This window comes from [Roseibacterium] beibuensis, from assembly GCF_039542305.1.
Lineage (GTDB): Bacteria > Pseudomonadota > Alphaproteobacteria > Rhodobacterales > Rhodobacteraceae > Roseibacterium > Roseibacterium beibuensis.
In genome coordinates this window covers 226,638-284,308 of the sequence record NZ_BAABHW010000003.1, presented here as the reverse complement: position 1 = coordinate 284,308, position 57,671 = coordinate 226,638, and the positions used below count along the sequence as shown (strand labels likewise).

General features: G+C 63.4%; 50 protein-coding genes and 1 tRNA gene (2 of these 51 cut by a window edge). 26 read left to right on the top strand and 25 right to left on the bottom strand.

From position 1 onward, the window contains the following. The 3 genes in view from ABD923_RS12805 to ABD923_RS12795 are tightly spaced (each overlapping or abutting the next) and all read left to right on the top strand, a layout consistent with a single transcriptional unit that may run on beyond the window. Positions 1-529: the 3' portion of an ABC transporter permease gene (locus ABD923_RS12805; protein ID WP_259548492.1), read on the top strand. 1,874 nt of this gene lie to the left of the window's left edge; only the last 529 of its 2,403 coding nucleotides appear in the window; its start codon lies off the left edge, out of view; its stop codon occupies positions 527-529. Further along, positions 529-1,584: a lipocalin-like domain-containing protein gene (locus ABD923_RS12800; RefSeq protein WP_259548495.1), complete on the top strand. Its 1,056-nt coding sequence runs from the start codon at positions 529-531 to the stop codon at positions 1,582-1,584. The genes ABD923_RS12805 and ABD923_RS12800 overlap by 1 nt, the downstream gene beginning before the upstream one ends. Then, a complete protein-coding gene (locus ABD923_RS12795) occupies positions 1,577-2,110 on the top strand; it encodes a pyridoxamine 5'-phosphate oxidase family protein (protein WP_259548496.1) in 534 nt (177 codons plus the stop codon). The genes ABD923_RS12800 and ABD923_RS12795 overlap by 8 nt, the downstream gene beginning before the upstream one ends. 12 nt (positions 2,111-2,122) lie before the next feature. Here ABD923_RS12795 and ABD923_RS12790 read toward each other — a convergent pair whose 3' ends face one another. Then, entirely contained in the window at positions 2,123-3,598 is a 1,476-nt protein-coding gene (locus ABD923_RS12790) for an alpha/beta fold hydrolase (RefSeq protein WP_259548497.1), read from the bottom strand. Positions 3,599-3,716: 118 nt separating this feature from the next. Here ABD923_RS12790 and serB point away from each other — a divergent pair, with 118 nt between their 5' ends. Further along, positions 3,717-4,592, top strand: coding sequence for a phosphoserine phosphatase SerB (serB, locus tag ABD923_RS12785; protein ID WP_259548498.1), 876 nt, complete (start codon positions 3,717-3,719; stop codon positions 4,590-4,592). A 6-nt stretch (positions 4,593-4,598) separates the two neighbouring features. Here serB and ABD923_RS12780 read toward each other — a convergent pair whose 3' ends face one another. The 5 genes from ABD923_RS12780 to ABD923_RS12760 all read right to left on the bottom strand — a co-directional run bounded on the left by ABD923_RS12780 (position 4,599) and on the right by ABD923_RS12760 (position 12,978). Then, positions 4,599-5,507 (bottom strand): Hint domain-containing protein, encoded by a 909-nt coding sequence (locus ABD923_RS12780; RefSeq protein ID WP_259548500.1) that lies wholly within the window; start codon positions 5,505-5,507, stop codon positions 4,599-4,601. A 224-nt stretch (positions 5,508-5,731) separates the two neighbouring features. Continuing rightward, entirely contained in the window at positions 5,732-10,276 is a 4,545-nt protein-coding gene (gene gltB, locus ABD923_RS12775; protein ID WP_259548508.1) for a glutamate synthase large subunit, read from the bottom strand. Between the two features lie 2 nt (positions 10,277-10,278). Then, entirely contained in the window at positions 10,279-10,713 is a 435-nt protein-coding gene (locus tag ABD923_RS12770; RefSeq protein ID WP_259548509.1) for a GFA family protein, read from the bottom strand. Further along, positions 10,710-11,438 carry a hypothetical protein gene (locus ABD923_RS12765; RefSeq protein ID WP_259548512.1) on the bottom strand — a complete coding sequence of 243 codons (729 nt, stop codon included), beginning with the start codon at positions 11,436-11,438 and terminating at the stop codon, positions 10,710-10,712. The genes ABD923_RS12770 and ABD923_RS12765 overlap by 4 nt, the downstream gene beginning before the upstream one ends. A gap of 100 nt (positions 11,439-11,538) precedes the next feature. Further along, the gene (locus tag ABD923_RS12760; RefSeq protein WP_259548515.1) at positions 11,539-12,978 is read right to left on the bottom strand and encodes an NAD(P)-dependent oxidoreductase; all 1,440 of its coding nucleotides are present in this window, start codon (positions 12,976-12,978) and stop codon (positions 11,539-11,541) included. A 212-nt stretch (positions 12,979-13,190) separates the two neighbouring features. On the opposite strand from ABD923_RS12760, the gene ABD923_RS12755 reads away from it, so the two are divergent. Next, entirely contained in the window at positions 13,191-13,994 is an 804-nt protein-coding gene (locus ABD923_RS12755) for an undecaprenyl-diphosphate phosphatase (protein ID WP_259548522.1), read from the top strand. Here the strand turns inward: ABD923_RS12755 and ABD923_RS12750 are convergent. Further along, positions 13,991-14,983: a complex I NDUFA9 subunit family protein gene (locus ABD923_RS12750; protein WP_259548523.1), complete on the bottom strand. Its 993-nt coding sequence runs from the start codon at positions 14,981-14,983 to the stop codon at positions 13,991-13,993. The two genes, ABD923_RS12755 and ABD923_RS12750, sit on opposite strands and share 4 nt — an antisense overlap. Before the next feature lie 208 nt (positions 14,984-15,191). Here ABD923_RS12750 and ABD923_RS12745 point away from each other — a divergent pair, with 208 nt between their 5' ends. From ABD923_RS12745 to ABD923_RS12705, 9 genes are all read left to right on the top strand, one after another. Beyond that, positions 15,192-16,949, top strand: a complete 1,758-nt coding sequence (locus tag ABD923_RS12745) for an autotransporter assembly complex protein TamA (protein ID WP_259548525.1) — start codon at positions 15,192-15,194, stop codon at positions 16,947-16,949. Next, entirely contained in the window at positions 16,949-20,203 is a 3,255-nt protein-coding gene (locus ABD923_RS12740) for a translocation/assembly module TamB domain-containing protein (protein WP_259548527.1), read from the top strand. The genes ABD923_RS12745 and ABD923_RS12740 overlap by 1 nt, the downstream gene beginning before the upstream one ends. 83 nt (positions 20,204-20,286) lie before the next feature. Continuing rightward, positions 20,287-20,373: transfer RNA gene (locus ABD923_RS12735), tRNA-Leu, on the top strand. A 52-nt stretch (positions 20,374-20,425) separates the two neighbouring features. Beyond that, positions 20,426-21,037 (top strand): ribonuclease D, encoded by a 612-nt coding sequence (locus ABD923_RS12730; RefSeq protein ID WP_259548529.1) that lies wholly within the window; start codon positions 20,426-20,428, stop codon positions 21,035-21,037. Positions 21,038-21,050: 13 nt separating this feature from the next. Then, positions 21,051-21,659: an LPS export ABC transporter periplasmic protein LptC gene (gene lptC / locus ABD923_RS12725; protein WP_259548531.1), complete on the top strand. Its 609-nt coding sequence runs from the start codon at positions 21,051-21,053 to the stop codon at positions 21,657-21,659. Positions 21,660-21,669: 10 nt separating this feature from the next. Further along, positions 21,670-22,173 carry an LptA/OstA family protein gene (locus tag ABD923_RS12720; protein ID WP_259548533.1) on the top strand — a complete coding sequence of 168 codons (504 nt, stop codon included), beginning with the start codon at positions 21,670-21,672 and terminating at the stop codon, positions 22,171-22,173. Further along, on the top strand, positions 22,170-22,934 hold the full coding sequence (gene lptB, locus ABD923_RS12715; RefSeq protein ID WP_222189858.1) for an LPS export ABC transporter ATP-binding protein: 765 nt from the start codon (positions 22,170-22,172) through the stop codon (positions 22,932-22,934). Before ABD923_RS12720 ends, lptB begins: the two co-directional genes overlap by 4 nt. 226 nt (positions 22,935-23,160) lie before the next feature. Further along, positions 23,161-23,733, top strand: a complete 573-nt coding sequence (gene hpf / locus ABD923_RS12710) for a ribosome hibernation-promoting factor, HPF/YfiA family (RefSeq protein WP_222189860.1) — start codon at positions 23,161-23,163, stop codon at positions 23,731-23,733. A 72-nt stretch (positions 23,734-23,805) separates the two neighbouring features. Beyond that, positions 23,806-24,270: a PTS sugar transporter subunit IIA gene (locus tag ABD923_RS12705; protein ID WP_259548536.1), complete on the top strand. Its 465-nt coding sequence runs from the start codon at positions 23,806-23,808 to the stop codon at positions 24,268-24,270. A gap of 4 nt (positions 24,271-24,274) precedes the next feature. Here ABD923_RS12705 and ABD923_RS12700 read toward each other — a convergent pair whose 3' ends face one another. The 8 genes from ABD923_RS12700 to cysQ form a co-directional block, all read right to left on the bottom strand. Next, complete coding sequence (locus ABD923_RS12700; protein ID WP_259548537.1) at positions 24,275-25,708, bottom strand: sulfotransferase; 1,434 nt, start codon at positions 25,706-25,708, stop codon at positions 24,275-24,277. 3 nt (positions 25,709-25,711) lie between these two features. After that, positions 25,712-27,415, bottom strand: coding sequence for a beta-1,6-N-acetylglucosaminyltransferase (locus ABD923_RS12695; protein ID WP_259548538.1), 1,704 nt, complete (start codon positions 27,413-27,415; stop codon positions 25,712-25,714). Continuing rightward, the gene (locus ABD923_RS12690) at positions 27,412-28,422 is read right to left on the bottom strand and encodes a glycosyltransferase family 2 protein (protein WP_259548539.1); all 1,011 of its coding nucleotides are present in this window, start codon (positions 28,420-28,422) and stop codon (positions 27,412-27,414) included. Before ABD923_RS12690 ends, ABD923_RS12695 begins: the two co-directional genes overlap by 4 nt. Continuing rightward, positions 28,419-29,675 (bottom strand): glycosyltransferase family 4 protein, encoded by a 1,257-nt coding sequence (locus tag ABD923_RS12685; protein ID WP_345229499.1) that lies wholly within the window; start codon positions 29,673-29,675, stop codon positions 28,419-28,421. Before ABD923_RS12685 ends, ABD923_RS12690 begins: the two co-directional genes overlap by 4 nt. Continuing rightward, the gene (gene galU / locus ABD923_RS12680) at positions 29,672-30,565 is read right to left on the bottom strand and encodes a UTP--glucose-1-phosphate uridylyltransferase GalU (protein ID WP_259548543.1); all 894 of its coding nucleotides are present in this window, start codon (positions 30,563-30,565) and stop codon (positions 29,672-29,674) included. Before galU ends, ABD923_RS12685 begins: the two co-directional genes overlap by 4 nt. 96 nt (positions 30,566-30,661) lie before the next feature. Next, on the bottom strand, positions 30,662-31,864 hold the full coding sequence (locus ABD923_RS12675) for a glycosyltransferase family 2 protein (RefSeq protein ID WP_259548548.1): 1,203 nt from the start codon (positions 31,862-31,864) through the stop codon (positions 30,662-30,664). Beyond that, complete coding sequence (locus ABD923_RS12670; RefSeq protein WP_259548549.1) at positions 31,864-32,664, bottom strand: 3-deoxy-manno-octulosonate cytidylyltransferase; 801 nt, start codon at positions 32,662-32,664, stop codon at positions 31,864-31,866. Before ABD923_RS12670 ends, ABD923_RS12675 begins: the two co-directional genes overlap by 1 nt. After that, positions 32,661-33,458, bottom strand: coding sequence for a 3'(2'),5'-bisphosphate nucleotidase CysQ (gene cysQ / locus ABD923_RS12665; RefSeq protein ID WP_259548551.1), 798 nt, complete (start codon positions 33,456-33,458; stop codon positions 32,661-32,663). Before cysQ ends, ABD923_RS12670 begins: the two co-directional genes overlap by 4 nt. Positions 33,459-33,610: 152 nt before the next feature. Here cysQ and ABD923_RS12660 point away from each other — a divergent pair, with 152 nt between their 5' ends. Further along, positions 33,611-34,432 carry an ABC transporter permease gene (locus ABD923_RS12660; protein ID WP_259548553.1) on the top strand — a complete coding sequence of 274 codons (822 nt, stop codon included), beginning with the start codon at positions 33,611-33,613 and terminating at the stop codon, positions 34,430-34,432. On the opposite strand, the gene ABD923_RS12655 is transcribed toward ABD923_RS12660, so the two are convergent. After that, entirely contained in the window at positions 34,429-35,031 is a 603-nt protein-coding gene (locus ABD923_RS12655) for an alpha-ketoglutarate-dependent dioxygenase AlkB family protein (RefSeq protein ID WP_259548555.1), read from the bottom strand. The two genes, ABD923_RS12660 and ABD923_RS12655, sit on opposite strands and share 4 nt — an antisense overlap. Positions 35,032-35,214: 183 nt before the next feature. Between ABD923_RS12655 and dnaK the strand changes: the two genes are divergently transcribed. The 4 genes from dnaK (at position 35,215) to ABD923_RS12635 (ending at position 39,404) form a co-directional block, all read left to right on the top strand. Continuing rightward, the gene (dnaK, locus tag ABD923_RS12650; RefSeq protein ID WP_222189885.1) at positions 35,215-37,131 is read left to right on the top strand and encodes a molecular chaperone DnaK; all 1,917 of its coding nucleotides are present in this window, start codon (positions 35,215-35,217) and stop codon (positions 37,129-37,131) included. A gap of 77 nt (positions 37,132-37,208) precedes the next feature. After that, positions 37,209-38,375, top strand: coding sequence for a molecular chaperone DnaJ (gene dnaJ / locus ABD923_RS12645; RefSeq protein WP_259548557.1), 1,167 nt, complete (start codon positions 37,209-37,211; stop codon positions 38,373-38,375). Positions 38,376-38,512: 137 nt separating this feature from the next. Beyond that, positions 38,513-38,956: a c-type cytochrome gene (locus ABD923_RS12640; RefSeq protein WP_259548560.1), complete on the top strand. Its 444-nt coding sequence runs from the start codon at positions 38,513-38,515 to the stop codon at positions 38,954-38,956. 1 nt (position 38,957) lies between these two features. Then, on the top strand, positions 38,958-39,404 hold the full coding sequence (locus ABD923_RS12635) for a c-type cytochrome (RefSeq protein WP_259548561.1): 447 nt from the start codon (positions 38,958-38,960) through the stop codon (positions 39,402-39,404). Positions 39,405-39,425: 21 nt separating this feature from the next. Here ABD923_RS12635 and ABD923_RS12630 read toward each other — a convergent pair whose 3' ends face one another. After that, positions 39,426-41,693 (bottom strand): NADP-dependent malic enzyme, encoded by a 2,268-nt coding sequence (locus ABD923_RS12630; protein ID WP_259548563.1) that lies wholly within the window; start codon positions 41,691-41,693, stop codon positions 39,426-39,428. A 127-nt stretch (positions 41,694-41,820) separates the two neighbouring features. Here ABD923_RS12630 and mutS point away from each other — a divergent pair, with 127 nt between their 5' ends. Next, complete coding sequence (mutS, locus tag ABD923_RS12625) at positions 41,821-44,463, top strand: DNA mismatch repair protein MutS (RefSeq protein ID WP_259548565.1); 2,643 nt, start codon at positions 41,821-41,823, stop codon at positions 44,461-44,463. On the opposite strand, the gene ABD923_RS12620 is transcribed toward mutS, so the two are convergent. Beyond that, positions 44,464-45,018, bottom strand: a complete 555-nt coding sequence (locus tag ABD923_RS12620) for a nucleotide exchange factor GrpE (RefSeq protein WP_259548569.1) — start codon at positions 45,016-45,018, stop codon at positions 44,464-44,466. Positions 45,019-45,027: 9 nt separating this feature from the next. After that, positions 45,028-46,092 carry a heat-inducible transcriptional repressor HrcA gene (gene hrcA / locus ABD923_RS12615; RefSeq protein ID WP_222191250.1) on the bottom strand — a complete coding sequence of 355 codons (1,065 nt, stop codon included), beginning with the start codon at positions 46,090-46,092 and terminating at the stop codon, positions 45,028-45,030. Between the two features lie 102 nt (positions 46,093-46,194). Between hrcA and rph the strand changes: the two genes are divergently transcribed. From rph to hemW, 3 genes are read left to right on the top strand one after another with little or no spacing between them, the layout of a single operon-like run. Beyond that, entirely contained in the window at positions 46,195-46,908 is a 714-nt protein-coding gene (rph, locus tag ABD923_RS12610; RefSeq protein WP_222189909.1) for a ribonuclease PH, read from the top strand. Then, a complete protein-coding gene (rdgB, locus tag ABD923_RS12605) occupies positions 46,908-47,519 on the top strand; it encodes an RdgB/HAM1 family non-canonical purine NTP pyrophosphatase (protein ID WP_259548571.1) in 612 nt (203 codons plus the stop codon). The genes rph and rdgB overlap by 1 nt, the downstream gene beginning before the upstream one ends. Then, positions 47,506-48,666 carry a radical SAM family heme chaperone HemW gene (hemW, locus tag ABD923_RS12600; RefSeq protein WP_259548572.1) on the top strand — a complete coding sequence of 387 codons (1,161 nt, stop codon included), beginning with the start codon at positions 47,506-47,508 and terminating at the stop codon, positions 48,664-48,666. Before rdgB ends, hemW begins: the two co-directional genes overlap by 14 nt. On the opposite strand, the gene ABD923_RS12595 is transcribed toward hemW, so the two are convergent. From ABD923_RS12595 to rho, 6 genes are read right to left on the bottom strand one after another with little or no spacing between them, the layout of a single operon-like run. Next, a complete protein-coding gene (locus ABD923_RS12595; protein ID WP_259548574.1) occupies positions 48,667-49,584 on the bottom strand; it encodes a ParB/RepB/Spo0J family partition protein in 918 nt (305 codons plus the stop codon). Further along, positions 49,584-50,384 carry a ParA family protein gene (locus tag ABD923_RS12590; RefSeq protein WP_259548575.1) on the bottom strand — a complete coding sequence of 267 codons (801 nt, stop codon included), beginning with the start codon at positions 50,382-50,384 and terminating at the stop codon, positions 49,584-49,586. Before ABD923_RS12590 ends, ABD923_RS12595 begins: the two co-directional genes overlap by 1 nt. Continuing rightward, positions 50,377-51,003, bottom strand: coding sequence for a 16S rRNA (guanine(527)-N(7))-methyltransferase RsmG (gene rsmG / locus ABD923_RS12585; RefSeq protein WP_259548576.1), 627 nt, complete (start codon positions 51,001-51,003; stop codon positions 50,377-50,379). The genes ABD923_RS12590 and rsmG overlap by 8 nt, the downstream gene beginning before the upstream one ends. Beyond that, complete coding sequence (mnmG, locus tag ABD923_RS12580) at positions 51,000-52,874, bottom strand: tRNA uridine-5-carboxymethylaminomethyl(34) synthesis enzyme MnmG (RefSeq protein WP_259548577.1); 1,875 nt, start codon at positions 52,872-52,874, stop codon at positions 51,000-51,002. The genes rsmG and mnmG overlap by 4 nt, the downstream gene beginning before the upstream one ends. 2 nt (positions 52,875-52,876) lie before the next feature. Then, positions 52,877-54,163 carry a tRNA uridine-5-carboxymethylaminomethyl(34) synthesis GTPase MnmE gene (mnmE, locus tag ABD923_RS12575; protein ID WP_259548579.1) on the bottom strand — a complete coding sequence of 429 codons (1,287 nt, stop codon included), beginning with the start codon at positions 54,161-54,163 and terminating at the stop codon, positions 52,877-52,879. Positions 54,164-54,179: 16 nt separating this feature from the next. Next, positions 54,180-55,451, bottom strand: a complete 1,272-nt coding sequence (gene rho / locus ABD923_RS12570) for a transcription termination factor Rho (RefSeq protein ID WP_222189926.1) — start codon at positions 55,449-55,451, stop codon at positions 54,180-54,182. Positions 55,452-56,010: 559 nt separating this feature from the next. Here rho and ABD923_RS12565 point away from each other — a divergent pair. The 3 genes in view from ABD923_RS12565 to coaE are tightly spaced (each overlapping or abutting the next) and all read left to right on the top strand, a layout consistent with a single transcriptional unit that may run on beyond the window. Next, entirely contained in the window at positions 56,011-56,604 is a 594-nt protein-coding gene (locus tag ABD923_RS12565; RefSeq protein ID WP_259548581.1) for a Maf family protein, read from the top strand. Further along, positions 56,604-57,440 carry a shikimate dehydrogenase gene (locus ABD923_RS12560; protein ID WP_259548582.1) on the top strand — a complete coding sequence of 279 codons (837 nt, stop codon included), beginning with the start codon at positions 56,604-56,606 and terminating at the stop codon, positions 57,438-57,440. Before ABD923_RS12565 ends, ABD923_RS12560 begins: the two co-directional genes overlap by 1 nt. Then, positions 57,437-57,671, top strand: partial view of a dephospho-CoA kinase gene (coaE, locus tag ABD923_RS12555; RefSeq protein WP_259548583.1) — the 5' end (the start) only. Its footprint extends 359 nt past the window's final position; the window shows 235 of its 594 coding nt (coding positions 1-235); it begins with the start codon at positions 57,437-57,439; its stop codon lies off the right edge, out of view. Before ABD923_RS12560 ends, coaE begins: the two co-directional genes overlap by 4 nt.

The window sequence follows — 57,671 nt, the reverse complement described above, 5'->3', positions numbered from 1 at the left end:
CGAGGACGCCCCGGGCCTCGCCTCTGCCATACGGGAAACGTTCGACGTCCCGACCGAGCTTGTCCGCAACCAGGCCCAGATCAAGCGCTTCTCGATCGAGGTGTTCGAGCAGACCTTTCGCGTGACCGGCGCGTTGAACGTGCTCACGCTCGGCGTCGCGGGGCTTGCGCTATTGACCAGCCTGCTGACGCTCGCCTCCCTGCGCCTGCCGCAACTTGCGCCGGTCTGGGCCATCGGCACGCCGCGCAAGGTGCTGGCACGCACGGAACTGACGCGCAGTGTCTTGCTGGCCGCGCTCACATGGGCGCTGTCCCTGCCCGTCGGCCTTGCCCTGGCTTGGGTCTTGCTGGCCGTGGTGAATGTCGAGGCGTTCGGCTGGCGTCTGCCGATGCAGTTTTTCCCCGCGGATTGGCTCAAATTGCTGGGTTTGTCCCTGATCGCGGCGGTGCTTGCCGCCTCCCTGCCGTCGCTGCGGCTTGCCCGCATACCGCCCGCCCGACTTCTCCAGGTCTTCTCGCAGGAGCGCTGATGTTTCGTTTCCTCCTCGCTCTCGTCCTTTTCGCCAGCCCCGCGCTTTCTCAGGGGTTCGCCGGGCTGGGCACCACGACGGAAGGGTTCGCCGTGCCACAGCCCGACCCCGTGTTCGACTTCCCGAGCGATCACGGCCCCCATCCCGCGTATCGCATCGAATGGTGGTATCTGACCGCGACCCTGACCGGGGCCGATGGACGGGACTACGGGGCCCAATGGACCCTGTTTCGCAGCGCGCTGGCCCCCGAAACGTCGCAGGGGTGGGAGGCCCCTCAGCTTTTCATGGGGCATGCCGCCGTCACGACAGCCGACGCTCATTACAGCGCCGAACGCCTTGCGCGCGGCGGCATCGGTCAGGCCGGCGCCTCGGCAGAGCCATTCGAGGCCTGGATCGACGATTGGGCCATGACCTCGACCGCCGCCGAGGGGGCAGATGCGTACTCCGCCCTGTCCCTTACGGCGCGCGGAGACGTGTTTTCCTACGCGATGGAGCTTCAGGCGACCGGCCCGCTCGTCTTCCACGGGCAGGACGGCTATTCCGCCAAATCCGCCGAAGGGCAGGCGAGCTATTACTACTCCCAGCCGTTTTACGAGGTGACGGGCATTCTTTACCTGCCGGACGGGCCGGTCGAGGTCACCGGCACCGCCTGGCTGGACCGGGAATGGTCCTCTCAGCCGCTTTCCGAGACGCAGGAAGGCTGGGATTGGTTCTCGCTCCAATTCGCCGATGGCGCGCGTTTGATGGGCTTCGGCCTGCGTGAGGCGGGGGGCGGCGTCTATACCTCGGCAACCTGGATCGAACCGGATGGCGCGACAGTGGCCTATCCCGATGGCGCGCTGCGGCTGACCCCGCTGGCCAGTGTCGACGTCGCGGGCCGAACGGTGCCCGTGGAATGGCGCGTCGAACTGCCCGATCGCGACCTCGACATCACGACGCGGGCGTTGAACCCGCAAAGCTGGGTGGACACCAGTTTCGCCTATTGGGAAGGGCCGGTCTTTTTCACCGGCTCCCATGACGGGCGCGGCTATCTAGAGATGACCGGATATGAATGACTATAGTCTAAACGGGCTTTTAGACACTGTTTGGAGCCATCTGTCGCGCGGTGTCGCCGACCGAAAGCACCCGGCCCGGCACCCGACCTTGGCCACGATCGCGCCGGAGGGGCCAGAGATTCGGACGCTCGTCCTGCGAGGTGCCGATCGCGCGGGCGCGACCCTCGACCTGCATACCGATGCGGCGTCCCCCAAATATGCGCAGATCACGGCCGATCCCCGCGTCGCGCTTCATGTCTGGGTGCCCAAGGCGCGCCTTCAGATCCGGATGCGGGGCCGGGCCGAGATGCGGCAAGGCGACCGGGACGTGTTCGACCGTCTCCCGCCCGAGGCGCAGGCGAATTACGGCGGCCCGGCCCCCGGCACGCCCGGCAAAAAGCCGGACGGGTCCCAAGGCGACCCCGCCCGCTTTGCCCTGATCCGTATTCATCTGGCCGAAATCGACGCCCTGTCGCTTGGCGACACGCATCAGCGCGCCCTGTTCACCGCGACGGACCGATGGGGCGGCGCATGGATCGCGCCGTAGGCACAAAGACGGTCACAAGGACGGGTCGAACATCGGGAAGCTGACGCCCAGCGCCCAACCCAGGACAAGGCCCAACCCCAGCCCCATCGCCAGAACCGACCCGGTGCGCCGCCCGACCCAGCCGCCCATCAGGCCGAAACTGGCGTAGAACAGGCCGATCACCGGCAGGATGATGATAAGGAAGAAAAGACGCTCGAAATCGAGCGCGACAGCGATGCCCAGCGACACAAGGAACGCCAGCCGCGCCACCCAGCGCCGCCAGAGCGCCGCGCGCCCCGCCTCCAGAAGAACGGCATCGGCGATCATCGCAAGCACCGCACCCGGCAGGATAAGCGCCATGACCGGCAACCGCCCCGCGACAGGCACAAAACTGGCCACGTAACGATCCATCACGCCCCCGAAGGCCAGCAACCCGTAAGCGGCCAGCGCAAAGCCCCAGATCCAGCCTGACCGCGCGGGGAACCCCTTGGCCCAGGCCGCGCCGATCAGGACCAAAGCGCCATAAAGGGCCAGGTGAAGCGCCAGGTAATCGGCCACCAGTACGGGCAGCACCCGCGTTTCGAACAGCGCCAGAACCAGCGGCGTCACCACAGCCGGGACCACGGCCAAAGCCCAGAACTGGCCACGGGTCGGTGACCATGGCGCGTGACCAACCTGCAAGAGGTGGGCCAAGGGACGGGCCAGCAGCACGATGCCGAACAGGGTCAACAGGATGGGCCAACCTATCGCGGCGACGGGTCCGGCGCTGTCTCGGTCAAAGCTCTCGTCCAGCCACGCCCGCGTCTCTCGCAAGGCAACCGGCGAATAGAGCACGCTCACATGCTCGACCCTTGGGGCGGCCACCGCGCGCCGTGCGAACCCCTCGCCGGGGGTGCCGACCGTCTGCCCTTCCTCGGCGCCGATCTCGGCCATCACGCGGCGGGCTTCCTCGCGCAGCATGCCCTCCCACGCGCCGTTGAGCAGCAGCAGATTCTGCGGCTGATCCTCGGTGACCGCCTCGCTGAACACCGAGATGCCGACAATCGCCTCGACGCGGTCATCGCTGATCCCCTGCCGGATGATGATGTCCGAGGCCATGGAGTGCCCGACCAGCGCCACGCGCGGCTCTGCGCCGGGCAGATCCAGCATGGCATCCGTCACGCGCCCGATCTCGGCCATCAGAAGTTGCGTCGTGCCATCGACCGAGGTCACGTCGCCCGACATCGGCACCGGGTTACGCCCGTGCCCCTCCAGATCGAAACTGGCGGTGATATAGCCCGCCTGCGCCAGCGTCAGCTGGTAGGCCGCCATCAACTGCCGAGACCCGGCAAACCCATGCGCGATGATGACGACCGGGGCCTCGGCGCCCGGGCGTTGCATCACGGTGACGGGCGTTGTGCCGACCTCGGTATGGGTGATGTCCAACCCCGCACGCGGGCGTTCCAGCAGGAACAGCCCCGCCGCAACGCAAACCACCGCCAGGATTGCCATCAGCGCGTGCCGTTTCACTCCACCGCTCCCGTGTTGCTTTGGCAGCAACCTAACCCGCAGGGCAACGCTTGCCACTGGCCCTTTGTCGCGCTGCGTGCTTTACGCTCGATTCAATTCTCGCAACCGTTTTGGCCCCATGCATACCGTTACCCTGATCACCAATTCCGCCATGTACCTCGACCCCGAACTGGTCACGACCCTGCGCAACGCGATGGGGGGCGGCGATGCGGTCTGGCTGAACCCGAACCATGCCGCCGAGTTCGAGGTTGCGCGCCTGCCGAAAAACATCGGCTCGGTCTGGGACAGCCTGCAATCCGAGGGCGTAGACATGGTCGCGCAGAAGACCGAGGGGCGACGCAAAGCCATGCTGCTGGCCGACATGGATTCGACCATGATCCAGCAGGAATGCATCGACGAACTGGCCGCCGAAGCCGGCGTTGGCGACCGCGTGACCGACATCACCGCGCGCGCGATGAATGGTGATCTGGATTTCGAAGAGGCGCTTCTGGAACGTGTCGGCCTGTTGAAAGGTCTGCCAAACTCCGTGATCTCGGACGTGCTGCAAAAGCGCATCTCGCTGATGCCGGGCGGCAAGACCCTGATCGCCACGATGAAGGCGCATGGCGCTCACGCCGCGCTGGTGTCTGGCGGGTTTACCGCCTTCACGACGGCTGTCGCGGAATGGCTGGGCTTCGACGAACACCGCGCCAACACGCTGTTGGCGGAGGATGGCGTGCTGACCGGTGACGTGGCGCGCCCGATCCTTGGACGTGAGGCCAAGGTGCAGGCCCTGCACGAGATCACCGAACGGCTTGGCCTGTCCCCCAGGGACGTGATCGCCGTGGGAGACGGCGCCAATGACCTCGGGATGCTGGGGCTGGCCGGAACGGGGGTCGCGCTGCATGCCAAACCGGCGGTGCAGGCACAGGCGCCGCATCGGCTGAACCACGGCGATCTGACCGCGCTTCTGTATCTGCAAGGCTATTCCGTGGACGAGTTCGTCACCGGCTGACCCGGTTCAGGCGGCCAGTAGCGCCGCTTCGAACCGGCGGACCTGCGGACGGGCCAGGGGGGCGGCGCGCAAGGCCTCGGCGACACTGGGATACCGATCTTTCAGGGCCGCACGCAGATCGCGCTCATGCCGGGCAAGCCCGCTATCGGGCAGGTAGCTTTCCGACCAGACACCGCCCGCCTTGATGATCTCGTGCCGAGCGAACAGCAGGTGGAAATACGTCTCGGTCGGTTTCGGTTCGGGCCGAATGGTTGTGCCGTTCACGAGGTGCTTGGCCGCGACCAGAACCTCGTCGTCGCCGTAGTAAAGCTGCGCTTCCCAACCGCCGATGAACATGCGGTGTTGCGGAGAGACAAGCAGCACTTCGTCATTCCCGATGGCACCCCGCGCGAACCGGATCGGCGCATGTTCGGCACTGGCGTCCACGCTTGTCTGGCCCAGCCAGAGAAGCGGTTGCATCCCGTGATCCAGGGTTTCGATCAGGTCGCCGGGGCACAAATCCTCGACCGGCACGGGTCCGCGCGCGGTTTCGACCCGTGTTCCCCGTGTCAGGCAGGGCGGGCCAAGGTCGCCCACAGGCATGTTGGTGTCCTGCGTGACGTAGGACGCGGTGCGGAAACTCGCCGTCTCAAGGACCGTACCGTCATTCGGGGTGAAAACGGCGCGTCCGTCCGCAAGGTAAAAGGTCGTTCCCTCGATCCATTGCGTGACGCCATCCACGCGAACGCTGATCTGGTCGCCGTTGTAAACCGCGGTGACGTCGCTGCCATCAATGGAATCGCCGCTGGGACCGTCGATCAACCCGTCCTCGTTCACATCCACGATCGCGAAGACCTGCGGGGTCAAGATCGTCCCGAAGCCTGGCGGATTGGCGGGATCGATGATGAAGAACTGATCGTAATAGGTGTCAGCCATCTTGCGCTCTGCCCTTTTGATTGAGAGCAAAGCTGTCCCTCAAAACGGGCGGCATTCAGGAACAATTAGGGTAAACGCAGGACAATCGTTCCGATCCGAAAACAATCGACGGAGAGGGGGCACGTCAAAAATTTCCTATATTTCTCATATAATTGGAAAAGGCCCCGGTCGTTCTGACCGGGGCCTTTTCCATGCTTTGTGGCGGTATTTCGACCGTTGGCGGGTTACTCCGCCGGCACGGCTCCCGCCTCGATTCCCAGCGGATGGGCCAGCTTGTCCAGCATCTCTTTCGGGCAGACCTGGACGAAGTTCTTCAGCTCGATCTCCCAGTGCTGGAGGATATCGGCGGCCTTGCGGCTGCGGGTTTCCTTCAGGTGGCTTTCGACCAGGCCGCGAAGCTGCTGCTCCCAGTGCTCGACCGTCACGGGGCAGGTCACCAGCGTTTCAAGGTTCATGTTGACGCCGGCCTGCCCCTCGGGATCGTAGAGATAGGCCATGCCGCCGGTCATGCCGGCCCCGAAATTGGCCCCGATCGACCCGAGGATGACGGCCACGCCACCGGTCATGTACTCGCACCCGTTCGAGCCACAGCCCTCGACCACGACCTTCGCGCCCGAGTTCCGCACGGCAAAGCGTTCCCCGGCCCGGCCCGCGGCGAAGAGGTATCCATCGGTCGCGCCATAAAGCACCGTATTGCCGATGATGACGTTTTCGTCGGCCTTGAGCGGGCTGACCTGCGGCGGTTTCACAACGATGATGCCACCCGACAGGCCCTTGCCGACATAGTCGTTGGCGTCGCCCGACACTTCCAGCTTCAGACCGGGCGCGGCGAAGGCCCCCAGCGATTGGCCAGCCGACCCTTCCAGCTTGACCGTCAGGTGATCGGGCTGGAGCGTGTTCCGCATCCCGAAATTCTTGACGATATGGCTGGAGGTGCGGGTGCCGATCGTCCGCAGCGTGTTCTGCACCGCGTAGCTGAGCTGCATCTTTTCCCCGTCTTCGAGGAACCGATGCCCGTCCTTCACGATCTGGGCGTCCAGCGTGTCCGGCACGGCGTTGCGCGGCTTGTAGCGGTCATAGACGATGCGATCCGCGCCATCGACGGTGATGAGCATCGGGTTCAGGTCCAGATCGTCCAGATGCGCGGCACCACGGCTGACCTGCGTCAGAAGGTCGGCACGCCCGATCACGTCATCGAGGCTGCGTGCCCCGATGGAGGCGAGGATTTCCCGCACTTCCTGCGCGTAGAAGGTGATGAGGTTGACCACCTTGTCCGCATTGCCCGTGAATTTCTCACGCAGCTTGGGGTCCTGCGTGCAGACGCCCACGGGGCAGGTGTTCGACTGGCACTGACGCACCATGATGCAGCCCATCGCGATCAGGGCCGCGGTGCCGATGCCGTATTCCTCGGCCCCCATCATCGCGGCCATCACGATGTCCCGCCCGGTGCGCAGGCCGCCATCGGTGCGCAGCGTCACGCGATCGCGCAGCTTGTTCATCGCCAGGACCTGGTGCGCTTCGGTCAGGCCCATTTCCCACGGCAGACCCGCATACTTGATCGAGGTCGCGGGCGACGCGCCCGTGCCGCCATTGTGACCCGAGATCAGGATCACGTCCGCCTTGGCCTTGGCGACACCGGCGGCAATCGTGCCGACGCCCGAGGACGCCACCAGCTTCACCGTCACCTTGCAGCGCGGGTTGATCTGCTTGAGGTCGTAGATCAGCTGCGCCAGATCCTCGATCGAGTAGATGTCGTGGTGCGGCGGGGGCGAGATCAACGTCACACCCTTGGTCGAGTGCCGCAGCCGCGCGATCAGGTCGGTGACCTTCATCCCGGGCAACTGGCCGCCCTCGCCGGGCTTGGCGCCCTGGGCGACCTTGATTTCAAGCTCTTCGCAGTGGTTCAGGTACTCGGCGGTCACGCCGAACCGACCCGAGGCCACCTGCTTGATCTTGGCCGACGGGTTGTCGCCATTGGGCTCCGGCACGAAATGCGCCGGATCTTCGCCGCCCTCGCCGGAATCCGACTTGGCGCCGATCCGGTTCATGGCGACGTTCAGCGTCTTGTGCGCCTCGGGCGACAGGGCGCCCAGCGACATGCCCGGCGTCACGAACCGCTTGCGGATCGAGGTGATGCTTTCGACTTCGTCGATATTGATCGGCTCACCGAGCGGCTTGATGTCGAGCAGATCCCGCAGGTGAATCGGCGGGTTGCTTTGCATCTTCTTCGAATACTGCTTCCACAACTCGTAGGAGGCGCGGTTACAAGCCATCTGCATCATGTGCATGGTCTGCGCTTCCCAAGCGTGCTTCTCGCCCGAGCGGCGCGCCTTGTAGAAGCCGCCGATGGGCAGCGGCAGCACGTCCGCGCCACCCTGCCAGCCCTTGGCATGCACTTCCTCGACCTTCTTTTGCAGGCCGCTGACGCCGATGCCCGAAATGCGGCTCAGCATGCCCGGGAAATACTCGTTCACCATCGCGCGGCTCAGGCCCACGGCCTCGAAGTTCAGGCCGCCGCGATAGGACGAGATCACCGAGATCCCCATCTTCGACATGATCTTGAGCAGGCCCGCGTCGATGGCCGCGCGATACCGCGCCATGGCTTCGGTCAGGGTGCCTTCGATCAGCCCGCGATTGATCCGGTCGGCGATGCTGTCCTGCGCGAGATAGGCGTTCACCGTGGTCGCGCCACAGCCGACGAGAACCGCGAAGTAATGCGGGTCGATGCATTCAGCCGAGCGGATGTTGAGCGAACAGAAGGTGCGCAGGCCCTTATGCGTCAGCCAGCTATGCACCGCGCTGGTCGCAAGGATCATGGGCATCGGCACGCGATCTTCGCCCTGGAACCGGTCGGTCAGCACGATGTGGCCTGCACCCGAGCGCACGGCATCCTCGGCCTCTTGCCGGATGCGGGAAAGGTTGTCGCGCAGCGCCCCCTGTTTGCCACCGGCGGGGAAGGTGCAATCGATGGTGACGAGCGAGGCGCCGAAATACTTCACCATCTCGTCGAACTGCGCGTTCGCGACAAAGGGGCTGTCCAGCACGAGGATCTCGGTCTGGCTGCTGTCTTCGTCCAGCACGTTCTTGAGGTTGCCAAAGCGGGTCTTGAGGCTCATCACCCGGTATTCGCGCAAGGAGTCGATCGGCGGGTTCGTCACCTGGCTGAAGTTCTGGCGGAAGTAGTGGCTGAGCGGGCGATACATGCTCGACAGCACAGCCGCGGGCGTGTCGTCGCCCATCGAGGCGATGGCCTCTTTCCCGTCCTCGGCCATGGGCGCAAGGATCTGTTCCAGCTCTTCCATCGAGTAGCCGGCAGCCACCTGCCGCTTGCGCAGATCGGTGCCGTCGAAGATCGCCGTTTCGGTCACGTCGCGGGTTTCGACAGCAAGATCGGTGATCTTGCCGACCCATTCGCCGAAGGGGCGGCTGGCGGCCAGCGCGTCCTTGATCTCGGTGTCGTGAAACAGCTTCTGCTCGGCCATGTCGACGGCAATCATCTGGCCGGGACCAAGCGCGCCCTTCTCGACGACGGTGGCCTCGTTGATCGGCACCATGCCGGCCTCGGACCCCGCGATAAGCATGCCGTCCCCCGTCACGACATAGCGCATCGGGCGCAGTCCGTTCCGGTCAAGCCCGGCGCAGACCCAACGCCCATCGGTCATGGCCAGAGCGGCGGGGCCGTCCCACGGCTCCATCACCGAGTTGCAGTAGGAATACATGTCCTGCCACGCCTGCGGCAGTTCGCTGGCCGTCTGGCTCCAGGCCTCGGGGACAAGCATCGTCTTGGCCATGGGCGCGGTGCGCCCGGCCCGGACCAGCACTTCGAACACCGCATCCAGCGCGGCGGAGTCGGATGCACCCTGCGCGATGATCGGTTTGATGTCCTCGGCCATCTCGCCGAAATACGCGGAGGAAAGCCGGATCTCGTGGCTCTTCATCCAGTTGACGTTGCCCTTGAGCGTGTTGATCTCGCCGTTATGGGCCAGCATGCGGAAGGGCTGGGCCAGCCACCATTGCGGGAAGGTGTTGGTCGAATAGCGCTGGTGGTAGATCGCGAAGGCGGACTCGAACCGCTCGTCCTTGAGATCGGGATAGAACTCGGCGACGTCCTGGGCCAGCATCATGCCCTTGTAGATGACCGAGCGGCAGGACAGCGAGCAGATATACAGCTCCTTCACGCCTGCACCGGCGGCGGCCTTCTCGATCCGGCGGCGGATGACGTAAAGCTCGCGCTCGAAGGTTTCCTCGTCCACGCCCTTGGAGTTCGAGATGATGATCTGCTCGATCTCGGGGCGGGTCGCGTTGGCCTTTTCGCCCAGCACGCTGATATCGACCGGCACGTGGCGCCAGCCATAGATGTAATAGCCCATCCGCAGCACTTCGGATTCCACGATCGTGCGGCAGGTTTCCTGCGCGCCGAAATCGTTGCGCGGCAGGAACACCTGACCGACGGCCATCAACTCGTTCATGCGCGGCTCGTGGCCCGTGCGGCGCACCTGGTCGTAGAAGAAATGCACCGGGATCTGCACGTGGATGCCCGCGCCGTCGCCGGTCTTGCCGTCGGCGTCAACCGCCCCGCGGTGCCAGATCGCCTTGAGGGCGCTGATGCCGTTTTCCACGACCGCACGGGTGGGTTGGCCATCGAGGGACACGACAAGGCCCACGCCACAGGACGAATGCTCGTCCTCTTCGCGGAACATGCCGTTCTCGGCCATCCATTCACGCTTGGCTGCCTCGGACCGGGCCCAGGTGGCGTCATACTTCGTCATGGTCATGCTCCTTCACTGGAGGGCGCATAAAGCGCCAAGGTCTCGGCCTCCGTCAGGCGTTCATGCGCGCCCGCGAAGGAATAACTGTCGGGTTTGCGGTCGATGAAGATCTCCCGCGTCAGCGCCAACCCGTTGGCGTCATCGAGGATGCCGAGCGGCACCTCGTAATTGCCTTCCCCGTCGACACCCTTGTCGAACCGGTACCACAGCGGCGACCCGCACGCCGCGCAGCGGCTGCGCGAGGCCCAGCCGCTGGTGCGACGGGTCACGATGGGGGCGCCCTCGGCCACGCTCATGTCGGCCTCTTCGACCGTCACGCCCAGCATCGGGCCACCCAGCCAGCGGTTGCACTGCCCGCAATGGCAGATGCCGAAGCCGCCCAGCTTGGACGCGGTGAACCGGACGGCCCCGCAAAGGCACTGGCCGGACACGCTCATCCGCGGTGCTCCGGCAGGTGCGGCAGACCACTCATCATGTCGCCGCAATCGTAGATCGGCTCCACCGACAGGAAACCGCGTTCGCCCGGCTCGGCGAATTCCATCGGGCTGTAATTGCCTTCGAAGGTTTCCCCGTCAGGCCGCGTCGTCGTTTCGATCCCGCCGAAAAACAGGCCCCAGCCTTCGTGCACGAACTGGTTGCCCTCGGTCCGGCGGGGGCCGTCGGCGGTGTCGTACTGGTAGGCGAATTCCGTCACGAGCAGTTCGCGGCCATCGACATCCAGGGTTTCCCCTGTCAGCCGGTCAAAACCGGTATAGTCGCGCTGGAACGTGCCGAGCGTGTTTTCCTCGCGGATCGAGAACACCATCGAGTCGCTGCCGGTGGCCAGCAACTCGGACAGGCTGGCCGGGTCTTCCTCGGGTTCGATCAGGGTGTCGTTGCTGCCGCCGCGCAGATCCCAGCTGCGCAGCCAGCGAAACTCGGAATCCGTGAAGCTGAGGTAGAAGGCGCCATCCTGGTCCAGCGTGGCGCGCCATTGCGTGCCCTCGGGGTCGGCGTCGCAGCGCCAGTGGTGCGACACCATGCAGGACCGCGATTGCACGGTCAGGAAAGCTTCGCAGCCCTCGGGCACCTGGAACAGGCGACCGCGATCCTGTGCGACGGCGGGCGTGGCCAGCACGGCGGCCAGCAGCGCGGCGAGGCTTGTAGCGTGTCCATTGCCCATGATGACGTCCGTCCTTGGTGCGGTGGCGGGTGAAAACGTGAAAACGAGAGCGGGGGCCCTGCCCGATCGCGCAATCTGCAATCGGGCAAAGCGGGTCAGGTCACTCGGCGGCGACGTCGGTCGCGGACGCCATGACCTTGTCGAGGATCGCATCGGCCGCTTCGCGCCCGTCGCGGATGGCCCAGACGACGAGGGATGCGCCGCGCACGATGTCACCCACGGCATAGACATTTTCGATCTGGGTCTCGTGGGTGCGGAAATCGGCCTTGACGGTGCCCCAACGGGTCACTTCCAGCCCGGGCACGTTCCAAAGGCTCGGAAGATCCTCGGGTTCGAAGCCCAGCGCCTTGATGACAAGGTCCGCGTCTTCGACATAGTCGGCCCCTTCGATCACCTCGGGGCTTTGGCGGCCCGTGGCGTCCGGCGCGCCAAGGCGCATCTTCTGCACCATCACGCCTTCGACCGTGTCGCCACCAGTGAAGCCCTTGGGGGCCGACAGCCAGACAAACTCGACGCCTTCTTCCTCGGCATTCTGCACTTCGCGCTGCGAGCCGGGCATGTTGGCACGGTCGCGGCGGTAAAGGCATTTCACGCTGGTCGCGCCCTGGCGGATCGCGGTGCGCACGCAGTCCATCGCCGTGTCGCCGCCGCCGATGACGACGACGCGCTTGCCCTCGGCGTTTAACTCGCCCGACTCGAACTCGGCCACCGTGTCGCCAAAGCCGATGCGGTTGCTGGCGGTGAGGTAGTCGATGGCGCGCACGATGCCCTTGGCGCCGACACCCGGTGCGGGCAGGTCACGCGACTTGTAGACGCCGGTCGCAATCAGGACGAAGTCATGCTGTTCGCGCAGCTCGTCGAAGGTGATGTCTTCGCCGACATTGCAGTTCAGCACGAATTTCACGCCGCCCTCTTCCAGCTGGGCGTTGCGGCGCATGACCACGTCCTTTTCGAGCTTGAAGCCCGGGATGCCGTAAACCATCAGGCCGCCCGCGCGGTCGTAGCGGTCATAGACCGTCACTTGCAGGCCGGCACGGCGCAGGCGGTCAGCGGCGGCCAGGCCACCGGGACCCGCGCCGATGATGGCGACCGATTCCGCGCGCTCCTCGGCGGGTTTGATCGGTTTGACCCAGCCTTCTTCCCACGCCGTGTCGGTGATGTATTTCTCGACCGAGCCGATGGTGACGGTGCCGTGGCCCGACTGTTCGATCACGCAATTGCCTTCGCACAGACGATCCTGCGGGCAGATGCGGCCGCAGATCTCGGGGAAGGTATTGGTGGCCTGGCTGACCTCGTACGCCTCTTGCAGGCGTCCCTCGGCGGTCAGCTTGAGCCAGTCGGGGATGTTGTTGTGCAGCGGACAATGCGACTGGCAATAGGGCACACCGCACTGGGAACAGCGCCCAGCCTGCTGGCGCGCCTTATTCATCGCATATTCGCCGTAAATTTCCTTGAAGTCCTCGCGACGCTGGTCCGCGTCACGCTTTTCCGGCATCTCTTTTTCGATGCTGACGAACTTCAACATGGGTTGTTTGGCCAAGGATCTTCTCCCATCTTGCTCGCGCCCCTATACCGGGGGTCTTGCGGGATAAAAAGACAGCTATGCTGACCTATATACAGATTTCTGAATGGTCTCGGGATGAATATTTTGCAAACTGCAGAAATTTAGGTCAAATAACTTTACCTTAATAGGAATTATAAAATTAGTATCAATGTCTTAACATTCCGTTACCTGGACCGGAGAAAATCCGCGTGAGCTTGTTTTATTTGTTTCTCGTGGCCTTGATCCAGGGTTTGACCGAGTTCCTTCCGATCTCGTCCTCGGGTCACCTGATCCTCTTGCCGAATCTTTCGGGGCAGGAAGACCAGGGGCAGGTGATCGACGTCGCGGTACACGCCGGGACGCTTGGCGCCGTGATCCTCTACTTCTGGCACGACGTTCGCCTTGCACTGTCCGGGGTGCCACGCCTTCTGACGGGCCGGATCGACACGCCCGGCTCGAAACTGGCCTTTCTGCTTCTGATATCGACCATCCCGGTGGTCCTTTGCGGGCTGGTTCTGCACCTGACGGGCCTGAGCGATGCGATGCGCTCGGTGGCTGTGATCGGGTGGGCCATGCTGATCTTCGGTTTGGTCCTTTACTGGGCCGACCAGAAGGGCGCCGACGTGAAACAGGCCAAGGCATGGACCCTGCGTGACGCGATCGTCATGGGTCTGTGGCAGGCCATTGCACTGATCCCCGGCACGTCACGGTCGGGCATCACCATCACCGCCGGGCGCATGCTGGGTTACACGCGCGAGGATGCCGCGCGGATCGCCATGCTGATGTCGATTCCCACGATCACGGCCTCGGCTATTCTGCTTGGGGGTGAGGTCATCGCCACGGCGGATGTACAGGCCGCGCGGGATGGCGCGATTGCCGCCGCGCTGGCCTTTGTCTCGGCCCTCGCGGCGCTGACCTTCATGATGCGGCTGCTGCGCAGCGTCAGCTTCACGCCATACGTGATCTACCGGGTGATCCTCGGCACGATCCTGTTGTGGATCGCCTATACCTAGATGTCTTCCTCGGCGAGGTGCTGCGCGCTTTCCTTGATCTTGGCGTATTGCCCCGACGGGCGATACGGCCAGAGGTAATCGTCCAGCACGGCGTCCATGCCGGTCGGATCGATGCCCAACTCGTCCAGACCCTTGCAGCCCGAGCAGATGACATTGTCATGGCGCAGGTTGCGCACCTGGTCACGGGTCAGAAGCGAATTGTGGATCAGCCCGCCGGTCAGGGTCTGCACGGCGTCCAGCACCGTCCCCATGATCCCCGCGATCCAGAACGGCACGTTCACGATCAGGCGGCGGCGGCGAATGACGGTCAGCATCTGCTCCATCAACTGGCGGAAGGTTCTTATGTCGGGGCCGCCCAGTTCGTAGATCCCCGGCTCGACCTCGCCCAGAACGCTCCTGAGGGCGACCTGCGCAACGTCATCGACATAGACCGGCTGGAACCGGGTCGACCCACCCACCACCGGCAGGATGTAGCCCGTCCGGGTCATCTTGGCGAACCGGTTGAAGAACTCGTCCTCGGGTCCGAAGATGATCGAGGGACGCAGGATGATCGCGCTGGGGAACGCCTCAAGCACAGCCGCCTCGCCCAGCGCCTTGGTGCGGGCGTATTTGCTGCTGCTTTCGCTGTTCGCGCCGATGGCCGACATCTGCACAAGGGTCTTCACCGATTCCTCGGCGGCGATCCGCGCCACGCGGCCCGCGCCCTCGTGCTGGACGGTGTCGAACTTGTTCTTGCCGCGCTCAGACAGGATGCCGACGCAGTTGACGACCGCATCGGCGCCGTGGATCGCGGCACGAACGCTGTCATCATCGCGAATATTGGCGAAGATCGGTTCGACCTGCCCGACCACGCCGTAGGTGCGAACGAAGTTCGCCTCGGTGGGGCGCCGCACGGCCACACGCACGCGCCACCCCTCCCGCGCCATCCTGCGGGCGATGTAACGCCCGACAAAGCCCGAACCGCCGAAAATCGTGACGAGTTTCGTCATGGGAAGCATCCTTTGGTCGTCCTTGCTTGCGTGATAGGCACAGAAGGTGTGTCCCACAAGGCGCAAATCGTCTCAAATCGCCTGCGGCATGCCGCCGAATACAATTTCGTTTCGCCATTATCACTGGCCAGTGCGTGGGGAACGACCTATTCCTTACGATATGATCGCTGCCCCCAGATCCCTTCTATCATTTGTCCTTGTCGCCGGTATGGCCTTGCCCGCCGCGGCGCAGGATATCGACTTGCGGGTCTCGCCAGCCGACGAGGATTTGCGCGATCGTCTGCGCGCGGCCTCGCTTCTGTTGCAGGAGCCGCCGGAAGGGGGACGCAGCGCGCAGGATGTTCTTGCTGCCGCACGGGCCGATTACGCGCGCCTGACCGCGGCGCTCTATGACAGCGGGCATTTCTCGCCTGTGGTGAACATCCTGCTGGACGGGCGCGAGGCGGCGGCCATTTCGCCCTTTGCCGTTCCCGGGCGGATTGGGCAGGTCGTGATCAATGTCAGCCCGGGACCGGATTACGCGTTCGGCGTCGCCGAGATCGGGCCGTTGGCCCGCAACAGCGACCTGATCCCCGAGTTTGCGCCGGGCGCGCCGGCCAGCACCTCGGTGCTGCGCGATGCGACGGGCGCCGCGATCGACGGCTGGCGTGATCGCGGATATGCGACCGCCGATGTCGCCGGGCAGCAGATCACCGCGCGGCACCGCGAGGCGGAGCTTGACGCGCGCATCACGCTCGACCCCGGCCCGGTCATCACCTTCGGCGCTCTCATCCCCCAGGGATATGAGCGGATGCGGCCCGAACGGATCGTGGAGATTGCCGGCCTGCCCAGCGGCCTGACCTATTCGCCCGCCGAACTGGCCCGCGCCGAGGAACGCCTGCGCGACACCGGGGTCTTTGCCGCCGTCGCCCTGGAAGAGACCGAGCCGACGGCAAACGATGTCATGGATATCGACGCGGTGGTGTCGGAATCGCCGCTGCGCCGGATCGGCTTTGGCGCCGAGATTTCGACCGATGAAGGCGCGCGGCTGACGGCCTATTGGCTGCATCGCAACCTCTTTGGCGGGGCGGAACGTCTGCGCTTCGACGCCGCGATCACCGGGATCGGCCAGCAGGAGATTTCGACCGACGCGCTCGAGGGCATCGACCTCGAGTTCTCGGGCCGTTATTCGCGCCCGGCCACGTTCACACCCGACACGACCGCCTATTTCGAATTCGACCTGTTCCAACTGCGCGAACCCAGCTTCACCGTAACCGGGGCCGGGATCGAGGCGGGTGTCGAGCATGTGTTCAGCAACCGTCTTGAAGGGTCGCTTGGCCTCGGGTTGCTGGGGGTGCGCATCGACGGACCTTTTGGCGAATTCGACATCGGCTATGCGCTGTTGCCCGCCGAACTGACCTGGGACAATCGCGACGACCCGCTCGATCCGGCCGACGGCGTATTCGTCAGCGCCACGACCACCCCCTTCCTGTCCTTCCAGGGGTCTGGCGGCGCACGCTACACCCTGGACGCGCGCGGCTACCTGGGCTTTGGCGAGAATGACCGCACGCGGCTGGCGGCACGGGCGCAACTGGGCGGGGTGTTCAGCGATGATATCGACGATATCCCGCCTGATGTCCTGTTCTACTCGGGCGGCTCGGGCACGGTCCGCGGCCAGGAATACCAGTCGCTTGGCGCGACCTATGGCGGCATCGAGTCCGGCGGGCGTGGCTTTGCCGGCCTGTCCACGGAACTGCGGCAAGATATCGGCGACACGAATTTCGGGATCGTCGCCTTTGCCGATATGGGCCTGATCTCGTCCGATGCGGCGTTTCAGGATGACAGCGACTGGCACGCAGGGGCGGGGCTTGGCCTGCGCTATGCGACGCCGTTCGGCCCGATCCGGGTCGATCTGGCCACCCCGGTGCGGGGCGGCGGCGTGGGCGAAGACATCTACCTTTATATCGGCATCGGGCAGGCCTTCTGATGCTGAAGCGAGCCCTGATCCTTCTGGCGCTGGCGCTGTTGCCCGCGCAGGCCGTCGCGCAGGATGACGCCGACGATGACCGTGGGCGCATCGTTCGCTTCCTCGAAGAGCAACTGTCCGATGGCGCGCGGCAGATCCGCATCGACGGGTTTCGCGGTGCGCTGTCCTCGACCGCCGAACTGGACCGCCTGTCCATCGCGGACGCGCAGGGCGAATGGCTGATCCTTGAGAACGCGCGGCTTGTCTGGACGCGATCCGCGCTCTTCAGCCGGGAATTGCAAGTCGACGAGTTGACCGCCGAGCGGCTGACCATCTTGCGTACACCCGAAACCGGCGAAGCAGACGCGGTCGATCTGCCGCCCGCCGAGGCGCAGCCCTTTGCCTTGCCCGAACTGCCCATCCGCATTGCCATCGACCAGATGGCCATCGAGGAAATCGACCTCGACCCGTCGATCATCGGGGTCGGGGGGCGGTTTTCCATCGCAGGGTCCGCGCGACTGGCCGATGGTGACGGGCAGGCGGATATCGAACTGGTACGGCTGGACGGACCCGGCGACACCTTCGACCTGACGGCGAGCTACGCCAATGAAACGGAACTTCTGTCCGTCGATCTTCTGCTGGCGGAAGAGGCCGGGGGGCTGGCATCGGAACTTCTGAACCTGCCGGGGCGCCCCTCGCTGCGGTTCGAGGTGAACGGCGAAGGCCCGATCGACGATTTCACCGCCGGGATTACGCTCGACACGGACGGCGCGCGCCGGGTGGAGGGCATGGTCACCAGCATGGGGCAGGAGAGCGGCGATCACGTCATCGCCGTCGATCTGGGTGGCGACCTGACACCGATGATGCCCGCCGAGTATCACGCCTTTTTCGGCGAGGATACGAGCCTTGCAGCCTTGGTGCGGCTGCATGCCGATGGCGCGATCTCGCTGGAAAACATGGACCTCGCCTCGCGGTCTTTGGAACTGGTCGGCTCGGTCGAGCTTGACCCCGCGCGGCGCCCGCAGATCATCAACCTGACCGGCACCTTGGCCGATCCAGCCGGTTCCGGCCCGGTGCGCCTGCCTGTGGACGCGGAGACCCGCCTGCGCCGGGCCACGCTGGCGCTGAATTTCGATGCCTCCGACAGCGATGCCTTTGTCCTCGACGCCGATATCTCGGCCTTCGAGATGGAGGATCTGGATATCCGCCGGATCACCCTGTCCTCGAACGGGACGATCACGCCCAGCGCCAGCGGTATCGGGGCCATCGCCGCCACGGTCACGGCAAATGTCGAAGGGCTGGAGCATCGCGATCCCGGCCTTGCGCAGGCCATGGGCGACGCCATCGCGTTCCGCAGCCAGGTGTCCTGGACCCAAGGCGCCGCGATCCTGATTTCTGGCCTGTCGCTGTCGGCGGGCGACGATCTGGTGGCCGGGGGTGGGGCGACGATCCAACCGGGCGAGGGGCGGATCGACACCGCGCTTGACCTGGCGTTTCGCGCGGCCGACCTTGCGCGCTTTTCCGGGGTGTCCGGGCAGGACCTGACTGGCGGGATCGAGGCAAGCCTGACCGGTCGGGTCGAGCCGCTTTCGGGCGCTTTCGATATTGTTCTGGATGGCACGGGCAACAGCCTTGGGTTCGGCGCGGGGCTGCCGCCCGAACTTTTTGCCGGGGACACGGTGCTGAGCGTCCACGCGATCCGCGATACTGCCGGTCTGCGACTGGAGCAGCTGGCCCTCGACAATGCCGAGATCACGGCCTCGGGTAGCGGGGCGCTGGATTCGTCCGGTGGCCGGTTCGAGACCGATCTGCGCCTGCGGAACGTGGGCCTGTTCACCGATGCGTTGAGTGGACCGGTCAGCGCCGACGCAAACCTGACCCGTCGCGGCACGGCCCCATGGCAGATCAATGTCGCCGCAGAGGGGCCGGGCGGGATCCGCGCCGGGATCACCGGGGGGGTCGGCCTGCCGGACGGCAGTGTCGATCTGCAGGCGCAGGGCAGTCTGCCGCTGGCGCTGGCCAACCGGTTCATCCGGCCGCGATCGATCAACGGGACGCTCAGCTTCGACCTCGCGCTGCGCGGTCAGCCGGGACTGTCCGCCTTGTCCGGCACGATGACGGCGTCCGGCGCGCGGGCCTCGCTCCCGACGTTGCAGGCGGCGGTGGAGGATCTGAACCTGTCCGCCAACCTGTCGGGCGGGCGCGTCACGCTGAGCGGCGGCGGGCGTCTGAATACCGGTGGCCAGATCTCGACACAGGGCAGCATCAACCTGGTCGGGGCAGGGATGCCCGCCGATATCAGCATCACCGTGGACCAGGCGCGCCTGGTTGACCCCGAACTGTACGAGGCGCGAATCTCCCGTGCGGACCTGAATATCTCGGGCGGGCTGACCGGGTATCTCCAGGTGGCAGGACGGGTCGATTTGGGCGAGACGGAGCTGCGCGTGCCGGAAACCGGTCTTGGCGGGGCGGCGCCGATCCCACCGATTCGCCATGTCAACGAGACCGCAGCCGAACGTCAGACACGCCGTAACGCCGGTCTGCTGCGCACGGCGGATGCCGGAAGCGCGGGGGCGGGTGTCGGCCTGGACCTGACGATCAGCGCGCCGGGGCGCGTCTACCTGCGCGGGCGCGGGATCGATGCCGAGTTCGGCGGCGAGATTCGGCTGAGCGGCACCAGCGCGCAGGTGATCCCGTCCGGGCAGTTCAACCTGATCCGCGGGCGTCTTTCGATCCTTGGCACGCGGCTGGACTTCACCGAGGGCAGCGCGACCCTGCAGGGCAGTTTCGACCCCTATCTCGACCTGGCCGCCGAAAGCCGCGCCGGCGGCTACACCATCACCATCTCGGTCGATGGGCCCGCATCGTCGCCGGAGATCACCTTTGGGTCCGATCCTTCGCTGCCGGAAGACGAAGTTCTGGCCCAGCTTCTTTTCGGACGGTCCGTATCGTCGCTCTCGCCGGTGCAGTTGCTGCAACTGGCCGACGCGGCATCGTCGCTGGCGGGCGGCAGCACGAATAACGGTTTCCTCGCCAATCTGCGCTCGGGGCTTGGCCTCGACGACCTCGACCTGCAAACCGATGAAGAGGGCAACGCCGCCGTGCGCGCCGGGCGCTACCTGTCGGACAATATCTACACTGATGTGACCGTGAACGCGGACGGCGAAGCGGACCTGTCGCTCAACATCGACCTGACGCCGGATATCACCGCACGGGGCAGTTTTTCCTCCGATGGCAGTAGCTCGGTCGGCGTGTTTTACGAGCGCGACTACTGACCTCGGATCAACGGCCAGAAAATCCTCTCAAGGCTTGTTGACACGCCCCCGGAGCCGCTATATCAGCCGCTTCCACGACACCGGCCCAGGTGGCGGAATTGGTAGACGCGCTAGCTTCAGGTGCTAGTGTCCGTATGGACGTGGAGGTTCGAGTCCTCTCCTGGGCACCATCCCCTTCCGGGGTCCGCATCACGGGCCAACCACGCAGGAAAGGGATAGGGCGTGACCATCCATCTTTACCAAAACGATCTTCCCGATGGGTTGGACCTTGGCCCGGTCGTGGCCATCGATTGCGAAACGATGGGCCTGATCCCGCAACGCGACCGGCTGTGCCTTGTGCAGATGTCGTCGGGCGATGGGAACGCGCACCTGGTCCAGATCGACAAGGGCCAGACCGAAGCGCCGAATCTCTGCCGGATGCTGACCGATCCGGATGTGCTGAAGCTGTTCCATTTCGGGCGCTTCGACATCGCGGCGATGTACAATGCCTTCGGTGCGCTGGCCGCCCCGGTCTATTGCACCAAGATCGCGTCCAAGCTGATCCGCACCTATACCGACCGTCACGGGCTGAAAAACCTGCTTCAGGAGCTGCTCGATATCGACATTTCCAAGCAGCAGCAGACCTCGGACTGGGGTGCAGCCGAACTGACCCAGGCGCAAATGGCCTACGCGGCCTCGGACGTGCTTTACCTGCATCGTCTGCGCGAGGCCCTGAACAAGCGGCTGGACCGCGAGGAGCGGATGGAGATCGCGCAGGCCTGTTTCGCGTTCCTGCCGACCCGCGCCAAGCTGGACCTTGCCGGCTGGCCCGAGATCGACATTTTCGCGCACTGAAAGATCACGCAGCATGGCAAGCGGCAGTCGCTACAGCACGGTGGTGATGGGTCTGAAACTGACCCTGCCGCTGGCTGCGCTGGCGCTGTTGTCAACGCTTTTCCTGTTCGCGAACCCGCCCGACCCCGAGCAAGCGATTCCTTACGCCGAGGTCGATGTCGAAGAACTCGCCCGCGAACAGCGCCTGACCCAGCCGCGCTTTGCGGGTGTTCTCGAAGATGGGCGCGAACTGACGCTGGTGGCCGATGCCGCGACGCCAAGTTTCGACGCCGACCGCACCCGCACCGAGGCCATCGCGACCGAGAACGTCTCGGGCCGCATGGCGCTGCCCGATGGCGATGTTCTGACGCTGGATGCGGCCAGCGGGTATATCGACCTTGCCGGGCAGGTGGCCGACCTGTTCGGCGGCGTCACGGCCACGACCGAGCTTGGGTACCGCCTGGTGACCGAGGAAATCCATGTCCTGCTGGCCCAGACCGGCCTGAGCACGGACACGGATGTCGAAATCACCGGGCCGGGCATTACCCTGACCGCAGGTGCAATGGAGGTGACCGGACCGTCGGAAGGTGCGGTTGTCAGTTTCACCGGCGGTGTCCGGCTGCTATATCAGCCGGAGAATTAAGGAGCGCGAAATGCGCAAGCTATTGATCTGTGGGATTTTGGGCCTGTGCCTTGCGGCCGGGCTGCCGGGGATGACGCTCGCCCAGGTGGAGGTCGGTTTTGGCGGGGTGGCCTATGATCCCGACCAGCCGGTCGAGGTGACGGCAGATGGGCTGACACTGGACCAGACGACCGGAGAGGCCGTGTTCTCGGGTAATGTTCTGGTGGTGCAGGGTGATCTGCGGATGGCCGCGGGGCAGGTGCGCATCCTCTATTCCGACCAGACCGGGCGCAACGAGGTGCGTGAAGTCGTGGCCACCGGCGGCGTTCTGGTGACGCGCGGGGCAGACGCCGCCGAAGGCAGCGAAGCGCGCTACGATGTCGAAACCGCCATGCTGACGATGCGCGGCAATGTCCTTGTCACCCAGGGCACAACAGCGGTGGCCGGGGACCGAATGGTCGTGAACATGCGCACCGGGAACGGATCGGTCGACGGACGCGTTCGCACGGTCCTGGATACCGGCGGATCGGAATGAGCGAGCGGCTGCACCTTTCGGTCACTGACGGTGGGGCGACCGGCCTGCGCGTCGATCGCCTGCGCAAAAGCTACAAGCGCCGCCTCGTGATCCGCGATGTCTCGCTTGAGCTGAACCGGGGCGAGGTCGTGGCGCTGCTGGGCCCGAACGGATCGGGCAAGACCACGTCGTTTTACTGCATCGCGGGCCTGATCACACCCGACGGCGGGACGGTCACCATCGACGGGCAGGATGTGACCCTGTTTCCGATGTATCGCCGGGCCCGCGCCGGGATCGGCTACCTGCCGCAGGAAATGTCGATCTTTCGCGGCCTCTCGGTCGAAGACAATATCATGGCCATTCTCGAAATCGTCGAGAAGAAGCGCGCCCGCCGCAAGGAGCGGTTGGAAGAGCTGCTGACCGAGTTCTCCATCGAACATCTGCGCCGCGCGCCTGCCCTGTCGCTCTCGGGTGGGGAACGGCGGCGGGCCGAGATCGCGCGCTGTCTTGCCTCGAACCCGCGCTTCGTTCTGCTGGACGAACCCTTTGCCGGGGTCGATCCGATCGCGGTGGGCGACATCCGCCATCTGGTGGGAGAGCTCAAGACACGCGGGATCGGGGTTCTGATCACGGATCACAACGTGCGCGAGACGCTGGAAATCGTGGATCGCGCCTACATCCTGCATGACGGCGCCATCATCATGTCCGGCACCGCCGACGAGGTCGTGCGCGACGAAACCGTTCGCCGTGTTTACCTTGGCGAGACCTTCAGTATCGGGTGAAAAGCGCCCCCCGCGTTCTGCTTTGGATTGACACGGACCCCAGACTCACGGCCAAATATCAGCGATGACCGCGCTCGCTTCATCCCTTTCCGAACGCCGGACTTCGCGCCGCATTGCGCCCCGAAGCCGCGCAGGAAAGAACCCCGGACAAGTCAAAAACACCTTGCGCAGGGTTGCAGTCGTCCCCGGCTGAGTCCATTCCTGCGCCACTAAATCGGGAGACATCATGCGTTATCAAATCAGCGGTAAGCAAATCGACATCGGCGATGCCTTGCAGACCCATGTGAAGGACAGCCTGAATGCTGTGGTCGAAAAATACGCCGAGCGGCCCACGGACGCGACGGTGATCTTTTCGAAATCCGGCGCGGAATTCGTCTGCGAAGCGACGGTTCACCTTTCGACCGGCCTGACCGCCTCGGCCAAGGGCCTTGCGCATGAAATCTACGCCGCTTTCGAGAAGACGGCGGACAAGATGGAAAAACAGTTGCGCCGTTACAAGCGTCGCCTGAAAGACCATCACCGCGAGCGGACCCAGCCCATTGATGTCATGCAGGCGCCCACGTATATCCTCGCCTCATCCGAAGCGCATGACGAAGATGCCGAACCGGAAACGCTGCAGCCGATCATCGTGGCCGAGATGGAAACCAAGATCCCCTCTCTGTCGGTCGGTGAAGCCGTGATGCAGATGGAAATTGCCGGTGCGCCGCTGCTGGTGTTCCGCAATGAGAAACATGACAAGGTGAACGTCGTCTATCGCCGCGACGACGGCAACGTGGGCTGGATCGACCCCAGCCTCTGAGACCCACTTAAGATTTTGCGCCGCCCCCCACCGTGAAACGGTCCGGGGCGGTTGCTACAAAGGGATACAGGCATGGACCTTTCGCAACTACTCAAGCCGCAAGCGGTGAAAGTCGTGAGCGACGTGTCGAGCAAGAAACGCTTGCTGCAAAGCATCGCAGACCTTGCCGAAGGTCTGATCGGGCTGAAATCGTCGACCATCTTCGACGCCCTGCAAGAGCGTGAAAGCCTCGGCCCGACCGGGGTTGGCCATGGCGTGGCCCTGCCCCATGCCCGCCTTCATGACCTGACCGAGGTTCAGGGCGCATTCCTGAAACTGGAGCGTCCGATCGATTTCGATTCGGCAGACAAGCAACCGGTCGACCTGATCTTCGCGCTGTTTGCGCCCAGCGATACGGGCGTCGATCACCTCAAGGCGCTGGCGCTTGTCTCGCGCACGCTGCGGGACGCGGCCCTGTGTGCCAAGCTGCGGGCCAATTCCGACCCTGCCACGCTGCACACCCTGCTGACCGACGCACAGGCAAGCCAGGCCGCCTGATACCTCAGCGCCGATTCCAGCGCGGAAATCCGAAATTCAGGTAATCGCGGCGATAGACCTCGATCACCGCTTTCTCGATCTTGCCGTCATAAATCGCATCCAGCGCGACGGGACCCGGCAACGCCTCGGCCCCGACATCGGGAACATCCTCCACACCTGCGGCACGCGCCAGCATGGGAAGCATCGTCGCCATGTCATCCTCGTGCACCGTGGCCTGTGGCAGCGCAACGGTGCTCATGCCCTGCAACAGCCCGGTCTGGCTGGCCCAAGCGTTGTCCACGCGAATGCTGGTCTGGCCCGCGAGGTTGCCCTTGAGGAAGCCAAGGAACACCGCGAACGCCTCTTTGTGGTGTTCAGCCGTCCAGCTTTCATCCGGGGCATGGTTGGGAATGGGCAAGTTGTAACGCTGGCGCAGGATCTTGCGCGGATCGGCATAGATCGGGCGATCATTCGGCAGGATGAACCGGTTGAACACGACATGCGCCCGAAGCACCGGGTGGCGCAGGACCGTGAAACTGCGATAGTCCGGATGCGCCTTCATCCACGCTCGCAGGTCCTTCTGGCTCATCTTGCGCAGCAGGTTGTCCCGCCCCACGCCGCCGATCTTGCCCATCCAGTCGAGGACGGCAGTCTCGGGTGCGCCCTTGATCGGCATGAACAAAAGCCCCGCCTCGGGGTGCGCGACGTAGCCCGGCACGCCCGCCTGCCGTGGCGGTTCGTAATCAGGCGCGCGATCAAGGCCGAACCGGTCGAGGTTCTGAAGCTCGGCGACCATCTCGTCGTAATTCTCGACCTTGTCGCGCAGGTCGCTGGGGTTTTGCTTCTTCAGCTTCTGAGAGGTTTTCTCGACCTCTGCCGCCGAGCCGAGGTAACGCGCCAAGCCGTTCAGGATCTCGGGATCATTGATATCTTCGTAGCGGATATGGAACGCCGTCTGGCCGGAGACCTGCAATCCGTGCCTGAGCCTGTCCTGAAACGGGATGAGCGCATCGAGCAGATCGTCAAACTCGCCCGCGTCGAAGCGGATCTTGGCCGTCCTCGCGTTCTTCATGTCGGTCAGACGCCACTGGCCGGTTTCGCTGGCGATCTTGCGGCTGACATAACTTTCCAAGGGATTGCGCGTCAGGATGACCTTGGCGATCCGCCGGTTGGGCAACACGGCATCGACCACCCGGTCATCATGATCGTGAAACAGGCGAAAACCGGCGATCCCGTCCGTGGCCTCGATCATGCGGTCGAGAAGGCCAAGGGGGTCTTTCTCGCGCCGCTCCATGTCGTAGCCGAACAGCTCGAACCGGTTGTGATGGCCGAGGAAGGTGGGGTTATAGACCTCGCCGTAACAGGTGATGTCGGGAAACGCGTTCAGCGAATCTTCGAGGTAATTCGACCCGGTCCGCATTTCCGCGAAAAGAACGAAGGCATCGAAGGGTCGGGTCATCGCTTACTGCACCAGGTAGGGCCGGCTGCCATCGCCGGTTTGCATGGGCGGGCCATAGCCCTCTTGCGGGAAATCTCCGACGACGAAGGGGTTCATTCCCTGGTTCTTGAGACTTTGCAGGAACTGCGGGAACCCGCGCAGGTCGCGCATGCGCGGCGCCTCGGTCAGCCGTTGCAGGGGCGCACCCTCCATCGCGTCGAGGATGCCTTGCAGGTTTTCCATCGGATCCTCGATGAACTCGGCCAGCGTCCAGATCCGGATGTCGGCCCGCGCGCCGCGTTCGCGCAGGGTTTCGATAAACGTCACCTCGCGCCGCTGCAATCGCGCGGCCTCGGCCCGGATATCGGCGAAGTTGCGATTGGCCGAGAACAGCCGCACCGCCCAGGCCCCGGTAATCACAGAGATCTGCGCATTGGCATCGTTGGCCATGAAGGCGCCGTGCTGCTGCGTGTCTTGCGGGCCGAACATGAAGACCTGCCGCTCGCCCCGCGTGTTCCAGATCAGGTTTTTCAGGAACGCTTCGGGGTTGTAATCGCGCAGTTTCGGATCGGCCGACAGGCAGCCGGCATAAACATCGCCGCCGCCCGCGAACCGCGCCTTTTGCGGCGCGAAGAGGTTGCCGTGAACCGTCGTGCCCAGACGCCGCGACAGCCAGCCTTCGAAATCATCGAACAGGTCATTGAACCCGTGGAACATCGAATAGGGCGCGGCGGTGCGCCCGTTTTCCCAGCCCTTGTTGGGAAAGCGGCTGTGCATGTAGAGGCCGGAGCGACCCCGCGTCCGCCGCTCCAGCGCCTTGGAAAACACCCGGTCGATCTTGCCCGGTGCGGGTTCGGCCATGCGTTCGCCCGTGTGATCGGCACTCAGGAAGGTTGCATAGAGACGGGTCGCCTTGGGCCAGATCTTGCGCGCGATGAAACAATCCGACCGGCGCAGCAGGTGCAGGTGGTCGTCGTAGAAGACATGCGGCTTGCCCTGAAAGTCGAACTTGGACAGCGTCAGGGACCGGCTTTCGATATTGCGCGCGTAATTCCGGGCCAGCGTCTGGTAGTAGCTTTCGTCGGGAATCCAGACGAGCTTGAAATACCGCTCCAACTCTCTGCGCCGCGGGTCTTCGAGGATCGCGGAGAGGGTCTGGCGGGTCAGGCACCACCACTGGCTGCCCAGATGGGGGACGATCCCCTCGGGGATGCGGCGGCGGAACCCGACCTTGCGCTGCAACTCGACATAACGGTCAAAGAGATGCCGATTGCGTTTCCACGAGAAGGGAAAGCGGAACTGGAACCGCTCTTCGTTCAGGCCGCCGACCGTCCAATCGACGTCTCGAATGGTGACGCTTTCGATGAAATCGGTGTTGGGCCGCGCCGACAGGTAGGCGCGCAGATCGTCCACGGGGCGCAGCGGCAGGCAGGATCCCGAGGCGAGGTAGACATGCCGGACGCCCGGAAACTCCCTCAATATCATCTCGCTGGCGGTCTGGCTCGCCTCGACCAGGGACCAGGTGCCCCATTCGCAGCGATGGCGCTTGCAGAAGCGGACATTTTCGAGGTCGGCCAGGTCCTTGCGGAACTTATCGTAGCGCTCGCGGCCGACGGATTTGTCGACGTGGATGACAACGGGGCAGTCCCGCTCGGCCCAATGGCGGGCCACTTGCGCCGCCCGGTGCAGCGCCGTGTGGCAGAGCATGACGAATCCCAGCGTGCTCATGCCCAGTTCCCCTTCGACATGAGGCCAAGGATCTCGAGCTGGCGCCAGTTGATGTATTTCTCGGACCAGCGGGTCCAGAAATCCATGTTCGCGTTCAACCCGTCATGATAGGCGCGATACTCGGCACTGGCGGCGTAGTGCTGGCGCCGCTCCAACTCCTCGGCGGCCTTCTCGGTGAAGATGTCGAGGAACTTGGCATGGAGCAGCACGCCCGAGGTCTTCTCCCCGCCCCATTCGTCGTACACGAGGTTCAACCCGCGCGGCAAAAGCATGTGGGTCGAACTGGCATAGGCGTAGGACCGGTGCCACTTCACCAGCGGGATCTTGTTAAGCGCGGGCGCGCGCGCGGGCAGATCCTTGAAGAAGGCGCGGGCGCGCGGGCCGCCTTGAATCCAGAGGTTCCCGTAAACCCAGTTCCGCTCGATCGTGTAGTTGCCGGAGTCGAACCAACAGGCGATCTCGAACGGGTTTTGCCCCTCGGCATAGGGCTGCGCCGTGATCGCACCCTTGGGATACATATCCAGAAGCATCGTCCCGAAGCTCTTGATCGAGGACGCGCCCAGCCAATCGGTCAGCGCGGGGATCGGCCGGGTATCCGAGAACGGGTAGACCAGGAATTCGTCCGGATCGACGGTCAGGCACCAATGCCCATGCCCGTAAATCCGCAGCAGGCGGTTGATCCAATCCATCCCGAAGCGGGACCGCTTGTAGCTGGCATCCGTGGTCCAGACGGAACAATCGGGCTGCTGGGCCAGGTATTCCCGCGTGCCATCCTCGCTGTCATTGTCGACGAAGAAGAAATGCGAAACGCCCCGGTCGCGGTAATAGGACAGGAAATATTTCAGCCGCACGCGTTCGTTTCTCAGCGTGCAGAAACACAGGATGTCTTTCGGGCGGATGGCGTCGGTGCGGTCGGCGACAGGCAGCAGGGAACGGCTCTTCCGCCAGGCGCGGACGAGGTATTTTCGGCGCTCAAGGCGCAAGGCATAGCGTCTTGCCGCCTTCATCCCTTTCCTTCCCGCTCAATCCCGCCGGGCCGTTGCAAAAGCCCGGAGACCGTTTCGAAATGATCCTGCCATCGGGGCAGTTCGACATCGGACCTGTCCGGCCCTGCCAATATGCCTGCCATTCGTTGTATAATCGTTTCCGCCCAAGAATAGGCATCGTTCGGGGGCAGGTAAACGGCTTGCGCGCCAAGGACTTCGTGCAAGACCGGAAGATCGGCGCAGATCGGCAACGCCCCATGCGCGAGGGCTTCGAACGGGGGCAGGCCGAACCCCTCGGCCAGCGAGGGGTAAAGCAGCGCGCTGGACCGAGAGAGATGCCGCGACAGTTGCGCATCCGGCAGGGGGCCGTGCAGGTGGATATGCGTGCCGAATAGCGGGTGGGCCCGGATCGCGGCCTCGATCTCTGCGCCGCGCCAGCCCGGGGCGCCGATGATGTGGAGATGCGGCAGCTCTGCCGGGTCCTCACTGTCGGCCAGCAGGCTCCACGCGTCGAGGATGACCGCGTGGTTCTTACGGGGGTCGAGCGTGCCGATCATCACGAACCGCGTGGGATCGCGGTCTTGCCCCGCAGAGGGATGGAACGACGTCACGCCCAGATGAGCCACCTCGATCGCGGGGTGGTCCGCGCCGTCACCCCAAAGCGCGGAAAGCCGGTTTGCGGTGTCGCGCGAATTGCAGATCACGAGGTCGCCATAGGTCCGCGCGGCCGACAGTTTCCGAGAAAAGGTTTCGGCCTGCCCGGTCGGCACCAGCTGCGCATGCGACACTGGAATGATGTCATGGATCAGCACGCCAATTTCTACGCCCGCGGATTTCAACGGCAGAAGGGTCTGTTCCATCAGGTTCGCGTGACCGGTATTCAGGTAAATTGTTTCGCCCTCGAGCTTCCTGCCAAGAAGCCGGGACAAGCCCCAATGGGGGCAACGGTCCACTGCGAAGGGGCGCAGGGTGGCCTCGGCCCGGTGACGCGGGCGTGCGCCCCGCCCGGTGATCCGGGACCACGTATCGGCCTGGTCCAGTGGCTTTTGTCCCGTGGCCAGATGGGCGAGCGCCCGACCACCCTCACGGCCAAGCAGAAGGTAGCCCCGCGTCGTGCGGCACAAGAAACGACACGCGCCATCCGATGCCAGGAGATGGTCGAGATACGCCATCTCGACGCGATCGATGCCGGTCAAGGCACCGCGTCCCACCCGCGTCAGCAGGCGCGTCACGTCCAGCCAGATCTCGCCCGGTCCACCGGACAGGGCTGTCACTGTGCGGCTGTCCGGGCCGAGATCACGTCGGTCAGATACTCGGTGAATTCGTCGCGCAGGTCTTCGCGCGCCAAGCCAAAGGCCACCGTCGCCTGCAGGAAACCGGCCTTCGATCCGCAATCGAACCGCTGCCCGCGGAAGCGGAAACCATAGACATTGTCGCCGTCCTCGATCTCGCGCGCGATGGCGTCGGTCAACTGGATCTCTCCGCCGGCGCCGGTCTTGATCCGGTTCAGATGGCCCATCACGTCCGGGCGCAGGATATACCGCCCGATCACCGCGAGGTTCGAGGGGGCGGTGCCGGCCTCCGGCTTTTCGACCATCGCGTTCACCGACACGACGCTGCCCATATCCTCTTTCACGTCGAGGATGCCGTAGGCGTGCGTCTTGTCGTCAGGCACTTCCATCGCGGCGACCATGTTGCCGCCAAGCTCTTCATAGGCTTCGACCATCTGCTGAAGACAGGGCGTTTCCGCCGCGATCACGTCATCGGGCAGGATCACCGCGAAGGGTTCGTTCGACAGAAGACGCCGCGCGCACCAAACGGCATGGCCAAGGCCAAGCGCCTTGTGCTGGCGGATATAGGCGATCGCGCCCGACTCCATGTTGGTGGTCTTGAGGGCGGCGAGAAGATCGTCCTTGCCCTTCTTGCGGAGGGAATTTTCCAACTCGGGCGCCTGATCGAAATAGTCTTCCAGCGCACTTTTGCCGCGACTGGTCACGAAGATGAATTCGCGGATTCCAGCGGCGCGCGCCTCGTCGATGGCATATTGGATCAAGGGGCGGTCGACCAAGGTCATGATCTCTTTCGGGATCGATTTGGTCGCTGGCAAGAATCGCGTGCCCAAACCGGCCACGGGGAAGATTGCCTTTGTAACTTTCCGTTTCATAACTGCCCCTTATGGATCACCGCCGTTCGGCGCTTGTGCACTATCTACATGAATAACATTACTGAATCGTTGCTGGGTTCGAAACAATGAAATCCGTCAATCGTGGCCTCTTTCGGTGCGAACGCGGGCCAATTCCGTGTCCAGCCGCGTTTGAAACCGCCAGGCTTGCACAGGCGGGCCATCGCGGTCCGAGGGGCCGAACAAACCGCCCGTCTGTTCCCACCATCCGCCTTCGGTGAAACTGACCTTGTGTTTGCGGGGGGTCGGCTCGAACAGGAACAGGCTCACTCTCTGACCGCTTGCCACCAGATCCGCCGCTTCCCGCCTCAGACGCGATGCCTGGTGCCGCCAGCCCGACAGGATCGACCAGCCTGTGGCCGGCGCATCGCGCAAAGGCAGGAACGGCAGATTAGCCGGGGTAACCTGCGGATGCGAGGTGCGCCTTTGACGCCCGTCTTCGAGACCGGCATGAAGGCTCTCCATCAACTCCCGCATCGCACGCGCGTCGATCTTTCGTCGCCGGGCTAGAAGCAGCAATCGCCGGCGCTGATCCGCGACAAGCTGGTCGATCTGAGCCTCGATTTCACCTTCGCTTGCATGCTTGCGCAGGAACACAGCGGTCGAGGCGCCGATATCATGCAAGCTCAGCGGCACGCGATCTTCGCTGCGGCGCGCGCTGGCGGCAAAGCCGTGATGTACGATCATGTCCCAGGTCAAGGCCGACTGCAGGCCAGCCTCGGCCATGCGAATGGCGAAGTCCGTATCGTCGAGATAGAAGGCGAAGGCCGGATCGAACCCGCCGATCCGGTCGAACACGGACCGGCGCATTGCCATGTTCGTGCCATGCAGCTTGCGCACGACCCCATCGCCGTCCGACAGATTACGATCACGGCCTGTCCGGTCGACGCCAGTCTCGCCCCATTGCAGGCTGATCCCGTTGCGACCGATCACGGGGCCGGTCATCGCGTCGATCATGGGCTGTTCGGCAAAGGCCGCCTTGACCCGCGTTGCCCATGTCGGGGCAGGCACGGCATCGTCATCGACAAAGGCCACCACGTCGCCCGCGGCAAGTGCAACACCATCGTTGCGGGCGGTCGAAATGTTTTCGCCTTGCTGCAGGGCGGTCTTCAACCGCGCATGAAAGGGCAGCCTGGAGATGGCGGATAACCCGTCGGGATCGGCCACGACGACGACCTCGACATCGCCCGCGTCCTGCTGATGGAAACCCAGCAAGCACCGGCACAGCGCGGCGGGGCGACCATGGCTGACCACCACCACGCTGAGCCGAGGCTTGGCCATCACGGCAGCCCCATCTCCGACAGCATCGATTCGATGCGGGGGATATCCTCGGGGTTGTTGAGTTCCCAGAACTTGCGCCCGCGGGCTTCGACCTCGACGCAGCGGACCTTGTGACCGGCTTCGAGGAAGCGGAGCTGCTCCAGGCCTTCCAGCGTTTCCAAAGGCCCGACCGACCAGTCGGGATAGGCATGCAGCGCCCAAGGGCGGTAGGCATAGACCCCGACATGGTGGAACACCGGCGTTTCGGCGTCGGGCGCATAGTCTTGCGCGGTATAGGGAATGACCTCTTTCGAGAAATAGAGCGCGTGCTTTTCGCTGTCGCACACCGCCGTCGTTCCCCCGACGCGCCCTGCCGCGCGATCCGCCTTCAGCGCGGCCAAGGTCTCTCCGTCGCAGCGCAGGATGGGCGTGGCCAGTGCCGCCTGGCTGTCGGACCGCAACCCCTCGATCAACGCCACGAGAAACCAGGGCGGGGTAAGGGGCGCGTCACCCTGAAGGTTGACCACCATCTCGACACCGTCGCCCAGAAGGCCCAGCGCCTCGGCGCAGCGTTCCGTTCCGTTCCGGCACGTGTCCGAGGTCATCAGAACATCCGCGCCAAACGCCTTTGCGGCCTCGGCGATACGATCATCGTCGGTGGCGACATAGATCGCGTCGAACTGATCGACCTCGCAGGCGGCACGCCAGCTTCTTTCGATCAGGCTGCGCGACTCGCCTGTCGCGCCGCGCAACTCGGCAAGGGGTTTTCCGGGATAGCGCGTCGAGGCAAAGCGCGCCGGGATGACACAAACGACGCTCATGCCGGTTTCAGATCGACGCCCGGGGCGTAGGCGATGAAGAACACGTTCGCGAACCCGTCCTTGCCGTAGGTGAAGGGGGCGTGATCGTCGAAACGGACCATCTGGCCACCGGCCCCGCGCAACACTGCGTCCCCGGCGGCGGTGTCCCATTCCATCGTGCGGCCAAGCCGGGGGTAAAGATCGGCCTCCCCGGTGGCGACGAGGCAGAATTTCAAAGACGAACCCGCGCTTTTCATGTCGGCGCAGGCGTATTTGCCGATATAGGCATCCGTCGCGGCATCGCGGTGGGACTTAGACGCAACGACCCGCAGCGCGCCATTGTCGGGCTGCGATACGTGGATCTCGGTGGTAGGTCCGGGGGTTTCCAGATCGAACGCGCCGGTTTCCTCGACGCTTTGACCATCCGGGCGCGTGTAGAACAGCCGCTCCTTCGCAGGGGCATAGACCACGCCGAAAACAGGGGTGCCGTTTTCGACCAGCGCGATATTGACGGTGAAATCACCACGGCGCTGGATGAATTCCTTGGTGCCGTCCAACGGATCGACAATCAGGAACCGGTCGGCGGTCTGGTCGTGGCTGTCGGCCTGCTCTTCGGTGACGAGGGCGATATCGGGAAAGGCGGCGCGCAGATGTTCGGAAATGATCGCATCGGCGGCTTCGTCGGCGGCGGTGACCGGGCTATCGTCCGATTTGGCGCGGACGTCGAAATCATCGGCCTCGTAGATCTCCATGATCTTGCGGCCACCCTCAATCGCGGCGCGCCGCAACACTTTCATCAATTCTTCATTGTCCAAAGCGCCAGCCCCTTGCGTCTGATTGATCCGAAACCTGCCCCGCGTTATCGTTTCCGAAACACGAAACGGCAAGAGAAGCTCTGCGACCGGGTCACATAATCGCCCAATTGAGACGTCAAAACGCGACCCAAACCAGTTCGAGGCCGAGCGGAATGTTCCAGACCACGAAACCGACGTCCACCTGGGCGCTTTTCTTCAATTTCCTCGGGGTGACCTATCACGCCTCGGTCCGTCGCGTGCGCCAGACTCATGGCAACGCCATGGTCGCGATCGGGCTGAGCATCATGCAAAGCCTTTTGTTCGTCGCTGCGTTCTATTTCATGTTCAACCTCCTCGGGACCCGCACGATGGCGATCCGCGGGGATTTCATGCTGTACCTGCTGACGGGGATTTTCCTGTATCTCTCCCACATTCAGGCGGTGACGGCGATCATGCGCACCGATGGGCCGACCTCGTCCATGATGCAGCACGCGCCGATGAACACGCTCGTCTCGATCCTCTCTGCGGCGCTGTCCACGCTATACGTCAAGACGATCAGCCTTTTGGTGATCCTTTTCTGCCTGCACACCCTGGTGTCACCGATCGAACTGCATGACTGGGCGGGCGCGTTCATGATGTTCTTGCTGGCCTGGGGATCGGGCTGCGCGGTGGGCTTGATCCTGCTGGCGCTGAAACCCTGGGCCCCGGATGTCGTCGCCATCCTCCAGTTGGTCTATGTCCGCGCCAACATGATCGCCTCGGGCAAGATGTTCGTCGCCAACATGATGCCTAGCTTCATGGTCAGCATGTTCGACTGGAACCCGCTGTTTCACATCATCGACCAGGCCCGCGGCTTCACCTTCGTGAACTACTTTCCCCACTACACCAATTGGCAGTACCCGCTTTACGCGACCTTGGTGCTGATCCTCTTGGGCACCTTGGGCGATTTCTACACGCGCAAGCATGCCTCGGTGAGCTGGGACGCCAAGCGTTAATCCACCACCCGAAGCGTCAGGTTGATCCGGCCACCTTGCGGCAAGAGGGTGGAACTGCCCGGCTTGACCCGATCTATGCCGTGATAGGCCAGCCGCGACGCCCCGGACAGAACAGCCACGTCGCCCGAGCGCAGCCAGATGGATTTGGTCGGCCCGCCGTGCGTGGTCTGGCCGACCCGGAACAAGGCCTCATCTCCGAGAGAGATCGAGACCACCGGCATGTCGAAATCGGCCTCGTCCCGGTCCTGGTGCAGCCCCATGCGCGCGCCTTCATCGTAGAAATTGACAAGGCAGCACTGCGGCGGGCGATCCACCCCGGATACCTCCCGCCAGACCCGCAGCGCGATGGAGGGGATCGCGGGCCATTCCATCCCCTGCGGATGCAGGCGCTCGTAGCGATAGCCGCGGCGGTCCGAAACCCAGCCATAGTCGCCGGCCGAGGTCATCCGCACCGACATTTGCTTGCCCCGCGCCGTGACGGGATGAAACAGCGGCGCCGCCTGCACCACGCGTCGCAGATCCTCGACCAGTGCGACCTGGTCCGCCCGGTTCAGCAAGCCGGGCAGAACCCTCACGCCGTTCAGATCGATCTCGCTCATCTATGAATCTCGTCTTTCACATAACGTGCAACGCTTGCAGGGGTATGGACCCCTACTTATATAGCGACCGAAACCGGCTCGGCGTGCAATCGGGTCGGTCACATTCCACGTCAGAAGTGGCGGCTCGGGGGCCGCGATCGGACCCGCCCCGCCCGTTCGCTTGAAGAAAGGGACCAGACAACCATGGCCAAAGTGATCGGTATCGACCTCGGCACCACCAACTCCTGTGTCGCTATCATGGATGGTAGCCAGCCCAAGGTCATCGAAAACTCCGAAGGGGCGCGCACGACGCCCTCGATCGTCGCCTATACCGACGATGAACGCCTCGTCGGCCAGCCGGCCAAGCGCCAGGCGGTGACGAACCCCGAAAACACCATCTTCGCCGTCAAGCGCCTGATCGGCCGCCGTCTCGGCGACGCCGAAGTCGAGAAGGACAAGGGTCTTGTCCCCTACAAGATCGTCGATGGCGGCAACGGCGACGCCTGGGTCGAGGTGAATGGCGAGAAGTACAGCCCCTCGCAGATCTCGGCGCAGATCCTCGGCAAGATGAAGGAAACCGCCGAAAGCTATCTCGGCGAGGATGTGACGCAGGCCGTCATCACGGTTCCCGCCTATTTCAACGACGCCCAGCGCCAGGCCACCAAGGACGCCGGCAAGATCGCCGGTCTGGAAGTGCTGCGCATCATCAACGAGCCGACGGCGGCCGCACTGGCCTACGGTCTCGACAAGAAGGACAGCAAGACGATCGCGGTCTATGACCTTGGCGGCGGCACCTTCGACATCACCATTCTGGAAATCGACGACGGCCTGTTCGAGGTGAAGTCGACCAACGGGGACACGTTCCTTGGCGGTGAAGACTTCGACATGCGGATCGTCAATTACCTGGCGCAAGAGTTCAAGAAAGAGCATTCGGTCGACCTGACCCAGGACAAGATGGCCCTGCAGCGCCTGAAAGAGGCGGCGGAAAAGGCCAAGATCGAACTTTCCAGCTCCAGCCAGACCGAGATCAACCAGCCCTTCATCTCGATGGGGTCCAACGGTCAGCCGCTGCACATGGTCATGAAGCTGACCCGCGCCAAGCTGGAAAGCCTCGTTGGCGACCTGATCAAGCAGTCGCTCAAGCCCTGCCAGGCCGCTCTGAAAGATGCCGGTCTGTCGAAAGGCGAGATCGACGAGGTGGTTCTGGTCGGCGGCATGACCCGCATGCCCAAGGTGGTGGAGGAAGTGACCAACTTCTTCGGGAAAGAGCCGCACAAGGGTGTGAACCCTGACGAGGTCGTGGCCCTGGGCGCCGCCATCCAGGCCGGTGTTCTGCAAGGTGACGTGAAGGACGTTGTCCTGCTCGACGTGACGCCGCTGTCGCTGGGTATTGAAACGCTGGGTGGGGTCTTCACCCGCCTGATCGACCGCAACACGACGATCCCGACCAAGAAGGCGCAGATCTTCTCGACCGCCGAGGACAACCAGAACGCCGTGACCATCCGCGTCTTCCAGGGTGAGCGCGAGATGGCGGCCGACAACAAGATGCTCGGTCAGTTCAACCTGGAGAACATCCCGCCCGCCCCGCGCGGCGTGCCGCAGATCGAGGTGACCTTCGACATCGACGCCAACGGCATCGTGTCGGTCGGCGCCAAGGACAAGGGCACCGGCAAGGAGCAGAAGATCACCATCCAGGCGTCGGGTGGTCTGTCGGACGAGGATATCGACCGCATGGTGCGCGAGGCCGAGGAAAACGCCGAGGCCGACAAGGAGCGCAAGGAACTGGTCGAAACCACGAACCAGGCCGAAAGCCTGATTCACTCGACCGAGAAATCGCTTGAGGAGCATGGTGAAAAGGTCGATCCGACCACGGTCGAAGCGATCGAACTGGCCATCAAGAACCTCAAGGAACAACTTGAGACCGGCGAAGTCAGCAAGATCAAGGGCGGCATCCAGAACGTGACCGAAGCCTCGATGAAGCTGGGTGAAGCCATCTACAAGGCGCAACAGGAAGAGGCCGAGGCCGGCGAGGCATCGGACGAAGACGAAGCGCGCCCCGTGGATGACGACATCGTGGACGCCGATTTCGAAGATCTCGACGACGATCGCAAGCGGTCGTGATCTCGTAACGTGATCCGTGCCGAGGCCGGTCCGGGAAACCGGGTCGGCCCCTGCATTTCCGGAGGAACGGAAAACCCATGGCAAAACGCGATTACTACGAGGTTCTAGGGGTCGAGCGCGGCGCGTCCGCGGACGAGATCAAGAAGGGCTATCGCAAGAAAGCGAAAGAGCTTCACCCCGACCGCAACTCGGACAACCCCGATGCCGAGGCCCAGTTCAAGGAAGTGAACGAGGCCTATGATGTGCTGAAGGATCCCGAGAAGAAGGCGGCCTATGATCGGTTCGGCCACGCGGCCTTCGATGGCGGCATGGCGGGTGGTCCTCGCGCCGGGGGATATGGCGGCGGCCCGGGCCAGGGCGACTTCGCCAGCGCCTTTTCCGACGTGTTCGAAGATCTGTTCGGCGATTTCATGGGCGGCCAACGAGGCCCTGGGGGCGGACGCCGCAGCCGGGCGACGCGTGGCTCCGACCTGCGGTACAACCTGCGGATCAGCCTCGAAGAGGCCTATTCGGGCCTGCAAAAGCAGATCACCGTGCCCAGCTCGGTGCCCTGTTCCTCCTGTAGCGGAACCGGATCGGACGGCGGATCGGAGCCTGTGACCTGTCCCACCTGTTCGGGGATGGGCAAGGTCCGCGCGCAGCAGGGCTTCTTCACCGTCGAGCGCACCTGCCCGACCTGCTCGGGTGCTGGCCAGATCGTCAAGAACCCCTGCTCGGTCTGCGGTGGCGCTGGGCGCGTGCAGAAAGACCGCGCACTCAGCGTGAACATCCCCGCCGGTGTCGAAACCGGCACCCGCATCCGCCTGTCGGGTGAAGGTGAGGCCGGGTTGCGCGGTGGACCGGCCGGCGATCTCTACATCTTTATCGAGGTCGAAGATCATCCGCTGTTCCAGCGCGATGGCATGGATCTGTTTTGCCGCGTGCCGGTTTCGATGGTCACGGCAGCGCTGGGGGGCGAGGTCGAAGTACCCACCATCGACGGCGGCCGCAGCCGGGTGAAAGTGCCCGAAGGCAGCCAGTCGGGCCGCCAGATGCGCCTGCGCAGCAAGGGCATGCCTGCCCTGCGCGGGTCGGGCAGCGGCGACATGTATATTGAACTGGCCGTTGAGACACCCGTCAAACTGACCAGCGAACAAAAGGCCCTGCTGCGCCAGTTCGAAGAGAGCTTTTCCCAGTCGAACAACCCCAACGCGTCGGGCTTTTTCGACAAGGTCAAGAAATTCTGGGACGACTTGGCAAGCTGACCCAACCGGACCGCGAACAGGCCCCCGTTTTCGGGGGCCTTTTTCGTGGGTTCCTTGCCAGCGACCTTGAGAAAACGTGACTGGATGGCTGCCCTGACGCCAGTTAACCTTTCGCTGCGCAAACAGGGATAATTTTCATGAAGCTATCAAGTGCTTTGACGCTTGGGGTTGCCGTCGCCATCGGAACCGCCGCCGTCGCGCATCAGGGCGTAGAAAACCCGGCTGTCCTAGCCCGGATGAATAACATGACCGACATGGGAGACAGCGTTGAGGCGCTGGTGAACATGATGCGGGGCACCACCGCGTTCGACCGGGCATTGGCAAACCAGGCCTTGCAGGACCTTCGGACTCAGTCTTCCGAGATCGTGCCGCTGTTCCGGAACCCCGGGGATGACCCGGCCACAGAAGCCTTGGACACGATCTGGCTGGAATTCGCGGATTTCACCAACAGGGCCAACCGACTGGAGATGGCCGCAGGTGAACTGGCCGGAGGCATCGAAACCCTTGGCGATGTGCGCCCTGCGCTTCAGAGCATCGGGGAAACATGCTCGGGGTGCCATGATATCTACAGGCAGGAGTGACATGCGCATGACAAGGTTTTCACGGCCGGCCTTGGTGGCCGCATTGTGTGTTTCGGCCCTATCCGCCCATGCCGGTCACGAGTTGTTGGACCGGGATGTCGAGAATGGCCAAGCGCTTTATGCCGATCACTGCGCGTCCTGCCACGGGGCCAACCTCGAAGGGCAGGAGGATTGGCGTTTTCCCGGGCCGGACGGCGTTTTGCCCGCCCCACCGCATGATGAAACGGGGCACACCTGGCACCACGATAATGTCTTGCTGTTCGACTACACGCGCCTTGGCGGTCAGGGCGCGCTTGCCCAGCGCGGTATTGCGGATTTTCGCAGCGGAATGCCGGCCTTCGAAGGCACGCTGAGCGACGAGGAAATCTGGGAAGTTCTGGCCTATATCCGGTCGACCTGGCCGGATCGCGTGCAGGACATTCAAGCGATGCGAAACCCGCCGCACTGACGCGGCGGGCCGGTCCCTCGATCAGCGGTTTCGCCCGATCTCGCAGGCCGCCATCACCGCCATGTTCAGGATGTCGTTTGCCGTGGATACCGTCGAACAGATCTGAATTGGGCTTTGCAACCCGGTCAGGATCGGGCCGATCACCGTGGCCCCCGCCATTTCCTGCATCAGTTTCACGCTGATACTGGCCGAATGGCGGGCCGGTACGACCAACACATTCGCGGGCCCGGACAGGCGGCAGAACGGGTATTGCGCCATGACCTTGGGGTTCAGGGCCACATCCACGGTCATCTCGCCATCATATTCGAAATCCACGCCACGCTGGTCCAGAACGGCCGGGGCGCGATGCATTTTCTCGGCGCGTTCGCTGACCGGATAGCCAAAGGTCGAAAAGCTGACGAAGGCCACGCGCGGTTCGATCCCCAATTCGCGGGCGACATGCGCCCCACGCTCGGCGATCAAGGCCAGATCGGCCTCGGCAGGCCATTCATTGACCAGCGTGTCGCCGATTAGGACGATCTTGCCCTTGTGCAGCAAGGCGGTGATCCCGACCGCCCCATCCGCCGCACCGGCATCAAAGACCTTGCCGATCATCTCAAGCACATGGGCTGATTTCCGTGTCGCCCCCGTGACCAACGCATCGCCATGGCCATGGGCCAGCATCAGCGCGGCAAAGACGTGGCGATCCCGCGCGGCCAGCTTGTGGATGTCGTGCCGATCAAAGCCCTTGCGCTGCAAACGCTGGTAAAGGAAGGATTTGTAGCTTTCGAGATGCTCGGTATTGGCGGCGTTCACGACCTCCAACTCGCGCACGGCATCTCCAAGGCCCGCCGCCTCAAGCTTGTCCTTCACGTCGGACTCGCGGCCCACCACCAGCGCCTTGCCCAATCCATTGCGCTGATAGGCGACAGCGGCGCGCAAGACGCGGACATCATCACCTTCGGCAAAAATCATGCGGGCCTGCGTATTCCGCGCCCGTGCATAGATACCTTGCAGGATGGAACTGGTCGGGTCCATCCGCGCGCGCAGACCATCGGCATAACCTTCCAGATCGACGATGGGCCGCCGCGACACGCCCGTGTCCATCCCGGCCCGCGCAACGGCGGGGGGCACCGTGTAGATCAGGCGCGGATCGAAGGGTGTGGGGATGATGTAGTCACGCCCGAAGCTCAGCTTGCGGCCATAGGCCATGGCCACCTCGTCCGGCACGTCCTCGCGCGCGAGGGCGGCGAGCGCTTCGGCGCAGGCGATCTTCATCTCGTCGTTGATGGCGCGGGCGTGAATATCCAGCGCCCCGCGGAACAGATACGGGAAGCCGAGGACGTTGTTCACCTGGTTCGGATAATCAGACCGCCCGGTGGCGACGATGGCATCGACACGCACCTCGTGCGCCTCTTCCGGCGTGATCTCGGGGTCGGGGTTCGCCATGGCGAAAATGACCGGGTTGTCGGCCATGGATTTCACCATGTCCTGCGTCACCGCCCCCTTCACCGACACGCCCAGGAACACGTCGGCCCCTTCCATCGCCTCTTCCAGCGTGCGCATGTCGGTGGCGACGGCATGGGCCGATTTCCATTGGTTCATGCCCGCCGTTCGACCCTGGTAGATCACGCCCTTCGTGTCGCAGACGATGCAGTTTTCATGCCGCGCGCCCATGGCTTTCAGCAGCTCGATACAGGCGATCCCGGCGGCCCCGGCGCCGTTCAGGACGATCCGGCAATCCTCGATCTTCTTGCCCGACAGGTGCAGCGCGTTGATCAGGCCGGCGGCGCAGATGACCGCCGTGCCGTGCTGGTCGTCGTGGAAGACGGGGATATCCATCTTTTCCTTCAAAGCCTGCTCGATGATGAAGCATTCCGGCGCCTTGATATCTTCGAGGTTCACACCGCCGAAGCTCGGGCCCATAAGCTGCACGGCCTTGATGAACTCGTCCGGGTCCTCGGTATCCAGCTCGATATCGATGGCGTTGACGTCGGCAAAGCGTTTGAAAAGCACCGCCTTGCCCTCCATCACCGGTTTGGAGGCCAGCGCGCCGAGATTGCCGAGGCCCAGAACCGCCGTCCCGTTCGAGATGACGGCGACCATGTTGCCCTTGGTCGTGTAATCATAGGCGGTTTCAGGGTTTTCCGCGATCACCTCGCAGGGGACGGCCACACCGGGCGAATAGGCAAGGCTCAGGTCACGTTGCGTGGTCATCGGGGTCGATGCCAGGACCTCGATCTTCCCCGGCGTCGGCTCCAGGTGATAGGCAAGCGCCTCGTCCCGCGTGATACGTGTTTTCTCGGCCAAGCCTCGTCCCTCCCTTTGCGCGTCGTCACGTCTTAGCGGGCAGAAAAAGCGACGACAATGACGGCTTTGCCGCTTCAATCCCGGCGCGCGCTTGCGTAGTGTCATCCGGCCAAAACGGGGGATGGGCATGACCGCACACGTCACGCCGATGATGGCGCAGTATCTGGAGATCAAGGCGCAACATGCCGATGCGCTTTTGTTCTACCGGATGGGCGATTTCTACGAGATGTTCTTCGAGGATGCGGTCGCCGCAGCCGAGGCGCTGGATATCGCGCTGACCAAGCGCGGCAAGCATGATGGCGACGACATCCCGATGTGCGGTGTCCCGGTCCACAGCGCCGAAAGTTACCTGCTGACGCTGATCCGCAAAGGGTTTCGCGTCGCCATTTGCGAGCAGATGGAGGACCCCGCCGAGGCGAAGAAACGCGGCGGCTCCAAGGCTGTTGTCCGGCGCGAGGTCGTGCGGCTGGTCACCCCCGGCACGCTGACCGAAGACAGCCTGCTGGATGCGCGGCGGCACAATTTCCTGGCCGCCTATGCCGAGGTTCGCGGCGAAGGTGCCCTGGCCTGGGCCGATATTTCGACGGGCGATTTCCGCGTTCTGCCCTGCCCGCCCGTCCGGCTTGGCCCGGAACTGGCGCGGCTGGCCCCGCGCGAGGTGCTGGTTCAGGACAGTATGGAGGTGGCCCGGCAGGACGCCGTCGCCGAAATGGGGGCCGCCGTCACGCCCCTTTCGCCCGGCAGTTTTGACTCTCAATCCGCGGAAAAACGGCTTCAGGATCTGTTCGCCGTCGGAACGCTGGAGGCGTTCGGCGCCTTTTCCCGTGCCGAGCTGGGCGCCATGGGGGCGTTGATCGACTATCTCGATCTGACCCAGAAAGGGAGCTTGCCCCTGCTTCGCGCACCCCGGCAGCAGACCAGCAGCGGCATCCTGCAACTCGACGCCGCCACGCGCCGAAACCTCGAACTGACCCATGCGCTGTCGGGCGGGCGGGCGAACAGCCTGTTATCGGTGCTCGACCGGACGCTGACCGCGGGCGGCGGGCGTCTTTTGGAACGTCGCCTGTCTGGCCCTTCAACCCACCTCGATACCATCCGCGCGCGGCACGACGCCGTGTCGTTTTTCGTCTCTGAAACGCAGGTTAGAGACGATCAGGATGCCCTGATGCGGCAGACCCCCGACCTTGACCGGGCCTTGTCGCGGCTTGCCCTCGACCGTGGCGGCCCGCGCGACCTCGCCGCGATCCGCGATGGGTTGGCCGGTGCCTTGCGACTGGCGGAACGCCTTGACGGCATCGAATTGCCGCCCCTGCTGGCCGAGGCGCGCGAGGGTCTGCTGGGCCATGATGATCTGCGCGACCAGTTGGACGCAGCCCTGGTTGCGGAACCGCCCGTTCAACTGCGCGATGGCGGGCTGATCGCGGGGGGCTACGATGCCGAGTTGGACGAGGCGCGCAAGCTGCGGGACGAAGGGCGCGGTGTCATCGCCGGGATGCAAGCCGAGTATATCGAGGCGACCGGTGTCAAGTCCCTGAAGATCAAGCACAATAACGTGCTGGGCTATTTCATCGAAACGACGTCGACCCACGCGGAAAAGATGCTGGCACCGCCCCTTTCGGAACGCTTCATTCATCGCCAGACCACCGCGAATGCGGTTCGGTTTACCACGGTGGACCTGTCCGAGTTGGAGACGCGCATCCTGAACGCGGGGAACCGGGCGTTGGAGATCGAACGCGCCTTGTTCCAGTCCCTGCGGGACGCCGTGCTAGAGGGTCATGACCGCATCGGCGTCGCCGCCCGCGCCTTGGCCGAGCTGGATCTGGCCGCCGCACTGGCCCGCCGCGCCCGAGAGGGCGACTGGACCAAGCCGGAGATGACCGATGACCGGTCCTTCGTGATCACAGGCGGACGGCATCCGGTTGTCGAAGCTGCACTCTCGAAATCCGGCACACCTTTCGTCGCCAATGACTGCGCGCTATCGCCGGACAAGGACGGGGCCGCGATCACCCTTCTGACCGGCCCCAACATGGCGGGTAAATCGACATGGTTGCGCCAGAATGCCCTGATCGCGATTCTGGCTCAAATGGGCAGTTTCGTGCCTGCCGACAGCGCGAAAATCGGACTGGTGAGCCAGGTTTTCAGCCGCGTCGGCGCCTCGGACGATCTGGCGCGCGGGCGTTCGACCTTCATGGTGGAAATGGTCGAAACAGCCACCATTCTCAACCAGGCCGACGACCGCGCGCTTGTCATCCTCGACGAGATCGGGCGCGGCACGGCGACCTATGACGGGCTGTCCATCGCCTGGGCCACGCTGGAACATCTGCACGAGGTCAATCGTTGCCGCGCGCTTTTCGCGACCCACTACCACGAGATGACCTCGCTGTCGGCCAAGCTGGATGGCCTGACCAACGCGACGATGGCCGTGAAGGAATGGGACGGCGAGATTATCTTCCTGCACGAGGTGCGGCCCGGGGCGGCGGATCGATCCTACGGGGTGCAGGTCGCGAAACTGGCGGGGCTGCCGGCCCAGGTGATCGAGCGCGCGCAGATCGTTCTGGATGCCTTGGAACAGGGCGAACGCGAAGGCCCCGAGCGCAGCACGCTGATCGACGATCTGCCCCTGTTCTCGGCGACGCCGCCCAAGCCGGCCGCGCGTCCCGTGAAACCGTCCGAGGTCGAGGACCGCCTGCGCGGCACCCATCCCGACGAGATGACGGCGCGCGAGGCGTTGAACCTGATCTATGACCTGAAATCGATGCTGGGCGACTGATCAGCCGGGGTTGGACGACACGCCAACCTGCGCCGGACGCAACAGCCGGTCGTGCAGCAAGAAGCCCTCGGCCATGACCTGGATGATCTCGCCCGCTTTCGTTTCCGGCACCGGGGCCTCGAACATGGCCTGATGCATCTGCGGATCGAAACTGTCGCCGACCTCGGGCGCGACGGGCGTGACGCCGTGCTTCGAGAAGATGTTGATCAACTCGCGCATCGTCAGCTCGACGCCTTCGATCACGCCGCCCGCGATATTGCGCTCTTCCTCGCTGGCGGCGTCGATGGCGCGCTTGAGGTTGTCGTAAACCGGCAAAAGATCCCGCGCCAGGCGCGAGCCGCCGTAATGCTCGGCTTCGCGGCGATCCCGCTCGGCGCGCTTGCGGCTGTTCTCGGCATCGGCCAATGCGCGCAGCATACGGTCGCGAAGTTCGTCGCGTTCAGCCCGCAAAAGCTCAAGCTCGACCTCCGGATCAGCCGCGTCGACCTTGGCCGCCTCTTCTTCCGCAGCAGGCGCTTGCTCTTCCTCGAATTGGTCCTGTTTCGGCTCTGCCATCTTACCCTCTCAAGACCGGTCGGAAATCAATCGACCGACCAGTTGCGCTGTGTAGTCCACGATCGGGACGATACGGCCATAGTTCAGCCGGGTCGGGCCAATGACGCCGACCGCGCCCACAATCTTTCGATCAGCGTTCATATATGGAGAGACGACCAGACTGGAACCCGAAAGTGAAAACAACTTGTTCTCGGAGCCGATGAAAATGCGCACACCATCGCCGCCCTCGGTCAGTTCAAGGAATTCCGCGATGTCGCGCTTGCGTTCAAGGTCGTCGAACAGCTGGCGAATGCGGTCGAGGTCCTCGGCCTCGGACGAATCTTCCAACAGGTTGGACCGTCCGCGCACGATCAACCGCTCGGTCCGGTCGCCGTCATTTTCCCAAACCGCCAAGCCGCTTTGGATCAGGCTATCGGCCAGGGTGTCGATCTCGCGTTTGCGGGTTTCGACCTCGCGGTCCATCAAGGCCCTGAGCGACGAGATTGTCTGTCCAGCCAGCCGCGCATTCAGGAAATTCGCGGCCTCGCGCATCGAACTTGGCGTAGAGCCGGGCGGCGGCGCGAACAGCCGGTTCTCGACATGACCATCGGAAAAGACCAGGACGACCAAGGCCTGCTCGGGCGACAATGACACGAACTCGATATGCTGGATCGGCGCCTCGTGTTTGGGCGACAGGACAAGGCTGGCCCCGCGTGTCGCCACCGACAACGCACTGCCCACCCGATCGAGCAGGCCCGACACATCCGCCGCGTTCGACCCCAGCGTTTCATCGAGCGACGCTTTTTCCTGGGCGCTCAGATCGCCGACTTCCAGGAAGCCGTCGACGAACATCCGTAGGCCAAGCTGTGTCGGAACCCGCCCGGCCGAGACATGCGGACTGCCGAGGAGGCCCAGGTATTCAAGATCCTGCATGACGTTGCGCACTGTCGCGGCCGAGACCTTTTCCGACAGCGTCCGCGTCAAGGTTCGAGAGCCCACCGGCGACCCGGTCTCAAGGTATCCCTCGACCACACGCCGAAAGACCTCACGCGACCGATCGTTGAGTTCTTCAAGGATATCCGACTGTTCCGCCATTCCGTCCAATGACCTCACCAAGGCATCCTGCCACGACCGCCATTCGGGGTTGCCCGGTGTGTCATGGCAGATTATCCCGCAACGGGAAATCAGGAGAAATCTATGCGTCCTTCCGGCCGAAACCTAGACGAAATGCGTTCAATTTCCATCGAGACGGGGGTCATGCGCCATGCCGAGGGATCATGCCTGATCCGGTGCGGCGATACCCATGTCCTGTGCAGCGCCTCGCTGGAAGAACGCGTGCCGCCCTTTCTGCGCAACTCTGGCCAGGGGTGGGTCACGGCGGAATACGGAATGCTGCCGCGCGCAACTCACACCCGGGGCCGGCGCGAGGCTGCTGCCGGCAAACAATCCGGTCGCACGCAGGAAATCCAGCGCCTGATCGGCCGCGCCTTGCGCGCCGGTGTGGATCGACAGGCGCTTGGCGAACGGCAAATCACGGTCGATTGCGATGTCATCCAGGCCGATGGCGGCACGCGCTGCGCCTCGATCACCGGCGGCTGGGTGGCCCTGCGCCTTGCGGTGAACAAACTGCTCAAGGCGGGCGACATCACCAGCGACCCGATCATCGACCATATCGCGGCGGTGTCTTGCGGTGTCTACGCTGGCCAACCGGTGCTGGATCTCGACTATGCCGAGGATTCCGAGGCCGGAACCGACAGCAATTTCGTCATGACGGGCAACCGCACCCTGATCGAGGTTCAGGCCAGCGCAGAGGGGGCGGCCTTTACCCGCGGACAGTTCGAAGAAATGTTCAGCCTTGCCGAAAAAGGTGTGGCCGAGCTGGTCGCCGCGCAGAAAGCGGCTGTCGCCTGATGCGCCGCTTCGACGGAACGAAGCTGCTGGTTGCTACGCATAACCAGGGCAAGCTGGAAGAAATCGCGCATTTGCTGGCCGATTACGGGATCACCGTGACCTCTGCCAAGGATCACGACCTGCCCGAGCCCGAGGAAACCGGCACCACTTTCGTCGAAAACGCCCGCATCAAGGCCCATGCGGCGGCCAAGGCAACGGGACTGCCCGCCTTGGCCGATGATTCCGGTATCGAGATTGACGGTCTGGGAGGTGCGCCCGGTGTCTACACGGCCGATTGGGCCGAAACGCCGAATGGGCGCGATTTCGTTATGGCGATGCAGAAAACCCATGACGAACTGGAAAAGGTGAACGCCCCCCACCCCCGCACGGCGCGGTTTTGCTGCACGCTGGTCCTTGCCTGGCCCGATGGCCATGACGAGGTGTTCCCCGGTGTGATGGAAGGTCAGGTCGTTTGGCCAATGCGCGGCGATCAGGGGCATGGGTATGACCCGATCTTCCAACCCCAAGGCTACGACATCACCTTTGGCGAGATGGACCGCTGGGAAAAGAACCGCATCAGCCATCGCGCCGATGCGTTCCGCAAGCTGGTGAAGGCGTTTGAGCCGGCCTGATTGGGAAGAAGGCGGCTTCGGCCTCTATATCCATTGGCCGTTTTGCCAGGCCAAATGCCCGTATTGCGATTTCAATAGCCATGTGGTCGCCCAGATCGACCAGGATCGCTGGAAACGCGCCTATCTTTCCGAGGTTGAACGGCTCGCCACTGAACTACCGGGCCGGACGCTGCAAAGCGTCTTCTTCGGCGGCGGAACGCCTTCGCTCATGGCGCCTGAAACGGTCGCTGCCGTGGTCGACGCGATCCGCAAGGCTTGGCCCGTTGCTAATGACATCGAGATCACGCTGGAAGCCAACCCTACTTCAGTCGAGGCAGGCCGTTTTCGCGGCTATCGGGATGCCGGGGTAAACCGTGTCTCCATGGGCATTCAGGCTCTGAATGACGACGATTTGCGACGGCTCGGGCGGCTGCACAGCGTGGCCGAGGCCCGCACCGCCTTCGACATTGCGAGACACGTCTTTGATCGGGTCAGCTTCGACCTGATCTACGCGCGCCAACATCAAACCGTTGGAGATTGGCGCGCAGAACTGACCGAGGCGCTGTCCATGGCGGCCGATCACCTGTCGCTCTATCAGCTGACCATCGAACCCGGCACCGCCTTTGGCGATCGGTTCGCAAAAGGCGGGCTGAAGGGATTGCCAGACGACGACCTCGGCGCCGACATGTATGCGCTGACGCAAGATCTTTGCGATAAAGCGGGTCTACCGGCCTATGAAGTGTCGAACCACGCTGGCGATATGGCACAGTCGCGTCACAACCTGATCTATTGGCGCGCGGGCGATTGGGGCGGGATCGGACCCGGCGCACATGGTCGCCATACGATCGGGGACCAACGATTTGCCACCGAAACCGCCCTTTCGCCCATGGAATGGCTCTTACACGTAGAAAAGCAGGGATCGGGAGAGAGTGCCCGAACGGGGGTTTCGCCGGAAGATCAGGGCACGGAATACCTCATGATGGGACTGCGCCTTGCCGAAGGGATCGACCTAGCGCGGTATCAACGCATGACCGGGGATGCGTTGGATACGACGCACCTCAAGCCGTTGATTGAAGACGGTTTTCTCGAAATTATAGGTTCTCGTCTCAGGACGACCGATGCCGGTCGCCCGTTGCTCAACGCGATTCTCAGGGATTTGATCGTGTAATCAATGACTTGTCGCTGACAGCAGGCGCATGAGGTCGTCAAGCTGGGCCAAGTCTTTGTAATTGATGGAAATTTTTCCCGATCCCTTGGCCTCGTCGTGATCGATAGCCACCTTCATACCCAATGCCGCGCCCAGATCGGACTCGAGCGCGCGCGTATCGGCGTCTTTTGCCGGTGCCGCGTGGCGCTGCTTGGGCGTTGAGAACCCCTCGGCCGCTTTTTTGGCCAGTTTCTCGACCTCGCGAACGGACAAACCCTTCGAAACAGCCATGCGCGCCAACCCGACAGGGTCATCCGTGGTGATCAACGCCCGCGCATGACCCGCAGACAGGTGCCCTTCCCGCAGCATGTCCTGCACTTCATCGGGCAGTTGAAGAAGCCGCATCAGGTTCGCAACGTGACTGCGGCTTTTGCCCATTGCGGTCGCCAACTGCTCTTGCGTGTGACCGAAGCGGTCCATCAACTGACGATAGCCCTGCGCCTCTTCCACGGCGTTCAGATCCGCACGCTGGATATTCTCGATGATCGCGACTTCCAGGACTTCCGTATCGTCGAAATCCCGCACGATGGCCGGCAATTCATGGAGTTGCGCCCGCTGCGCCGCGCGCCAGCGGCGTTCACCGGCCACGATTTGAAATCTCTGCGCATCGCTCGGGTCAATCCGCAAGATCAGCGGCTGGATCACCCCCTTCTCCCGGATCGAAGATGCGAGTTCATCCAGCGCCTCCTCCGAGAAAGCGCGACGGGGCTGATCCGGGTTTGGCACGATCCGATCAATCGGGATGACCCGTTCGGCACGGGGCGTTGCGCCCTCGGAAGCCGTTTCGGCAGAAGTTTCTGCCGTTTCGTCGGGCTGGATATCCGCCATCAGCGCCGACAGGCCGCGGCCCAATCCCTTGCGGTCCCGTTTCTGTGCCATCACGCCTGCTCCTGTTCTGCCGCGTTGCGCGCCATCAGTTCCTCGGCCAAGGCGATATAGGCCTGGCTGCCTTTTGAGGTTGGATCATAGTCGATCACCGGAAGCGCAAAAGACGGCGCCTCGGACACCCGCACGTTACGCGGCACGCAGGTTTTGTAGACCAACTCACCCAGGGTTTCGCGCGCGTCTGCCTCCACCTGCCGCGAGAGGTTGTTGCGCAGGTCATACATCGTCAGGACGATGCCCTCGATGCGGAGTTCGGGGTTCGCCGTCTCTCGCACCTCTCGCACGGTCAGCATCAATTGTGACAAACCTTCCAGCGCGAAAAATTCCGATTGCAGCGGCACCAGAACCGCATCCGCCGCGACCAGGGCATTCACGGTCAACAAGCTCAACGAGGGCGGGCAGTCGATGAGGACGTAATCATACATCCGCGCGTCCGGGCCGCGCAGCGCCTCTTTCAAAAGGAAGACGCGGTTTCCCTGCGACACAAGCTCCACATCTGTTGAGCTCAGGTCGGTCGTCGCAGGCGCAATCGAGAGGTTTTCAACGTCGGTCGGCTTGATCACCTGCGCCAACGGCGCGTCGTCCAACAACAAGTCATAGGTGGTCAGATCCCGCGCTGACGGTTCGATGCCCAACCCCGTAGACGCGTTCCCTTGCGGATCGATATCCACGATCAACACGCGCTTATCCATCCGGGCCAAGGCTGCACCAAGGTTGATCGCCGTCGTCGTCTTCCCCACGCCCCCCTTTTGATTGGTGATCGCCAGGATTCGCGGCTGCGTCAGGTCAGGCATGGGCGATATGTCCTATCCGAAGGATGGCGGCGTCGGCCGCTGTGACCGAGGGGATGATCTCGACCTCCATTTGCCAGTCGGCCCGGGCGCTTTCAAGCTCCTCCAAGTGGGACGTGCCCTTTTGGAAAACGCAAACCCCGTCCATGGCCAAATGGCGGTCGGCAAAGCCCAGCAATTGATCAAGCGGCGCGAGGGCGCGCGCCGACAGCACGGCGGCATCCTGCGGCGGCACATCTTCGATTCGGCGGCTGAAGACGTGGATCGGCACATCGCATTGGCGGGCAACTTCACGCAGGAAGCTGCATTTCCTGATATCGCTTTCGACGAAGGAAAAGGACAGGTCCGGTGCCTTTTCAACCGCGATCAACGCGCAGACAAGACCAGGAAAACCGCCGCCGCTTCCGATATCCACCCATCGACCCGAGGAGACCCGAGCGGCATCGAACACCTGCGACGAATCAAGGAAATGCCGATGCCACGCATGGGCGAGCGTTGCGGGCGCGACAAGGTTGATGGCTTTCTGCCACTTCACCAGCGCCGCATGATAGAGGGTCAGCCGTTCCTGTGTTTCACGTGAAACATCGCGGAAGAGCTGATCCCGCGCCTCTTCATCCGTCATGCGCTGCGCCTTTCGGCCTGGCGCAATTTGGTCAGGATCAGCGCAAGCGCCGCCGGCGTCATTCCGTCGATCCGCCCCGCCTGCCCCAGCGTCGCCGGTCGAATGCGCGCCAGCTTTCCGCGAAGCTCGTTCGACAGCCCTGTAACCTCTTCATAAACGAATTCGGCCGGGATCTTTTGGGCCTCATCCCGCCGCAAGGCCTCCGCATCCCGATGCTGCCGTTCGACGTAGGTCGCATAAAGCGCTTCGATCTCAAGTTGCTCGCGTATCCCATCCTCGACCTCGGCCAAGCCGGGCACCACCGGGTCAAGATGCGCGATCTCGATATCCGGGAAAGACAGAAGCTGAAACGCGCTGCGCTTTTGCCCATCCTGGTTCACGCGCAAACCCGCCGCCTTCGCTTCGCTGGGGGTCACGAGCGCGCCCATCATCATCTCGCGCGCGATTGACAGACGATCCATCTTTTCTTCAAACGCAGCACGCCGGTCATCACCCACAAGGCCAAGCGCAATGGCCTTCGGCGTCAGGCGTTGATCGGCATTATCCGCCCTCAGGGACAAGCGGTACTCCGCGCGCGAGGTGAACATGCGGTACGGCTCCGACACGCCACGCGTTACCAGGTCGTCGATCAAAACGCCGATATACCCTTCGTCGCGGGCAAACCCCACGGGCTCCAGCTTTTTCGCCAGGTGCGCGGCGTTCAGGCCAGCCACCAAACCTTGTGCGGCCGCTTCTTCGTAGCCGGTGGTGCCGTTGATCTGGCCGGCAAGGAACAGCCCCGGCAAATCTTTCAACTGCAGGTGCGAATCGAGCGATCGGGGATCCACGTAATCATATTCGATCGCGTAGCCCGGTTGCAGGATCTCGGCATTCTCAAGTCCTTCGATGGAATGGACGTAATCAGCCTGAACATCGATGGGGAGCGAGGTCGAAATCCCGTTGGGATAGACGACATCGCTGTCCAAACCTTCCGGCTCAAGGAAAATCTGGTGCGACGCCTTATCGGCAAACCGCACGATCTTGTCTTCGATCGACGGGCAATAGCGCGGCCCGACACCCTCGATATGCCCGCCATACATGGCCGAGCGGTCGAGATTCGCGCGGATGATGTCGTGGGTCTTCTCGTTCGTGTGCGTGATTCCGCAGGCGATCTGGCGAACGGATGGCGCCGTGGACATGAAGGAAAACAGGAACGGGTCGTCGTCCGCTGGCTGCAAGTCCAGCCCATTCCAGGCGATGGTCTTGCTGTTCAATCGCGGCGGCGTCCCGGTTTTCAAACGACCGAGCGGCAAACCGAGCGAGTCCAGTCGTTCGGCCAGCTTGACCGACGGCTTATCGCCCATCCGTCCGCCTTCATGCTTCTGGTCGCCGATATGAATGACGCCCCGCAGGAAGGTTCCCGTCGTCAGAACAACGGCGCGGGCCGAAATCCGGCTTCCGTCAGCCAGTTCCACCCCTGCAATGCGCGTGCCCTCCACGACCAGATCCGCCACCTCCCCTTCGATGATTTCGAGATTCGGCTGTTGGGTCACAAGCTCCATGATCGCAGCACGATACAGCGCGCGATCCGATTGCGTCCGCGGCCCGCGCACCGCGGGCCCCTTGCGGCGATTCAAAAGACGGAACTGGATGCCGGACCGGTCTGCGGCCAAACCCATGACCCCGCCCAATGCATCGATCTCACGGACAAGGTGCCCCTTTCCAAGGCCGCCAATCGCGGGGTTGCACGACATTACCCCAATGCCGTCGCGGCGCAGGGTGACCAAGGCGGTGCGCCCACCGGAGCGGGCGGCGGTATGCGCGGCCTCTACGCCGGCATGGCCACCCCCGATGACGACGACGTCAAAATCGGCATGTTTCACGTGAAACACTCCTATTTCCCGATGCAAAAGCGCGAAAAGATCTCTCCGAGGATGGCCTCTACATCGACGCGCCCGATCAACGAGTCAAGCGCGGCCACAGCTGATCGCAGATGTTCGGCGGAAATTTCCGGTGTGTCCGAGTTTGCATCCAGATGCGCTGCTGCAAGATCAAGCTCATGGCATGCCCGTTGCAACGCATGGCGATGCCGCGCCGTGGTCGCTGTGCCGACCTTTTCCGCCTGCTCCGCAAGGATCGCTCCGACCCGTTCCAACAGGTCGTCGATCCCCGCGCCCGTGACCGTCGAAATGCCTTCGGCACCGCTAAGATCAATCTTCGACGCTACCCTGATGTCATCGGCCTGCACCAGATCGGCCCCCTCCTCCGACCCATCCGGCGCAACCAACAGAACGCGCAGATCGGCGGCGCGCGCCCTCTCCTTTGCACGCGAAACACCGATCTTTTCAACCGCGTCTTCGGTCTCGCGCAGTCCGGCGGTATCCAGAAAGGTCACCGGCAGCCCGTGCAAATCCACCCGAACCTCGATCACGTCCCGTGTCGTCCCGGCCACATCCGAGGTAATCGCGACCTCGCGCCCCGCGATCCAGTTCAATAGGCTGGATTTTCCGGCATTCGGCGCCCCGAGAATAGCGACCTCGAACCCGTCTCGAACCCGTTCGGCGACCTCTGAACCCGCAATCTCTCGCAACAGGCTGTCTCGCGTGCGACCAATCAACTCGCGGACTTCCGGCGTCACATCGACCGGCACCTCTTCGTCTGCGAAATCAATCGTCGCTTCGATCAGAGCGGCTGCGCGCAACAGATCGTTCCGCCAGGTCTCGCTGACCTCTCGCAGCCCGCCATCGTAAAGACGCATGGCCTGCTTTCGCTGCGCCTCTGTTTCGGCTTCGATCAACTCGCTCAGCCCTTCGACCTGCGCAAGGTCGAGCGTATCGTTCATCAGCGCGCGCCGGGTGAATTCACCCGCTTCCGCAGGCCGCGCCAAGCCTGTCTGCAGAATCGCCGTCTCGACGGACTGGATCACCGCGCGGCTTCCGTGAAGCTGCAATTCAACGACATATTCACCGGTGAAGCTGTTCGGCCCGGCAAAGACCAGCACCAACGCCTCGTCCAGCAAAACCCCATCGCGCGAGCGGACGGATCGCAAGCCGAACCTTCCAGCCTTAGGCAAGGTGCCGACCAACTGACGTCCGACCTCAAACGCCTCGTTTCCGGAAATGCGGATCACGGCCACGCCGGATTTTCCCCGGGCCGTGGCCAGGGCGAAAATCGTGCTCATGGCCGACTCCCCTGGATCAGGTGTTCATCGAGTCGAAGAACTCGGAATTTGTCTTCGTCTGTTTCAACTTGGACAACAGGAACTCGATCGCATCCGTCGTGCCCATCGGGTTCAGGATCCGCCGCAGAACAAAGGTTTTCTGCAGATCGCCCTTGTCCACCAGCAGGTCCTCTTTCCGCGTGCCGGATTTGAGGATGTCCATCGCCGGGTACACCCGCTTGTCGGCCACCTTACGGTCCAGCACGATTTCCGAGTTACCGGTGCCCTTGAATTCTTCGAAGATGACCTCGTCCATCCGGCTGCCGGTATCGATCAGCGCCGTGGCAATGATGGTCAGCGACCCGCCCTCTTCGATATTCCGCGCGGCACCGAAGAACCGCTTCGGGCGTTGCAGGGCGTTGGCATCCACACCGCCGGTCAGAACCTTGCCCGAGGACGGCACGACCGTGTTGAACGCACGACCCAGGCGGGTAATCGAATCGAGCAGGATCACCACGTCACGCTTGTGTTCGACCAGCCGCTTGGCCTTTTCGATCACCATGTCCGACACGGCCACGTGCCGCGTTGCAGGTTCGTCGAAGGTCGAGGAAATCACCTCCCCCTTCACCGACCGCTGCATGTCGGTCACTTCCTCGGGCCGTTCGTCGATCAGCAGAACGATAAGGTAGCATTCGGGGTGATTGGTCTCGATCGAATGCGCGATATTCTGCAACAAAACCGTTTTACCCGTCCGCGGCGGCGCGACGATCAACGCACGCTGGCCTTTCCCGATGGGTGCAACCAGGTCGATGATCCGGGCGGACCGATCCTTGATCGTCGGATCCTCGATTTCCATCTTCAGCCGCTCGTTCGGATAGAGCGGCGTCAGGTTGTCGAAGGCGATCTTGTGCTTGGCCTTCTGCGGCTCTCCGAAATTGATCTTCGAGACGTCCGTCAGCGCGAAATAACGCTCGTTCTCGCGCGGGGCGGCGATCACGCCTTCCACGGTATCGCCGGTGCGCAGGCTGTGCTGACGGATCATGTCCGGCGACACATAGATATCGTCAGGGCCCGGCAGATAGTTCGCTTCGGGGCTGCGCAGGAAGCCGAACCCGTCCTGCAAGACTTCCAAAACCCCGTCCCCCGCGATTTCCCAGCCTTCATCGGCCCGTTCGCGCAGGATCTCGAACATCATGTCGCCTTTGCGCATGGTCGAGGCGTTCTCGATCTCCAGCTCTTCTGCCATGGACAGAAGGTCTTTGGGGGATTTCGCTTTCAGGTCTGCCAGGCGCAGGATGTTTTCACTCATGGGAAGGATCACCATTCGTCTGCACACGTGCCGCCAGGTTGCGGGGCACGGGGACGGTCATGTTCTATGGAATATCCACCATCGGACGATGGCTTGGCTGTTCAGCTATGGGGTTCCTGCTCGAAAGTCAATTCCCGGCGCTGATCGCCCTCTTCTTAAATAAAAAGAAAGAATTTTAAAGTAAGTAGGAGGTTGTAGGACCGGTGATAAGCCGAAAAACTCGCTTTCGAACCGTTCATACACACCCCAACTCGAGCACTGAATACTATCGCTTCGCGTCTGTAGAAACGCGGGAGAACGAAAATTATGACGTTTTATCAATTTGTTATGGAACATCCGGCTTTGCATCAAGCTGTGGAAAAAATCTGGAAATACTTGGATGACTGCGATCTCCCCAACCGTCTTGAACAAACCCTGTCCCCGGGGAAAAACAGTGGTATCAGACCGGAGGACCGGGCAGAAAACAGGATCAGGCGCCGTTCTGTCCCCTTTGTCCTTTTCCATCCCCGGCCCTGCTCCGGTGGTTTTCAACACATCTGTCCCAAGGAGTTTTCGTCACATGGCTGACCTTGTACTCGCCTCGGGGTCCGAGATCCGCCGCCAAATGCTCGAAAATGCCGGGATCAGCGTCGATGTCCGCCCGGTTCGAATCGATGAAGTCGGGATTCGCACCGCGCTAGAGGCCGAAGGCGCAAAGCCGCTCGATGTGGCCGATACCCTGGCTGAATTCAAAGCGCGCAAGGCGGTTGAAAAGTTCGGATCGCCCCGTGTGCTGGCCAGCGACCAGGTGCTGGAGCTCAAGGGCCGTATCTTCGGCAAAGCCGACACCCGCGAAGAGGCCGCCGCGCATCTGGCCGAGTTGAGCGGCCGTCAACATCGTCTCCTGTCCGCAGCCGTAATCTACGAGGATGGCGCGCCCGTCTGGCGCCACGTGGGCGAAGTCAGCATGACAATGCACCCCCTCACCGCGGAGCAGATCGACCGCTATCTCGACCGCGCCTGGCCCGAGGTGTCGTCGTCCGTTGGTGCGTACCAGGCCGAAAAACTTGGCGCACAACTCTTCTCGCGCATGGACGGTGATTGGTTCTCCGTGCTTGGATTGCCCCTGTTAGAGCTTCTGTCATTCCTGAGACTGAAAGGTTGGATCAGCTGATGGCCCGTCCGAAAATCCCGCTTGCCGGTGTCATCGGCGACCCCGTTGCCCATAGCCTCTCGCCCCGGCTGCACGGTCATTGGCTGTCGCGCTACGGCCTGCGCGGCCATTACGTTCCGCTCGAGGTCAACCAGGCCGATCTGGCCGAGGTTCTGCGCACCCTCCCCCGGATGGGGTTCGTCGGTGTGAACGTGACCATCCCGCATAAGGAACATGTGCTGACGTTGGCCGATTCAGTGACCGATCGCGCCGCGCTGATCGGGGCGGCAAATACGCTGACCTTCACCGCGGCCGGCGGCATTCAGGCCGACAACACCGATGGCATGGGATTTCTGGGCAGCATCCGGCAAAGCCTGCCGGGATGGACGGCCTCTGCTGGTCCGGCGCTTGTGCTTGGCAGCGGGGGGGCCGCCAAGGCCATCGTCTGGGCGCTTCTCTCGGACGGTGCGCCGGTGGTTTACGTGGCCAACCGGACGAGGGCCCGCGCCGATGCGCTCAAGGATCAATTCGGTGCGCGCGTCTCTCCCGTCGATTGGACGATGATCCCCGATCTGGTCGGCGATGCATCCCTGATCGTGAACACGACCTCGCTGGGAATGGATGGCCAGCCGCCGCTGACAATCGACCTGTCGCGCCTGCGGCCGCCGACCGTTGTATCCGACATTGTCTACGCCCCCCTGCGAACCGCCCTCTTGGAAGAGGCCGCTTCCCGCGGATGCGAGACGGTGGACGGCTTGGGTATGCTGTTGCACCAGGCGGTTCCCGGTTTCGAACGTTGGTTCAGCTACACCCCGTTGGTCGATGACGACTTGCGGGCAGCGGTGCTTGGCGCATGACCGTCAAACTTGGCCTGACAGGCTCCATCGGGATGGGCAAATCCACCACCGCGCAGATGTTCCGTGACCTCGGTATCCCGGTTTGGGACGCAGACGCCGCGGTTCATCGCCTCTACAGCGCCGGCGGGGCCGCCGTTGCGCCTCTATCCGGCCTTGTGCCGGCTGCGGTGGTTGAGGGCGAAGTTGACCGAACCATTCTGAAAACCGAGATCAAGAAAGACCCTGAACTGC

Coding starts and splice junctions, on each gene's coding strand:
- ABD923_RS12800 (WP_259548495.1), top strand. CDS start 529: ATGTTTCGTTTCCTCCTCGCTCTCGTCCTTTTCGCCAGCCCCGCGCTT.
- ABD923_RS12795 (WP_259548496.1), top strand. CDS start 1,577: ATGAATGACTATAGTCTAAACGGGCTTTTAGACACTGTTTGGAGCCAT.
- serB (WP_259548498.1), top strand. CDS start 3,717: ATGCATACCGTTACCCTGATCACCAATTCCGCCATGTACCTCGACCCC.
- ABD923_RS12780 (WP_259548500.1), bottom strand. CDS start 5,507: ATGGCTGACACCTATTACGATCAGTTCTTCATCATCGATCCCGCCAAT.
- gltB (WP_259548508.1), bottom strand. CDS start 10,276: ATGACGAAGTATGACGCCACCTGGGCCCGGTCCGAGGCAGCCAAGCGT.
- ABD923_RS12770 (WP_259548509.1), bottom strand. CDS start 10,713: ATGAGCGTGTCCGGCCAGTGCCTTTGCGGGGCCGTCCGGTTCACCGCG.
- ABD923_RS12765 (WP_259548512.1), bottom strand. CDS start 11,438: ATGGGCAATGGACACGCTACAAGCCTCGCCGCGCTGCTGGCCGCCGTG.
- ABD923_RS12750 (WP_259548523.1), bottom strand. CDS start 14,983: ATGACGAAACTCGTCACGATTTTCGGCGGTTCGGGCTTTGTCGGGCGT.
- ABD923_RS12745 (WP_259548525.1), top strand. CDS start 15,192: ATGGCCTTGCCCGCCGCGGCGCAGGATATCGACTTGCGGGTCTCGCCA.
- ABD923_RS12740 (WP_259548527.1), top strand. CDS start 16,949: ATGCTGAAGCGAGCCCTGATCCTTCTGGCGCTGGCGCTGTTGCCCGCG.
- lptC (WP_259548531.1), top strand. CDS start 21,051: ATGGCAAGCGGCAGTCGCTACAGCACGGTGGTGATGGGTCTGAAACTG.
- ABD923_RS12720 (WP_259548533.1), top strand. CDS start 21,670: ATGCGCAAGCTATTGATCTGTGGGATTTTGGGCCTGTGCCTTGCGGCC.
- lptB (WP_222189858.1), top strand. CDS start 22,170: ATGAGCGAGCGGCTGCACCTTTCGGTCACTGACGGTGGGGCGACCGGC.
- hpf (WP_222189860.1), top strand. CDS start 23,161: ATGCGTTATCAAATCAGCGGTAAGCAAATCGACATCGGCGATGCCTTG.
- ABD923_RS12705 (WP_259548536.1), top strand. CDS start 23,806: ATGGACCTTTCGCAACTACTCAAGCCGCAAGCGGTGAAAGTCGTGAGC.
- ABD923_RS12700 (WP_259548537.1), bottom strand. CDS start 25,708: ATGACCCGACCCTTCGATGCCTTCGTTCTTTTCGCGGAAATGCGGACC.
- ABD923_RS12695 (WP_259548538.1), bottom strand. CDS start 27,415: ATGAGCACGCTGGGATTCGTCATGCTCTGCCACACGGCGCTGCACCGG.
- ABD923_RS12690 (WP_259548539.1), bottom strand. CDS start 28,422: ATGAAGGCGGCAAGACGCTATGCCTTGCGCCTTGAGCGCCGAAAATAC.
- galU (WP_259548543.1), bottom strand. CDS start 30,565: ATGAAACGGAAAGTTACAAAGGCAATCTTCCCCGTGGCCGGTTTGGGC.
- ABD923_RS12675 (WP_259548548.1), bottom strand. CDS start 31,864: ATGGCCAAGCCTCGGCTCAGCGTGGTGGTGGTCAGCCATGGTCGCCCC.
- ABD923_RS12670 (WP_259548549.1), bottom strand. CDS start 32,664: ATGAGCGTCGTTTGTGTCATCCCGGCGCGCTTTGCCTCGACGCGCTAT.
- ABD923_RS12660 (WP_259548553.1), top strand. CDS start 33,611: ATGTTCCAGACCACGAAACCGACGTCCACCTGGGCGCTTTTCTTCAAT.
- ABD923_RS12655 (WP_259548555.1), bottom strand. CDS start 35,031: ATGAGCGAGATCGATCTGAACGGCGTGAGGGTTCTGCCCGGCTTGCTG.
- dnaK (WP_222189885.1), top strand. CDS start 35,215: ATGGCCAAAGTGATCGGTATCGACCTCGGCACCACCAACTCCTGTGTC.
- dnaJ (WP_259548557.1), top strand. CDS start 37,209: ATGGCAAAACGCGATTACTACGAGGTTCTAGGGGTCGAGCGCGGCGCG.
- ABD923_RS12640 (WP_259548560.1), top strand. CDS start 38,513: ATGAAGCTATCAAGTGCTTTGACGCTTGGGGTTGCCGTCGCCATCGGA.
- ABD923_RS12635 (WP_259548561.1), top strand. CDS start 38,958: ATGCGCATGACAAGGTTTTCACGGCCGGCCTTGGTGGCCGCATTGTGT.
- mutS (WP_259548565.1), top strand. CDS start 41,821: ATGACCGCACACGTCACGCCGATGATGGCGCAGTATCTGGAGATCAAG.
- ABD923_RS12620 (WP_259548569.1), bottom strand. CDS start 45,018: ATGGCAGAGCCGAAACAGGACCAATTCGAGGAAGAGCAAGCGCCTGCT.
- hrcA (WP_222191250.1), bottom strand. CDS start 46,092: ATGGCGGAACAGTCGGATATCCTTGAAGAACTCAACGATCGGTCGCGT.
- rph (WP_222189909.1), top strand. CDS start 46,195: ATGCGTCCTTCCGGCCGAAACCTAGACGAAATGCGTTCAATTTCCATC.
- rdgB (WP_259548571.1), top strand. CDS start 46,908: ATGCGCCGCTTCGACGGAACGAAGCTGCTGGTTGCTACGCATAACCAG.
- ABD923_RS12595 (WP_259548574.1), bottom strand. CDS start 49,584: ATGGCACAGAAACGGGACCGCAAGGGATTGGGCCGCGGCCTGTCGGCG.
- ABD923_RS12590 (WP_259548575.1), bottom strand. CDS start 50,384: ATGCCTGACCTGACGCAGCCGCGAATCCTGGCGATCACCAATCAAAAG.
- rsmG (WP_259548576.1), bottom strand. CDS start 51,003: ATGACGGATGAAGAGGCGCGGGATCAGCTCTTCCGCGATGTTTCACGT.
- mnmE (WP_259548579.1), bottom strand. CDS start 54,163: ATGAGCACGATTTTCGCCCTGGCCACGGCCCGGGGAAAATCCGGCGTG.
- rho (WP_222189926.1), bottom strand. CDS start 55,451: ATGAGTGAAAACATCCTGCGCCTGGCAGACCTGAAAGCGAAATCCCCC.
- ABD923_RS12565 (WP_259548581.1), top strand. CDS start 56,011: ATGGCTGACCTTGTACTCGCCTCGGGGTCCGAGATCCGCCGCCAAATG.
- ABD923_RS12560 (WP_259548582.1), top strand. CDS start 56,604: ATGGCCCGTCCGAAAATCCCGCTTGCCGGTGTCATCGGCGACCCCGTT.